Genomic DNA, 57,671 nt, shown 5'->3' with positions numbered 1-57,671 from the left:
ATGCGATCAACTTTTTCTTATGCCTTGGCAGGGTTTTTATTAGTTGGACGAGCAGGGCGCCGTCGTCGAAAAATGCGCCGAACCCACGATAGGCGTCGTCGGTGTTCAGAACAATACCAATAAAATTCAGCTGGAGATTTGCCATGAGTGCGCCCGACACGCTCGATGTCGCCAAACCCAAGATCGAGAGCCGCCCCGGCCCGTTCGACTGGTACCGCAACATCAATCAGCAGGAACGCCGAACCTTCTGGAGCTGCAAGGTCGGCTATGGCCTGGACGGCATGGACACCCAAATGCTGAGCTTTGTGGTGCCGACACTGATCGCCATGTGGGGCATCACCACCGGCCAGGCCGGGCTGATCCACACCAGCACGCTGATCGCTTCGGCGATTGGCGGTTGGGTCGCCGGGATTCTCTCTGACCGCATCGGTCGCGTGCGCACCTTGCAACTGACGGTGCTGTGGTTCGCCTTCTTCACCTTCCTCTGCGGGTTCGCGCAAAACTACGAACAACTGTTGATTGCCCGAACCTTGATGGGCTTCGGTTTCGGTGGCGAATGGACCGCCGGCGCGGTACTGATGGGCGAGGTGATCCGCGCCAAGGACCGCGGCAAGGCGGTGGGCATGGTTCAATCCGGCTGGGCCCTGGGTTGGGGCCTGACGGCGATTCTCTATGCGCTGCTGTTCTCGGTCCTGCCGCCGGAGGATGCCTGGCGTGCGCTGTTCATCCTCGGCATCGTGCCGGCAATTTTCGTGATCTTCGTCCGCCGGTTGGTCAAGGACCCGGAAATCTACCGCCAGACCAAGGCCCGGCAGGAACCGAGCAACCCGTCGAAGTTCTACGAGATTTTCGCCCCCGGAATGCTCAGCACCACGTTTCGCGCATCCTTGCTGACCACCGGTGCTCTGGGCGGTTACTACGCGATCACTTCCTGGCTGCCGACCTTCCTGAAAAACGAGCGCGGACTGAGCGTACTCGGCACCGGCGGTTATCTGGCGATGGTGATTCTCGGGTCTTACGCCGGCTATGTGATCAGCGCCTACCTGACCGACATTCTGGGGCGCAAGAAGAACTTCATTCTGTTCGCCGTGGGCTCGTTCAGCATTGTGCTGCTCTACACCCAACTGCCGGTCAGCAATGGCGTGATGTTCTGGCTGGGTTTTCCGCTGGGGTTCTTCGCCTCGGGGATTTTCAGTGGCATGGGCGCGTTTCTCACCGAGCTGTTTCCAACGCGGATTCGCGGTTCGGGCCAGGGCTTTTGCTACAACGTTGGTCGCGCGCTGGCGGCGCTGTTTCCGCTGCTGATCGGTTTGCTCAGCCAGAAAGTACCGCTGAGTGTCGGGATCGGCGCGTTTGCGGCGGTGTCTTATGGAGTAGTGATCCTGGCGGCGTTGAGCCTGCCGGAAACCCGTGGCAAGCAACTCGAAGCGCAGTAACTGATAATCTGAGGGACAGCTCGAACGTCCCCGGTTAAAACGATAAAACCTCAGGAGTACTCACCGTGAGCCGCCTGCTATTGAACTGCGATATCGGCGAAAGCTTTGGTCACTGGACCATGGGGCTGGATGCCGAAGTGATGCCGTACATCGATTGCGCCAACATTGCCTGCGGTTTCCATGCCGGTGACCCGAGCATCATGCGCAAGACCGTCAGCCTGGCGCTGAGCCATGGCGTGCAGATCGGTGCGCATCCGGCCTATCAGGATCTGCTGGGGTTTGGCCGCCGTTCCATGGCCTACACTGCGCAGGAACTTCAGGATCTGCTGCACTACCAGATCGGTGCGCTGGACGGCATTTGCCGGGCGCAGGGAACTCGCGTCAGTTATGTCAAACCCCACGGTGCGATGTACAACGACATGATGGCCAACCCGGCGCAACTGCGGGCGGTGATTCAGGCTGTCGCGGCGTATGACCCTCAACTGCCGTTGATGTTGATGGCCACCCGTGACAACCACGCGGCTCAACTGATGGGCGACGAGTACGGGGTGACGCTGTGGTTCGAAGCGTTCGCCGACCGTGCATATGACAGCGCCGGGCATCTGGTTTCGCGGCAGTTGCCGGGTGCAGTGCATCACGATCCCGAGACAATCATTCAACAGGCACTGACCATCGCTCGCGGTGACAACCTTGTCGCCAGCGACGGCAGCGCCTTGCATTTGCAGGCCAACACCCTCTGCGTACACGGCGACAACGCCAGTTCGGTGGCAGCTGTGCAGCGGATCCGTGAAGCGTTGAATCAGCAGAGCGCGCCATGAAGCCACGGGTTGAAGTGGTGGCCATCGATTGCCTGATGGTGCGGCTGTTCGATGAAATCGCCGAAGCCAACATGCCGTGGATGCTCGCCGCCAGCGAGCGACTGCGTGCAGGATTCGCCGGGCATTTGATCGATCTGGTACCGTCTTATACAACCCTGATGGTGCATTACGACCTGCTCGCCTTGAGTCCGGCTCAGGCGCGGGAGCTGATCGCCGAAGCCTTGACCGATCTGAGCCCCAACGCACGGGCCAGTGGTCAATGCCATGTGTTGCCGGTCTGGTATGACCTCAGTGTCGGGCCTGAGCTGAGCCTGCTTTCGCAGCGCAGCGGGCTGGCCATGGAGGAGGTGATTCGTCGCCACAGCGAGCGTGAGTATCAAGTGTTCGCGCTGGGGTTTGCGCCGGGGTTTGCCTTTATGGGACTGGTTGAAGAAGTGCTGGCCGCGCCCCGATTGAATACCCCGCGCAAGCGCGTGGCGGCCGGCAGCGTGGGGATTGCCGAGCGGCAGACTGCGGCGTATCCGGTGGTGTCGCCGGGTGGCTGGAACCTGATCGGTCGCACCCCGGCCAAATTGTTTGACCGCGAACGTGAGGGCTACAGCCTGATGCAACCGGGCGATACGGTGCGTTTTGCCGCGGTCAGTCATGCCGAGTTCGTCAATCTGGGCGGCGACGATACGCCGCTGGAGGTGCTGGCATGAGCCGTTTGACGATCGAAGCCAGCACGCCGTTGTGCTTGCTGCAGGATGCCGGCCGGTTTGGTGTGCGGCATCTGGGCGTGACCCAGGGTGGTGCGGCGGATTGGCTGTCGATGTCCTGGGCCAACTGGCTGCTGGGTAACTCGCTGGAGGCCGCGGTGATTGAAGTTACCCTCGGCGGTTTTACCCTGGAGGCGCAAGACGATTGTTGTCTGGCGCTGGCGGGGGCGGACCTCGGTGCGCTACTCGACGGCCAGCCGCTGGCGCCGTGGCGCAGTTTTCAGCTGAAGAAAGGCCAGCGTTTGCAATTTACCCAACCGGTGCTCGGTGCCCGCGCCTATCTGGCAGCGCCTGGCGGTTTCAACGCGCCCAAGGTGTTGGGCAGTTGTGCGACGGTGGTGCGTGAGGAACTCGGTGGTCTCGACGGTTTTGGCCGCCCCCTGGCACGCGCTGCCGAATTGGGTTATTCGGGGCCGGCGCAGGCTCTGCGGGAGGTACCGCGCGCGCAGCGACCGGACTTCACGCTGAATCAGCCGCTGGATCTGGTGCTCGGTGCGCAACATGGCGAGTTCAGCGGGCAAAGCCTGTTTGACGCCTTCAACCGTGTCTGGACCCTCGACAGTCGTGCCGACCGCATGGGCATCCGTTTGCTGGGGACGGCGTTGCAGTATCAAGGCAAGCCGATGATCTCCGAAGGCATCCCGCTGGGCGCGGTTCAAGTGCCACCGGACGGGCAGCCGATCGTGCTGCTCAATGATCGGCAGACCATTGGCGGTTATCCACGGTTAGGCGCGTTGACGCCATTGGCGTTGGCCCGCCTGGCGCAATGTTTGCCAGGGCAGCAGATCCGGTTGGCGCCGGTGGTGCAGGAAACGGCGCATCGGCAGCAGGTCGAGTATTTGCGCAGGTTCTTTTAAGCACAGCCGAGCATTGTGGTGAGGGGGCTTGCCCCCGTTGGGTCGCAAAGCGACCCTAAAACCTGTGGCGTGGTTCTATCGGGTAAACGCATGCAGCCGATTTGCGACTGCTGCGCAGCCGAACGGGGCGCTGCGGCGTTCCGACAAGCCCCCTCGCCACAGAGAACGCAGTTATTTGGAGAGAAACCGCATCCCTTCTTCCAGCCCGCGCAAGGTCAGCGGGAACATCTGGTCTTCGATCAGATCGCGCACGATCTTGGTCGAGGAGGTGTAGCCCCAGGTGTCTTTCGGGTACGGATTGATCCAGATGAGTTTCTTGTACTTCTCCATGAAGCGCTGCATCCACACGTAACCGGCTTCTTCGTTCCAGTGCTCGACGCTGCCGCCGGCCTGGGTGATTTCGTAAGGCGCCATGGCGGCATCGCCGACGAAGATCACTTTGTAGTCGGCGCCGTACTTATGCAGCAGGTCCATGGTGGCCGTGCGTTCCGAGCCACGGCGCATGTTGTTCTTCCACACCGATTCATAAATGAAGTTGTGGAAGTAGAAGTACTCCAGGTGCTTGAACTCGGTCTTGCAGGCCGAGAACAGCTCCTCGCAGATCTTCACATGGGCGTCCATCGAGCCGCCGATGTCGAACAGTAGCAACAACTTGATGTTGTTACGGCGTTCCGGGCGCATCTGAATATTCAGCAGCCCTGCGTCGCGAGCGGTGTGATCGATGGTGCCGTCGATGTCCAGCTCATCCGCCGCACCCTGGCGGGCGAATTTGCGTAGCCTGCGCAGCGCCACCTTGATGTTGCGCGTGCCCAACTCGACCTGATCGTCGAGGTTCTTGTACTCGCGCTGGTCCCAGACCTTGACCGCTTTGCCTTGGCGTTTTCCGGCATCGCCGACCCGGATGCCTTCCGGGTTGAAACCGCCGGAGCCGAACGGGCTGGTGCCACCGGTGCCAATCCACTTGTTGCCGCCGGCATGGCGTTCTTTCTGTTCTTCGAGACGCTTCTTGAACTCTTCGATCAGCTTGTCGAGGCCACCGAGGGACTGGATCTGCGCGCGTTCTTCATCGGTCAGCGAACGTTCGAATTCCTTGCGCAACCAGTCTTCGGGAATTAGCGCCTGAAGGTGATCGTCGAGTTTTTCCAGGCCATTGAAGTAGGCACTGAACGCCCGGTCGAACTTGTCGAAATGCCGTTCGTCCTTCACCAGAATCGCCCGCGACAAGTAATAAAACTCGTCCATGTCGGCGAAGGTCACGCGCTGTTTCAGCGCGTTGATCAGGTCCAGCAGCTCACGCACCGAGACCGGCACCTTGGCTGCACGCATTTCATTGAACAGGTTGAGCAGCATGGCTTTCGCCCTTGATCTTGTAAGAAGAGTATCAGCGGGTGCCGCGACGGCTCATGAACGCCAGACGCTCAAGCAACTGCACGTCCTGTTCGTTTTTCACCAGAGCGCCGGCCAGTGGCGGAATGGCCTTGGTCGGATCGCGTTCACGCAGTACCGCTTCGCCGATGTTGTCGGCCATCAGCAATTTCAGCCAGTCGACCAGTTCGGACGTCGATGGCTTCTTCTTCAAACCCGGGACCTTGCGCACATCGAAGAACACGTCCAGCGCTTCGCTGACCAGGTCTTTCTTGATGTCCGGGTAATGCACGTCGACGATTTTTTGCAGGGTGACGCGGTCCGGGAAGGCGATGTAGTGGAAGAAGCAACGGCGCAGGAAGGCGTCCGGCAGCTCTTTCTCGTTGTTGGAGGTAATGATGATGATCGGACGCTGCTTGGCCTTGATGGTCTCGTCGATCTCGTAAACGTAGAACTCCATCTTGTCGAGTTCTTGCAGCAGGTCGTTCGGGAACTCGATGTCGGCCTTGTCGATTTCGTCGATCAGCAGAATCACCCGCTCTTCGGACTCGAAGGCCTCCCACAGCTTGCCCTTTTTCAGGTAGTTGCGGATGTCATGGACCTTGTCCACACCCAACTGCGAGTCACGCAGGCGGCTGACCGCGTCGTACTCGTACAGGCCCTGGTGAGCCTTGGTGGTGGACTTGATATGCCAGGTGATCAGGCGTGCACCGAAGGATTCGGCCAGTTGCTCGGCGAGCATGGTCTTGCCGGTGCCGGGTTCGCCCTTGACCAGCAAGGGCCGCTCCAGGGTGATGGCGGCGTTGACCGCCAGCTTCAGGTCATCGGTGGCGACGTATGCGCGGGTGCCTTCGAACTTCATCGGTAATTCCTCGAACGGTAACGCCGATCTGCGCCGGGCAGGGCGGGCGAAATAAAAGTATGCCCGACTATAACGCGGCGCCCGGTCGACTGTGAACGCAGACGGCTTATTCAGTCTCTGAATGGGGCGTCACATGGTGACCCGGTCAGCTTGACGATTGACTGAACATGCATATCATCCAGCGTCGCGACTGGACGCACGAGGGGTGCGAGGCATACCCTTGAAGGCTTCTCCAACGCTGCATAAGGACCCAGCCATGAGCCGCATTTTTGCTGATAACGCGCATTCCATCGGCAATACGCCATTGGTTCAGATCAACCGTATTGCGCCTCGCGGCGTGACCATTCTGGCGAAGATTGAAGGGCGCAATCCGGGCTATTCAGTCAAATGCCGGATCGGCGCGAACATGATCTGGGATGCCGAAAGCAGCGGCAAACTCAAGCCAGGCATGACCATTATCGAACCGACCTCGGGCAACACCGGCATCGGCCTGGCGTTCGTCGCGGCGGCTCGCGGCTACAAGCTGGTGCTGACCATGCCGGCGTCGATGAGCATCGAACGGCGCAAGGTGCTCAAGGCCCTGGGCGCCGAACTGGTACTGACCGAGCCGGCCAAAGGTATGAACGGTGCCATTGCAAAGGCTACCGAGATTCTGGCCAGTGATCCGGCCCGCTACTACATGCCGCAGCAGTTCGAGAACCCGGCCAACCCGGCGATCCACGAAAAAACCACCGGTCCGGAAATCTGGAATGACACCGACGGAGCCATTGATGTGCTGGTTGCAGGTGTCGGCACCGGTGGGACCATCACCGGTGTTTCGCGCTATATCAAGAACACCCAGGGCAAGCCGATTCTCTCGGTGGCGGTGGAACCGCTGGTCTCGCCGGTGATTACCCAGGCCATGGCCGGTGAGGAAATCAAGCCAAGCCCGCACAAGATCCAGGGCATAGGCGCGGGTTTTGTACCGAAAAACCTCGATCTGTCGATAGTTGACCGGGTCGAGCTGGTCAGCGATGAAGAATCCAAGGCCATGGCCCTGCGCCTGATGCAGGAGGAGGGGATTCTCTCCGGGATCTCCTGCGGTGCGGCCATGGCGGTTGCCGTGCGTCTGGCCGAAACCCCGGAAATGCAGGGCAAGACCATCGTGGTGATCCTGCCGGACTCTGGTGAGCGTTATCTGTCGAGCATGTTGTTCAGCGATTTGTTTACTGAGCAAGAGTTGCAGCAGTAACGTCTGTGTTGACGTTGTGGCGAGGGAGCTTGCTCGCGCTGGAGTGCGAAGCACTCCTTAACCCTGCGGGAGTGTTTCGTCAGACTGATGTCACAAGTAAATAAACCTTGTCACGGTTGCTGCCCTACGTCGGGGTAGCAACCGCAATCATTAATCAGGTTCACAATCTTTTGTGAGGTTGTGATGCTATGCATCCTGCGCTGCGATTCGACAGCATGAGTTCCCCCTCTCTACCAGCAATGCTCTTTTTGGAGCGTTGCCACGTCATTCAGGTAGTCCGGTTAGCCAGATGAGCCAGGTTAAATTGTCACCTTGCAAACCAGTGCGCTCGAAGGTCGTTTTACACAGGGAAAGATAGATAAACGGATAACCGCCGGCGATGGCCAAGGGGGTCAGCGAAGAATACATTCCCTGGATCAAGGTGCGGGCATTTGTATCGCGTGGTACTTCCCACATCGTGCCAGGAGTGAAAGTCCATTGAGCTCACCACCTGCTTTCGAATGCTGAGTACCACTACCACGTGATGCTTGAGCATGACCGGTCAATCATTGATATTCGTGAGCAGTTCCCCTGCTGCCTGCAGCTGAAACCCATGCAATTGCTTCGAGCTTGAACGTCCGGCCAGCGGTTTACCCTGGGACTTCCGTTTCTCTAGTGCTAACGACCGATTTTCTAATCACGCAGGTGGACAGTACGGGTAAGGAACGACTGGTCGCGAGATCAATGAAGTATGCAAAAGAGATCGAAGACGCCCCGAAAGCCGAGCAGGGCAGATGGCTCAAAAAACTCGGGATTGAGCGACTTTTCTGGGCCAGAAGAGATATCGAGTGGAAGTTGGTTAACTACGAAAGACTTTCGCAAGTCAGAATTAGGAATCTGCTGATTCTTAGAAGCTACGCGCTTATCTCTCCAGCGCTTGTGAGTGAAAAAATATAAGTCGGATGTTAGAGGTTATCTCCACGGCAAGAACAGATGAGATACCGCTGAATACCCTCCTGCTCAAAATCACGAAATCTCTATACATGGAACACATGGGAGTGAAGTGCCTATTTTTCCACCTGATTTGGGTCGGAAGGCTGAGAGTGACCTGAAATCAAAGATTACCGAGCTGTCAAAGCCTTTGCATGTAGAGGTGATGAGCTTGAGTGAATTCTCAGCGGTTGAGGATTCCCGTCATGCTTAGTTTCACAATCCTAAATGTTGAACTGCCTCTTAATTTTATGATTCGCCGTGAAGATGAACTGAATGATCGAGAAAAAAGCAGTCTCGAGAAGATCTGGAGTTTGATCAAGGATATGGTCGAGGGTAAGTCACCTCTGGATTTTCTGACCGTTAATTTCTGTGCAGATGTAAAAGAACATGCCGAGGTGATGGGCGTTGATAGAAAGCAAATCTATCGGCTGTTGTTTAGGTATTGGAGTATGGGACAGATTAAAAATGCTTTTCTGTGGAATACATCCAGATGCGGTGGAAGGGGTAAACCTAAAAGTAGAGAGTCCGGCATCAACCCTGGGCGCCGACCAACGTATCACAGCGTCAGTCAGTGAGTGAGTGAACAGCATTGCGGCCTTGCCGCGCATTTTTATTCGTGCAGATAAGTGACGTTTAAGAATCGTCTTATGGACTGGGTGCTTGTGCCGGTAAATCATTGATTCACCTGCTGCGGCGAGCCGTGGAACAGGGAAGTTAAATGATTAAATCGCACATCGACTACAGCTAAGGGTAACTTTCATGGTTAAGAATTTCTGTAAATGCACCGCCCTGTGTGGCTCCTCATTGTTGATCCTGATGGCCGCCGCCAGCGCGCGGGCATCGGATGGTCAAGTTGAATTTACTGGTTCGATCAATGACAACGCTTGTACCATCAGCAGCGAAAATGTGAAGAAGTCGGTGGATATGGGGCAGGTCCGCTTGGCTGACTTCGCCAACACGGTCGGCGCCACCGCTGGATCCGTTCCGTTTTCCATCTCGCTGGAAAACTGCAGCAGTGCCACGTTGAAAAATGCGGCGATCACCTTCCGCGGACAGCAGTCGTCTTCAGATCCAACGATCCTGGGCATGACCGGTGCCAATCAGGTAGCGGGAGTCGGCATTCAAATCAACGATGCCCGCACCGGAACCAAGCTACCACTCAACACCGCCAGCACGGATTACGTGTTGCGCCCGCAGTCCAATACCTTCGATTTCACCGCATCCTATGTGCGCCTGGTTGCAGACACAGACGGTGCTGATGGCAAGCCTGGCGTTCGCGGTATCGGTACCGGCCAGGTGAATGCGCTGGCCAGTTTCGATGTGACCTACAAGTAATCATGATATTAACGCCAGGGGTCGAATTCACCAGCGAGTCCTGATGTTAACCGAGGAAAACTTATTATGCGCTTAAAAGTTGCGGCTTTTACGGCTTTGGCGGCGTGTCTTTGGCTTCCCCAACTTCAGGCGGGCGTCAACGTGGGCACCACACGAGTGGTTTACCAAGGTAAAGACAAAGAGGCGAATCTTTCCCTGGCCAACACCGATGATGACTCGCCTTATCTGATTCAGTCCTGGGTAAGTCCCTATGACAATCGCGACGCCAGCGCCGATGAGTTCATTATTACTCCGCCGCTGTTTAGACTCGATGCGAAAAGTCAGAACATTCTGCGGATAATCGCGACCAACGTACAGAGCTTGCCCAACGACAGGGAAAGCCTGTTCTTTGTCAACGTCAAGGCCATCCCGGCGGTGAGCGCCGAGCAGCATAGTCAGAACGTACTGCAGATTGCGTTAAAAACGACTATCAAACTTTTTTATCGTCCGGAAAACTTGAAAGGATCACTGAAGGAAGCTGTTGATCAGCTGGAGTGGAGCGTTGACGATGGCAAGCTGAGTGTTCGTAATCTCTCAGGCTTCAATGTGGTGGTTAGTGAGTTATTGGTCAATAACGCTATTAACAAGGATTTGCCTGAGGTCATTAAGCCTGTTAGTACGCTAAAATCCGTACAAGCACTTAAAGCTGGCGACAAGATTGTACTAAGTTACATAAATGAATACGGCAGCACCGTCAAGACAGATCCCATAAAAGTTCACTAAGCATTAAGTTGTAAGTCTTAAAGAAAGGACTCTCTCATGCCCCCTTTGCGCATGTGTGTCTATGCGCGCCTATCTAAGTATTGGAGTTGTTTTGCCCTGATCACTTCAGGTTTGACAACCACTGCGGTTTACGCTGATTACAGCTTTGATGCTTCATTCCTGGAAATTGGCGGAGGTAACACTTCGGCCGAAGTGGCCGAGCAAGTCAAAACGATGAGCCAGGGGCAACTGCCGGGTATCTATCGAGTCAATGTGACGGTCGATAACCGCATGATCGAACAGCGGGACGTGCGCTTTGTGCGTGAGACGGCTCAGCAGAAACCCACCCTCACCGGGCTGTTTCCTTGTTTGAGCATTGATCAGCTCACGGCATTGGGGGTCGACCCTGCGCGGCTGGCGCATGCCGATATCAGTACCGAACAGTGTGTGTATTTCAATCGTGACCTGGCGGGTGTGACGTACACCTACGACTTCCACAAACAGCGCCTGGATTTGCAGATCCCGCAAGCCTTCGTCGGCAGTGTGCCGTTTGCCACCCGACGCAAACGCTGGAGCGATGGCGAGCAAGTTGCCTTCGCTAACTACAGTTTTTCCGGCAGTCAGTACCAGACGGACTACAACAACCGTCAATCGCAGTTCGGTAGCGTGCGCAGCGGGATTAATACAGGCGCCTGGCGCTTGCGCAATTTCTCGAACTGGCAAAAAAGCACCAACGTCGAAGGCCAGTGGAAGTCGCTGGACACCTATGTCCAGCGTGACATGGGCAACATGATGGCAATCGCCACCATCGGCGAAAGCTCAACCGACAGCGACCTGTTCGACTCCATCTCCTATCGTGGTATCGGCATCGAGTCCGACTTGGACATGCTGCCCGAAGAGTCGCGTAACTTTGCCCCGGTGGTGCGCGGCGTCGCCAATGGCCGTTCGTTGGTGACCCTGCGCCAGCGCGGCTATGTGATCAGTGAACAGTGGGTGCCTTCAGGGCCGTTCGCACTCAAGGACCTGTATTCCACGCCCAGCAACGGCGACATCGAAGTCACGGTTCAGGGCCCCAACGGCGAGCGTCAGGTGTACACGCAATCGTTCTCGTCGGTGCCGTATATGATGCGCGAAGGTCAACAGAGCTATTCGCTGACAGCGGGGCAGTATCGTCCGGCGGACGGCGCCCGTGATCAGGCTAAGCCGGCGTTCGTCCTGGGCACCCTGCGCCGTGGTTTGAGCGACGGCACTACGCTGTTTGGCGGGGCGCTCGTCAGCGATCAATACAAATCCTCACTGTTGGGTTTCGCTCACGATTATGCCGGTTTCGGCGCCATCTCCCTTGATGTGACGCATGCGGTCAGCGACGACCTGGGCCCGGAACGCAAAACCCTGGCCGGGCAGTCATACCGTTTCCGGTATTCCAAGACATTGAGCCTGACCGACACCAACTTCAGCCTGATCGGCTACCGCTACTCCACCAGTGGTTATTACAGTTTCAGTGAGGCGAACAACGCGCGTGCCAACCGGTCCCTGGCCCCCTATGTCGATGAATCGCTATCGAATGGCGAACACTTTTCGCCTTACTTGCAAGGTCATATGAAGAGCAGTTTTACCGCCAATGTGTCGCAGCAATTCGGCAACTACGGCGGCCTGTACGCCAACCTGACCAAGACGGCTTATTGGAACATGGCCAAGAGCAATACGTCGATTCAACTGGGCTACAGCTTCAGTGTGGGGCGCGCTTCTTACAACCTGGGCCTGGCGCAGAATGGCGGCAGTGATGATGACATTCGCAGCCTGTCGTTGAGCGTGAGCCTTCCGCTTGGCGATCCGGGCAGCAGCAGTCGCATCGGCTTGAGCAACAACCAGGACTCCAATGGCAATGCAACGCGCGCAGCCACATTCAGCGGCTCAAGCTTCAAGGATGACGCGCTGTCCTACAGCCTCGGCGTCAACCAGCAGCTGAGTGATGAGGATCGCATATTGGGCGGCTCGGTTGCCGCACGCTACAACGCCGCCAATGCGATCTGGCATGGCTCGTACAACCAAGATCGAAATACTCGGCAAATGGATTACGGCGTCGAGGGCGGCGTGGTCGCCATGCGCGACACCCTGATGTTTACCCAGCCGCTGGGGGAAACCAACATCATCGTTGCCACCCCAGGCGCTGCCGATGTGGGGGTATTGACCCGCAGCGGGGTCAGGACCAACAACAGTGGCTATACGATCATCTCGTCGGCGCAGCCTTACCGGGATAACCGCGTATCGCTCGACACGGATTCATTGTCCGACAACGTCGATATCGCCGGGCTGGTACAGGAAGTCACGCCCAAGCGTGGGGCCTTTGTGATGGCCCGCTTCAAGACCCAAAACGGTCGCCGCCTGTTGGTGACCGTTGAAACGGCGCAGGGGATGGCCGCGCCATTCGCGGCAAACGTCCAGCTCTTCGATTCGACCGGTGCCGTGCTCAGCGAGGCCATGGTTGCCGATAAAGGACGGGTATTTATCACCGGTGTACCGGAGCAGTCTCGATTGGCTATCAAGGTCAACGGTAAGACTTGGTGCCGTCAGGACCTGGACTTGAGTCATTACACCTTGCCTCAAGCCGGCATTGGACAATTCAAGTTGACCTGTAACCCCACTACTGGCGCTAGTGATAATTAAGGAAGCGTACTGATGTACTGTTTTGCGAACCTAAAATATTTAATCAGAAGACGAGTAAGCTGTTTAGTGGTTGCACTATTGTGCGGTGTCGTTGGGCCGTCGGCGAGTGCTTATGTTGATCCCTCCGTAACGTGTTCAGGTAGCCCGGTCTCATCAAGCGTTTTACTCGGGGCGGTACGTCCGGGCACTAGGTTTCAATTACCCTTTGCTTCAGGCACCTGTAGAACGGATGGCTGGTACCCGTTGGGCGGCTATTACACCCAGACCCAAAGTCCGGTAAGCCCTAGCGGGAATCTGACATTTATAGTTGTAGCGAAGGATACGAGAGTCGTGGTTCCATCAGACGCCAGTGGGTCACAAACGGCATGCTTCGTGCCGAGCAATTGCCGTGGCGAACTTCTTGAAGGCAGTGTGTTTCCCTATGATTTTTTTGTGGTGTTCAATGCTGAGCGTGCGACAGGTATCTACAGCACTGTCGTTACCGTTTACGGTTATTCGCCCATAGATAATGTTAAGCGTAAGGCCAAGATCGCGGAGGTCACCTATACCTACATCGTCGTAGAACCGGCCTGCTCTATTGGTTCAGCAACCAGTCTGGCGCTTCAGTTCGGTACGCTGTCCCCCAATGATGTTGGCGCCCAACGCACCGCCGATATCACCGTCAACTGCCTGTCTGGCGTCACCGCCAGGGCCAGGCTCGTGCCTACACAAAGCGCGGTCGGTACCGGATTATCTGCAACCAGCCTTGAGGGTTTGTCCATGGCGGCGACCTGGGCCGATAACGGTCAGGCGGTTGACTTCAATGTGACGCGAAGTTTCAGCCTGAGTACCGGTAGTAACCTGATAAGCCTCAACTTTCGCCCCGTGGTTAACGCCGGTGCTTTACCGACCGGAGCGTTCTCCAGCCAATACACACTCAACCTCACTTATCCATGATTCCCGCAGGAGCACACTCATGAAATTACTGGGATCCGCTACCGTCTTACTCGTCGCCGGCATAACCTGCCAGTCCGCCTTTGCAATCACCGATACGGTCACGATCAACGTGAGCGGCACCTTGACACGCCCACCGTGCAACGTGACAAGCAGCAAGACACTGAGCGTCGACTTCGGCAGCTTGCGCTACGACCAAGTAGAGTCCGCCCCAGTCGTTCCAGTGCCCATCACCCTGATATGCCCTGCCAATTCATCCCTGAGTGTTAGTATCAAGGCGTCCGGTGCCGTTTCAGGTTCGACAACCCAGGCCACTACGGACAAAGCCAACCTGGCCTATACACTGACGCTCAGCAGCGACAACTCGGCCGTGGATATCACGGGCGCGAAGCGCACCCTCACCAAGCAAAACGGTAACGTCGACCTGAGCATGAAGGCAAAACTGCTAAAGAACGGCGAGTTGACCGAGGGCAAGTTCAGTGCCTCGACAGTGATCAATATCGAGTACCTGTGAGGTGCCTATGGCGATCAGGCTGACGCTGTGGGGAGCGCTTTTGACCGTTGCGGTGTTGTGTTCGGCTCAAGTGTGCCAGGCGGCGCCAACGGCCCGGCTGGATATCCGCGGAACCTTGATACAGCCGCCTTGCTCAGCCAATTTTCCGTCCACGCAAAACGTTGAAATTCCCAAGGTCAATCTGAACGCTTTGGGTTCTGGAATGACCGACTGGACTGACGTAGCGTTTGATTTTCAATGCACGAAAGGCAGTAAATTGCAATTGCGCTTCACTGCCGGCAACGGCGCCTACGACACCGCTACGTTGCGTACCACGTTGGACAAACTGGGATTGAAAACCCGTCTGAGCGACGTGACAGGCACTGTCCGCGATGTACATTTCAACCTTGGCGAGCAATTTACGTTCTTCGTGGAGGCGACAGCGCTGAATCTCAAACTCTCGGTCAGACCGGTACTCGGCGCACAAGAGTTACCTGCCATTGGTAGCTATAACGCAACCCTGATGATGGAGATCGTCTATCTGTAGCGATGGACGCTCGATTTGAACCTGATTGTCTGGTCGTTTTGTCCAACAAACTGCCACCTCTTCCCTCCATTAAAGATCGCTACGCCATTGTCGACGTAGATCTTAACTACTTCAGTTAGGGTTATTCACATGGACAGTAAGTACTTGGCGGCGGGAGTGACGCTATTAGTTACCTGAACGAGCCCCGTCAGCGATTCAGCCTCGATTTCTATACGCGCCAGGTTCGCCATACTGCTCAGTTGCCCACGATCAACGTTGGTCACCTCATGGGTAATGATCAGATGGTGTTTGTCGTCGACAGCTGTTTGTACGTTGTAGCTGGCCGTTATGGTGCCTCGGCCGCTCGTGGCCATTGAACGTGCATCTTGGGCTGTGAGGGAGATCTGCTGTTCTGGACTTTCGTGGAGCTGCGTTGCGCCTCGATTTCCTTAATTTTCTGCATCTGCTTTTTCAGTTTTCTATCTTTTCTTTCAGCCGCTCGCCTTGGCCTCGGCCACTTCGGGCGTTGTCCTATCCGCCGAATCCATTGCCGTCAGATATCGATCAATACTCTGCTCGATCTGCTGCATGCGTGCCTTCAGCTTGCCCTGAATAAAATTGCGGTCGCGGTTATTGACGGCTTTGAATTTGCGGCCGTCGATGGCGATGATCAGCTGAGAAAAGAGATTGAGGTTGCGGCAAAGAACTGCAAGCTGGCGGCATACGCTGCGAACGGCTTTGCCGTTGTCTTTGCGAAAGTCGGCAATGGTTTTGAAGTCTGGAGCCAAACGCTTCGCCAGCTTGCCTGCAACAAGACAGAAATGACCCTTGCCAAAAGCCTTATCGGTAAAATCGATAAGACTTGTCGATAATACGGTAAAAAACCGATAAGAAAATGACTTAGACTGCGTACATGGTCACTCACACATATTAGGAAGATTGCCATAACGCATAGGTATCTTGCTGGTTAAACATTTGACCATATGAGCGGACCATTGGGTGGTACGCCAATTCATTCTGGCGACCAGGGGCTAGCAGCTTTTCATTGATCTTGACTGATTTTCATGGATCTCCAAGTTCGCGCTCCATTTCTGAAGGGTATTGAACATCGTTCTGTTTTTCATACTGTAGTGTTTGTACACGGTTCGGTGGGACTTGTTTTTGATGGGATAAGCAGATTTCAGGATGCGCTTTAGCGCGGCTGACTAATTTAGGGTTTTGGCTGATTCTAAATAAAAAGCGCTGGATCACTTCTTGTAAAGGAGTGGCGGCAATGTATATGTTCTTGCCGTTCTTAATCGCTCTGCTGAGCTCCGTTTCTATATTTTTCTGGAAAAAGCGAACTGGCTTCGGAATGTGGGGTGTTATTAATTATCAGTCTCGTGTGGTTTAACTCTCACTCAACTGATCTTCTTGACTTGCACTTTTGAACGGTGTTAGAGAATGAGTAATTGCAGTTCGCGGCCTTGATGGGGGAGAGTGCTTCTCAGCTCTCCAAGCTCAGTAGTGGTGATGCGTTAAATATTCTTGGTCTTCTGGGCGTCAGTTTGTCGCTGGTAATTGCATTTTATTACCAGTTGTTTTGGCATGAGCTGCCATGCCCGGTATGCGTGCTACAACGATTGAGTATGATTACCATAGGTTCTGGATTTTTAATGAATGTGCGTTTCGGTGTGCGCTACTAGGGAGTTTGCTAGCCGGAGCTATCGCCTCACGCCAGATGTTTCTGCATGTTCTTCCAGAGGATCCGGGCTATGGGGTGACGCTTTTGGACGCACATTTCTATACGGGGGCGTAGTGTCTACCCTTGCACCCATGGGGTTTATCTCGGGGCTTCTACTGCTTAAGAACTGGGAGCAACCATCACCTATCAGGCAACAGGCGCATGTTCTTGGGAAGTTGGCCATGGTCGTATTTATTTTCCTGATAGCTGCAAACCTGGTACCTACAGTCCTGGAGTGTGGCATTGGAGAGTGTGAGACTAATTCCGTGGTTTATCAGCTACTGACAAACTAGTACTGCTCAGGTATGACTTTTCTTCGAGGTGTTAGGTAATGAGCTCAACGCTCGCCGTACTCCAATGACTCGCTTCTTGTATTTCAATCCTGGTGGTTAAAGTTCGGTCTTTTACTGATTGAAAAAAATTTGAGCCGGCTTGCCGTCTGTGATCCTGCATGCCATCCCGGCAGAGAAAGTATGTCGGTCATGTAGAACTCGGTAGCTAACTTGAAAGCACTGTTGCAGTCACGCTTTATCCGTATATAAGAGGGCAGTTATGTTTAATCTACAGGCATTAGACTTGGCGCGAATGCAGTTCGCATTTACGGTCTCGTTCCATATTCTGTTCCCGGCTATCACAGTCGGTTTGGCCGGTTACCTGGCAGTTCTTGAGGGTTTGTGGCTGAAGACCCGTAACGACATCTATCGTGATCTGTACCACTTCTGGTCGAAGATCTTTGCTGTCAACTTCGGCATGGGCGTGGTGTCCGGTGTTGTTATGGCCTATCAGTTCGGTACCAACTGGAGCCGTTTTTCGGACTTCGCCGGCCCCATCACCGGTACTCTGCTTACCTATGAGGTACTCACCGCCTTCTTTCTTGAGGCGGGTTTTCTGGGAGTGATGTTGTTCGGCTGGAACCGGGTCGGGCGAGGACTGCATTTTTTTTCTACCGTTATGGTGTCTCTTGGAACGCTGATATCGTCCTTTTGGATCTTGGCGTCCAATAGCTGGATGCAGACCCCTCAGGGCTTCGAAATCGTTAACGGCCAGGTGATTCCGACGGACTGGCTGGCGGTAATTTTCAGCCCTTCGTTTCCCTACCGCCTCGCACACATGTCAATTGCTGCGTTCGTTGCCACCGCCTTCTTCGTCGGCTCATCGGCTGCCTGGCATCTGTTGCGCGGCCGTGACAACCCTGCGATCCGCACCATGCTGTCGATGGCCATGTGGATAGCCCTGATCGTCATGCCCATTCAGATCATGGTCGGTGATATGCACGGCCTGAATACCCTGAAACATCAACCGGCGAAAATCGCTGCGATTGAAGGTCATTGGCAAGACCATGGTAATGAAGCGACTCCGCTGATTCTGTTCGGCTGGCCGGACATGAAAGCCGAGAAGACTAAATTCACCGTCGAAATTCCGTACCTGGGCAGCCTGATCCTGACCCATAGCCTGGACAAACAGGTGCCCGCACTGAAATCGTTTCCCCCTGAAGACCGCCCCAACTCGACCATCGTGTTCTGGTCGTTCCGGGTTATGGCCGGCCTCGGTATGTTGATGGTCTTCACCGGATTGTGGAGCTTGTGGTTGCGCAAGCGCGGAACGCTTTACCAGTGCCGCCCGTTTCTGTACTTGGCGATGTTCATGGGGCCGTCCGGTCTGATCGCGATTCTCGCCGGTTGGTTCACCACTGAAATCGGTCGTCAACCGTGGGTGGTGTATGGCCTGCTGCGTACTACCGATGCCTCGTCGAACCATAGCGTGGCACAGATGAGCCTTACCCTGGGTCTGTTTGTCGTGGTGTATTTCGCGCTGTTCGGGACCGGTTTCGGCTACATGATGCGCCTGGTGCGCAAAGGTCCAAAGACCAACGAAGGCGCAGAAATCAGCCACGGAGGTCCTGGTCAGCAACGTACGCCGGCTCGTCCACTTTCTGCTGCCGACGACAACGGTGAAGGTGATCACAGCCTTAGCCTGAACAAGGGGAATTGAGTCATGGGTATTGATCTTCCATTGATTTGGGCCGTGATCATCATCTTCGGGATCATGATGTACGTGGTCATGGATGGTTTTGACCTGGGAATCGGCATTCTCTTTCCCTTCATCAAGGGTCACCGTGACCGCGATGTGATGATGAACACTGTCGCGCCCGTCTGGGACGGTAACGAAACCTGGCTGGTATTGGGCGGTGCGGCGTTATTTGGCGCCTTCCCGCTGGCGTATTCGGTGGTGCTGTCGGCGCTGTATCTGCCACTGATTCTGATGCTGTTCGGGCTGATCTTCCGGGGCGTGGCCTTCGAGTTCCGCTTCAAGGCCAAAGAAGACAAGCGCCATATATGGGACAAAGCCTTCATCGGTGGTTCGCTGGTCGCCACATTCTTCCAGGGCGTGGCGCTGGGGGCGTTTATCGACGGCATACCGGTGGTCAATCGGCAGTTCGCTGGCGGTGGGCTGGACTGGTTGACACCCTTCAGCCTGTTCTGTGGCGTGGCGCTGATCGTCGCGTATGCCTTGCTGGGTTGTACCTGGCTGATCATGAAAACCGAAGGCAAGTTGCAGGAGTTGATGCATGACCTGGCGCGGCCGCTGGTCCTCGTGCTACTGGTGGTAATCGCTATCGTCAGTATCTGGACCCCAATAACTCATCCCGAGATTGCCTCACGTTGGTTCACCTTGTCGAACCTGTTCTGGTTTCTGCCGGTGCCGATCCTGGTGCTGGTAACAACCTGGGGTCTGTTCAAGGCGGTGGCGCGTAACGCGCACTACACGCCGTTCCTGCTGACCCTGCTGCTGGTCTTCCTCGGCTACAGCGGTTTGGGCATCAGTCTGTGGCCGAACATCGTGCCGCCGTCGATCTCGATCTGGGACGCCGCCGCACCACCGCAAAGCCAGGGCTTTCTCCTGGTTGGCACCTTGTTCATTATCCCGTTCATCCTGGGTTACACCTTCTGGAGCTACTACGTGTTCCGCGGCAAGGTCACCCACGAGGACGGTTACCACTAGCAGAGGAGCGCTCCAATGGACAGTAAGACAATTGTTGAACCGGCCGGACATAAGCCACTACTGCGGCAGCGGCTGGGCTGGATGCTGGTGATTTATGCGGGCAGCGTGGCGGCACTGGGTGTGTTTGCCATGCTGATCCGACTGTTCATGCAGGCGGCGGGGATGAAGTCGCACTGACCAACTTTCCGATGCTGGATACAGCCTCTTCAGGAAATGGACCCTGGGTCGAGGAGGCTGTTCTTTGCTATCAGCTCATACTCATTCATGGGGGTATCTATCGATATCACCATTGCCAAGTACTTTGTCTGTACCAGCATTAACCAATCGAAGTTAAGGGGGGGATGTTGTCATCCAGTACAGCACTGGCGAGCAACCTTTGTCTTTAGGCGATAAGGTTACTTCTTCTGCTCAAGTAACGCTCGGTGATACCCCTGTTATTTAGGCAAATGATGCACAAATCAGCACTCACTATTGCCCAATCTGTCTATTCGTTGCTCACAGTCTGCTCTGGCACAATTGCCGGTTTGGCTCGCACATATCACGTAGCACGTCATCGTAGAAAATTCCTTATCGGTAAAATCGATAAGCTATGACGATAATACGGCGAAAAGCCGATAAGAAAATCACCTAGAATGAGCACACGATCATTACACACTCATCAGGAAGATTGTCATGTCGCTTAGAGATCTCGCAACTATCAATGCGGGAGCCAAACCCCTTAGCCATTTGAGCCGACCACGGGAGGCGATACGCCAATTCACGCCGAACTGGTTCGCCGCGACCATGGGCACCGGCATCCTTGCCTTGGCCCTGGCTCAGTTTCCTCTAGCCATCCCTGGCTTGAGATCCATTGCTGAAGGGCTCTGGATGTTGAACATCGTTCTGTTCTGCACCTTCAGTGTCCTGTACATGGCTCGGTGGATCATGTTTTTTGATGAGGCCAAGCAGATCTTCGGGCACTCCACGGTCTCGATGTTCTTCGGCACTATTCCGATGGGGCTTGCGACCATTATCAATGGTCTTCTGGTGTTCGGCGTTCCTCGTTGGGGCACAGGTGTCATACCGCTGGCTGAAGCCCTGTGGTGGATCGATGTCGTCATGGCGCTCGCCTGCGGTGTGCTGATTCCTTACATGATGTTCACCCGTCAACAACACAGTATCGATCAAATGACGGCCGTCTGGTTGCTGCCAGTAGTCGCCGCGGAAGTAGCGGCTGCAAGTGGTGGGTCGCTGGCTCCGCACCTGCTCGATACCGGCGCGCAATTCGTTATGTTGATTACCAGCTATGTACTGTGGGCCTATTCGGTTCCTGTCGCGCTGAGCATTCTGGTCATCCTGCTGTTGCGCATGGCGTTGCACAAACTTCCCCACGAAAGCATGGCCGCATCCAGCTGGTTATCGCTGGGTCCTATTGGTACAGGCGCACTGGGCATGCTGGTCATAGGCGGCGAGGCCCCCGCAATCTTTTCGGCGCAGGGACTGCAAGGGATTGGCGAGGTTGCTCAAGGCATTGGACTGATTTCCGGCATTCTTTTCTGGGGCCTGGGGTTGTGGTGGATGGCAATGGCCGCCCTAATCACGATCCGCTACTTTAAGGCGGGTGTTCCTTTTAACCTGGGGTGGTGGGGGTTTACTTTTCCTATCGGCGTCTATGCCGTCACGACTCTCAAGTTGGGCTCTGTTCTGCATTCCAGCTTCTTCAGTATTTTTGGTGGATGCCTGGTGTTGGTGTTGGCGGTCCTGTGGTTGATCGTGGCTTTCAGGACGATTGCTGGTGCGTATCGAGGAAATCTTTTCGTCTCGCCATGCATCGCTTCTTTGGCTAAATAGTCAACTCATCAATAGCTGCCTCAGGCTTGCAAGTCTGAGGTCAGCGACCAACTTGGCCTACTGTATTACTTATCTGACGAACAACAGGCGCGTAGAGCAGGCCACTGGTAGCGCTTGGGAAAAATAAAGTAAAGAGTCTGATCTTCGATCCTTATTCGTGTTGAGAGTGTAGAACTTATGTCTATTGATAACAGAAACACTATTAAGCGCCGTGTCTTTCTCCAGGGGGCAAGTCTGGTAGCTGCGGGGCTTGCATTTAAACCGTTGCATAGTCGAGCGGCAGAAACTGAGGCTCAGGACTTTGCCAATGGAACCCGGGAGTTGGTGGCTTATCCGCAGAAAAGACCGCTGATGCGTGTCACGGCTCGTCCACCGCATCTGGAAACACCGTTTTCGGTGTTCAACGAGTCGATACTGACGCCCAATGATGCTTTTTTTGTTCGCTACCACCTCGCTAATCTTCCTACCTCGATTGATGCGGACAACTATCAGCTACAGATCAAAGGCCTGGTGGACAAACCGCTCAGCTTGAGCCTCGCGGAACTCAAGGCGTTGGGAAAGACCGTCGAGGTAGTGGCTGTCAACCAGTGTTCCGGTAACAGCCGAGGTTATGGATCGCCACGGGTATTTGGTGCGCAGCTGGGTAACGGCTCGGTAGGTAACGCGCGGTGGACGGGCATCCCGTTAAAAGCAGTGCTTGAACAGGCTGGGGTGCAGGCGGGGGCTAAACAAGTGACCTTTCGCGGCCTGGACCACCCGGTATTGCCGACAACACCAGAGTTCATCAAGGCACTGGGTATCGATCTGGCGCTTAGCGATGAGCCGATGATTGCCTGGGCCATGAACGGCACCGATATCCCTTTCCTTAATGGTTACCCCATCAAACTGATCGTTCCTGGCTACTTCGGTACCTATTGGGTCAAGCATTTAAGTGAAATTGAGGTCATCGACCATACCTTCGAAGGCTACTTTATGGAAAAGGCCTACCGCGTTCCTGACAATGATTGCCAATGCGTACCGCCAGGAACGGTACCAGACAAAACCCGTCCGATCGGTAGGCTGAAAGTACGATCCTTTATTACCAGTTTGCAGCCTGGTGCCAAGGTGAAGCTTAACGAGCCCATTACCTTGAAAGGCTTTGCATTTGATGGTGGGCACGGCATCCAGTCAGTTGAATTGTCTGAAGATGGCGGCAGAAATTGGCAGTTGGCTGTATTGGGCGAGAACCTGGGCAATTACTCATTTCGCGAATGGACACTGCAGTGGGTACCTCGAGAAAAGGGCAAAGTAGGTTTGCAAGTTCGTGCCACGAACGGGCAGGGCGAACAACAACCGGTGAGAGCCTTGTGGAACCCCGCTATCTATGTAAAGAACAATATTGAAACCACCCCGATCACGGTTGTATAGGACTCCAGGATGAAAAGTGTATTTGAGCACTACAAAGCGTTGCTGTTTGCATTTTGTACCTTTCCGATTTGCGCAGTAGCTTCTCCATTAACAATTAATCTGCCTGCCGAGACTATCAGCCTGCGCCCCTCGGACTTGCCGGGTTACTCCGTTGCTCAGCAGAAGTGCGGAATATGTCATTCGGCCGATTATATTGAGTATCAACCACCCGGCTTCAGCCAGAAACAGTGGACAGGGCTGGCCAGAAAAATGAAAGAGTCTTATGGCGCCCCACTTTCAGAGAGTGAAGTAGGGCTGGTGGGTGAATACCTGGCCGCTACTTATTCAGGTCAACCTGCTCTCGAGAGTAAATCTGCGATCAAGACCATCGAACGTGTGGCTCATACAGTGGATAACCCTAAAGTTGCCGATGCGAAGGTGCTTCTGGAGCAGAATGGCTGTCTCGGCTGCCATGCGATTGATCGAAAGATTGTTGGCCCCGCGTACCACGATGTTGCTGTGCACTACAAAGGTGATGCCCAGGCCATTTCGCAAGTTATCGATCACATCAGTCACGGTGGCGCTGGACGTTGGGGGGCGATACCTATGCCACCATTCCCAGGTTTACAGCCGGCCGAGCTGAAACAGTTGGCGGACTTTGTTCTGGCGCAGTGATCGTCACAAATACACTTCGATTCATAAAATGAGTGAGGTACTTTGATGCGTAAGTTCTGCTTGGCTTTGATTATGCCTGCGATATTTTATATTCCAATAGGGATGGCGGCCTCGGTTATTTCATTACAGGCTGGAAAGAATTATACAGTGACGGATGAGCCAGTAAGCCAAACGCCAAAAGTGCTCGAGTTTTTTTCGTATGTCTGCTCTCACTGTCGGCAACTCGATCCGAGCATGACCCAATGGGCTGCCAAGGCTGGAAATGACGTGGTCCTGACTCGGGTCCCTGTCACTTTTGGCAGCAAACAATGGGAAGGCTACGCTAAAGCCTTTTATGTTGGTGAAGTCCTTGATATTCAAGTCGTCACGAATCACGCGCTATTTGAACTAGCGCATCACGGCGGGAAGCTGGAGACTGCTGAGGAGATTGCTGACTTTTTCGTTGGGCTCGGCGTAGAAAGAAAAGTTGCCGAGCAACAAATCAACTCATTCGCAGTTAAAAGTCGGATGGCTCAAGGCGATAAACTTGCCCAACGCTATAAAATCCAGGCGGTGCCCAGTTTTGTGGTGAATGACAAATACTTCACCGACGCCAGCATGGTGGGTTCCCCCGAGGCAGTGCCTGCCGCTCTCACGCAGTTGGTAAAGTTGCACGATTAGAGTGTACAGCCTCCAGCATCGTTTGTTCTTTGTTGGGGGCTATCGATTGACGTGGCCGACATAAAACGATTATTCATGACTACCGGTGAGGCCGTTAGTCTGCTTCCGGCTGGAGCTCTTTCAGCAAGAGGTTCGATTGCAGTCTACACGGAACAGTTTGCGTAGTTCCGTCAGAGCCATGGACAGGTTCTGGAGACGCTACGGCAGCAGCATCCCGATCTGGAATCGCTCACGCCTGATGTCGAGTTGCACGCATCCGCGCAGCAGATAGTGGATTGGTGTGGCTGATCCTTTAACTCTACAGCTATCGGCGCTGGTACAGCTTAGTCATGGTTTGTGAACCAAACTTGGGCCCGGTCTATCCACCAAATCCGGGACAGACAAGGCGGGCTTACGTTACGTCCTCGAGAAGTAATGTCGTAAACAGCGTATGGTGCTAGCCACTGAGACCATTGCGCCAAAGCTTTTCACCAGTTTGTCGTGGCGTGCACCGATCTGATGTCCAGGGAGTAGCGGATAGGATAATATCATGCAGTTGTTTGACTTGCTTAGCCATGGTGCCAAGTCAGCGCTGTTCACTTAGCGCTGACTGCATCGTCCAGATCCTGGATAGACTGAGTACCCGCTAGCATTCGCTCATGGCCATTCTTTCTTCCCTTATATGAACCTTCATCATCTCTTAGTCTTTCATACGATTACCAAAACAGGCAGTGTTACTGCCTGCGCAAAGGCGTTGCACATCTCGCAACCGGCTTTGTCTCGCGAATTGCGCAAACTGGAGGAGCGCTTCGGTCTAACACTTTTTGAACGACAACCGCGTGGTATGCGTTTGACGCACGCCGGCGAAGTTCTTGCCGAATATGCCGATCGACTCTTTGATATTGCCAGAACGGCTGACCTGGCGATGAAGGAACTCGCAAGTGCCAAGATTGGGCACTTATCCATAGCGGCGAGCAGCACCATCGGTACATATGTATTGCCGCGCGTTCTTGCACGTTTTCGCAATAACAATCCAGGTGTAAAGGTAAGTCTTTTCGTGAATAACACTGAACAAGTTTCTCAGGCCGTTGCAGATATGCGCTACTCGCTGGGGTTCATTGAAGGTCCTTTGCATATAAATGGTTTGACCGCGACCAGTTTTCGCGAGGACGATTTGTTGCCGGTAGTAGCCGCGTGGCACCGGTTGGCCGATGCTACCGCCATTAAACCCCAGGATATCAATGACGAGCCATTACTGATGCGCGAGGTGGGATCGGGCACGCGCGAATTGGTTGCGGCAGTACTCGAAGATCTTGGTGTGCAGCAAGGATCAATCATGGAGTTTGGCAACACTGAGGCCATCAAGCAGGCTACCATTCATGGCGGCGGCATTGCCTGGCTGCCCTCCATCAGTATCACCGATGAATTGGCCAATGACGTACTCATCCCTCTACCTTGCGCGCAGCTCACGCTTCGCCGAACGTTGAGTATTGTGCGTCGCGCTGCCGTACCTGATGGGCCGGCCGAGCGCGAATTACTTTCCTTGCTCGAGCAGTAACTGCAAACGACGGGCAAATAGAGGTTCTACATGAAAAAGACTCGCTATCCCGCTAACCATAAGCCATCCGCTTGATCACTTGATTCGATTGTTTATCCCTTCCAACTGCCTTGTGTGCATCGTCAGCGACTCCGACTTAGGTTGTCTTGCCAGTAAGTCTTTAGCCGTTTGGCGAACTGGATGAGAACGCCTTTTTTCAGATGTGTTTGCTCGCACGAACACCATCAATCAAATCGGCGTTCTCGTTTCTGTGTCTTCTGGAACTTTGTGAAGATACAAAAAAGGGCTGAGTAACGAACTCAGCCCAAAGCTATTCAAACGGAACTCTCAGAACCCGGCTTGGGTTTAGCTGTTACCCGTCGTCGGTCGTTGATGGACATACCTGGCGACATTGACCACGCGGCTACGTAGCGCGTCCTAAATTGAATCGAACCGCTACGCTGGCCGTATGGTCACTTCGGCCAACGCGGGAAGACCTTGGCCAGCCAATGGTCTGCGCTGACATAGCGACCTGCGCCATAGAAGAACAGCACCATAATCATGACGGCATAGGTCACCGTGAATTCGATGCCGTTGTTGAGGATTATTGGGTCACCCAATTCCGTAACATAGTTGAAGCGGCCCGGAAAGGAATGCTGCAGCCAAGTCATGAGACCACTGAGGCGCATACTGGCTTCGGTGGTTTTGTCGGCAATCGCGGCCCAGCCGTGCGACCAGTGCACGGACAAACCGGCGACGGTCATCAATATCGCCAGCGGAATGGTGACAATGCGGGTGAACAGACCCAGGGCGATGCAGATGAGCCCTGCTACTTCGGTTCCCGTAGCAAGCGTGGCCATCAGAGTGGGCAAAGGCATGCCGAGACCGCCTTGGGCCACCGGAGTGGCGAACCACTCGACCAGGCCACTGAAGCCGGTGACTTTGGCGTGGGCGCCCTCGTAGAGGGTGGGTAGCAGATACAGACGGATGGAAAGTAGCGCTACGAAATCCAGCTTTTTGGACTTTTCGAGGCCGCGATTGAGAAGTGCGATCAGTTTATCCATGGCGATGCCTTACTATTCGTGGTGTAAAGTAATGAGTTCGTGCCGAAGCGCGTGCGTGAACCAGTGTGCTGACTCTGTTGGAGATACGAGCCGCTCGCCGCCCGTGAAGGTGGACAGTTCTGCAATGTCGTGGTTTGAAAGCCGTTGCGTCACGACCCTATGGTCGAATGTGCGAAAGACGGCATAGACATAAGGCGCGTCGTGGTTTAGCGGCGCTTGCGCCGCATGTTGGTCGTCCTCGTGCAGATCAAACGGAGTGGCCAGCCATCGCACGGTGGGGTTGAGGTAAATGCGGGTAGGGCGACGAGCGTCCTCCCCATGGGGGCGGGGAACTGGGGTCTTATCGACCTCAACGTCAAACAACATCCATTCGTACTCGATAAGGGGGCGCCCGATACCCGGTGGCAGGCGCGGCTGTATGAAGCGGACAAACTCGGTCGCGAGGTGAATGAATTCGGCCCGCGTTGCGCCAAAGCATTTGTAGAATGCGTCGATATCCTGGCGCAGGCGCTCGGCACCGCGATGTTGGGTAAACCGTGGGAACATCGTGGTGACTAGCTCTTGCGCGTTCGCCCGGACCAATTCTCCATACGGGCCGAGATCACCGCTGCGTACGGCCTGACACCGACGCTCTGCTTCGCTGGCGACATCTGGTGCGATGCGAAGGTTCATTGCAGCTTCCCTGTCGAGCCGGTCATGGCCTGGTGGATGCCGCGCAGTTCCTCACATAGCTCGTCGAGGCTGGGTATATTGTTGTCGCGCTCTAGCACAATGGGCTGCTCGCCGAACCGATGAACCGCATAAGCACCCAGGTTCAGCACGGCGGCCGAAACATCGGTTCCATGCGTATCCAAGACCCGCTCTTGAGGTCCATTATCTAGATGACCGGCCACGTGAAAGTAGGTCACCGCGTCCGTCGGCAATGCATCTATGAATGCGCGCGGATCGAATCCGTGGTTGCGCGCGTTCACATACGCATTATTGACATCCAATAGCAGCCCGCAGCCCGAGGTGTCGACCAGCCGAGCGATGAATTCGGTTTCGGCCATCTGTCCCTCCTCATCGTAGTAGTAGGAGATGTTCTCCAACGCGATACGCCGGGACAGGTAATCCTGCACTGCCTTGATCTTATCGACCATAAGCTGCAGGCTTGCCTGCGTGCGACGCACAGGAATCAGCTCGTAAAGGTAGCCGCAGCTATCGCGTGACATGCTGACGTGATCGCTATAGATCGCAATGTCGTAGTTGTCTAAGAAGGTCTTCACTGCGCTCAAGTAATCCATATCCAGCGATTGTGCGTCGCCGATGGACAGGCTCAAGCTGTGTGCCACCATTGGATATTTATCCGCGATGGCGTCGAGTTGTTCCATGCTCTCTCCACCCAACCCCATCCAGTTGTCCGGTACGACTTCTAGAAAGTCGAAGTCATTCCGAATAGGGCCGTTGGCGAGAGACAAGGCAAACTCACGTCGGAGCCCAAGCCCTCGTCCTTGGATGATCATTGGCCACAAACCCCTTCTGCGAGCTTCTTCAGGGGCGTTTCGGCGACGTCGTAACCTTGAGCAGTCAGACCACATTTACCGTCACGTGTGCGGACCAATCGATCCTGTGGGTCCTGATTGATCTTGGCCTTGCCGTAGATCTTCTCGGTGCCGCACTTACCGCTGGCACACTTGCCGCCACCCTTGGTGGTCTTGGCAATGGCCGGTGGTGGGGTTTCACTGGCGTGAGCTGGCTGGCTGATGACGGCGAGCGAGGCGAGCGAGGCGAGCGAGGCAACGGCGATGGATAGCGCGAATGTGTGTTTCATTGGGTGCTCCTGGGTAATGGCATTTCGAAGCGCGAGAGATCACGACCTGCGTAGACCGGGCCGTGGTAGTAGCGTTTGATGATTGCGACGTTGCTATCCTTGTTCTTCAGGGATCTGCCCATGAAGTGATTGAGGACAAGCATTTTGGGATTGACGGCTGCGGCAATCTTGCCAACGACCGTGGGCGTTGCATGGAGGAATTTAGAGGTGGCGTCGGCATCGTCATCGATGGCAGCCGGCATGACCAAAATGTCTGCGCCCTTGGCAAAGTCGACGAATCCAGCGCGGCTGCCGTTCTGATCCGCTGAGATCACGATCGTGCCGCACTTGCCTTCGATGCGAAACGCCAGGGTCGGCACATCACCGTGCGGAATGCCGTAGGCATATACCTTAACCTCGGCGTCTTGATATACGAGGGACGCTTTCTCGGCGTGACGATCCACGTTGATAATCGGGCTGACCTTTAGATTCAACCCATCACTGCCATCATGCAGACCCTCGAGGTAGGCAAACGAGCCAGTCTTGGCGCCGAACGTGTCATGGAAGAATTCCGTCATGCTCGGGAATGAGTCAGATCCGTCCGGACCGACCAGTGCGGTCGTGTTGCCCGAGGCCATAAAGTAAGCGCCCTTCAAGATGGCGGGTAAATCGGCACTATGGTCCGTGTGGAAGTGCGAAATACCGATGAAGTGCAGGTCTTCCAACCGGGCATGCGCCTGGCCAAAGCGCAGGTATGTACCGCCGCCGGCGTCGATGAGCAGCCGCGACTTGCCATCGATCCAGACAATCTCGCCCGATGAAGCACGGGCGTCGTCAGAGATGGGGCCACCAGAGCCGAGCAGTTGGATGCCCATGGAGTGCGTTGTGTCAGCGCTGGTCGTAGCGGCGAATGTGCCGGTGGAGAGTGCCGCGAAGCCGAGAGCGGTGGCGATTCGCAAGATTTTTTTCACAGTGAGGCTCCAAGCGGACTGAAGTGGAATGTGCGAGTCACCGAGTGGTGCCAAGCAGCACCAATGAGGTGTTACACATCGTCACCTACTGCTGACGTATGCACCATTGCTTGTTTTTAATAGGTGGCATGCCTTTTTGGTATGCATTGGCGCGATGCTGCCGTGTGGGTGGATTTGACCCTCTCGTTGGGCTGGGGAACGTAAGCCATGCCGTTAGGGCATGGCGTACATGCGAAAAATGTCATCGTGCATATCGGGTGAGAGTGGAAGGATGAAATCGAATCATTCACCGGCTCATCTCGCATTACCTGCTAATGGACACCACCATGGTTATTTCTCATCCCTTTTTCCGCGCTGAACTCGTCCCGCGAGGTCGTTCACCCGTTCACCCCGAACTGATGAGCCACCACTATAGGAACAGCTGTCCTAGCGCTGTGCTCACCAATGCCCTCTGGGGCACCACTGTCCTTTTTCACAGAGGCAATATTCTGTTTTGCCAGATGGGGAATCAGGCTTTTCTAGGCGGTATCCCAATTGTGAGTGTCCGGCTCATTAGTCCTATACACATCTCATGCAGTTACGCCTCATGAGTCTTAAGGGTGGGCGAGTTTGCACTACAACTTTGCCATTGTTCTGTTTGTAGAATGTTTGAGTCGGATTAGTTGCTGTAGGCTAATTATCAGCTAGCAAGAAACTTACCAGTAGAGAGATAGTTTAATGAAATTGTTTATGCTTGGATTTGCTACCTTGCTCACCTGCGGTTCAGTTTTTGCCGATACTACCGAGAAGTCACCGGTGATTCATGACAAGACCGGCTTCTATGTTCATATGGATGTTGCAAAAATCATATCAATTACTGATATCTCGGACCAGTGCGGTGTGATTCCCGCGCGTCTCGATTACCTGGATCATCAGGGGCGGGAGCATGTTTTGGACTATCTGGTTCAAGGACGTTGCACGAACGAAAACTGATGAGCACTTAACGCTCTGTTAATAACGACACTTCCTAAAGTGCTATCCATAAATTTCATATAGCCCAAGCGGCACTCTTCTTTATCACCTCAGGAAATTTATTCTATGAAACTGTCCACCCTTGTCATTGCCGGCCTATTGTCCGTTATCTCTGTCGCCGTCTTTGCCGAAGATGGTTCTGACCGGGCCCGCGCCCGATGGGAGGCGTTTCAGGCCAGCCAGGTGGAAGCCCACGCTGAAGCCGCACAAAAGACCCTGACAGCCCAGACCAAAAACAACGGTTCTTCCGCAGCAGACACTATCGAACAGAAGCAACAACCCGATATCTGATTATTCGAAGCGTTCCCGATATTCACTTCTTTTATACTCGGCTCACTTGGAATTGGTGTTCGATTTAGCGCCCGATAATACGGGCGTTTTTTTGCTTTGTAGTATCTGGGTCTAGCCAATCGATTGCGTTGAGTTGTTGAAGGCAAAAACACTCGTAATCACTTCGGCGCCATCATCACCGCTAGGGTCATCTTGATGAACTCTTCGTTTCGGTAAAGTGCAGCCAGGCGCCGCGAACGTTGTCCGCAACTTCAGCCGATCCGCGCTTCTCTACCCCATTTGAAAGTTCCATGATGGCAGCTTACAGCGCGAGCTGGTTTTCGTTGATTTTGAACAGCAGTTGTGTACCTGTAAGCGTGAGCCATTCGGCAGTGCGGTAGCATCGACGCAGGGAGTGAAAAAAACCGTGCCAATTTCAACACCGGTAGGTGTGTCATGCCGCAGGATTAGATGGGCAGATTCAGCAAGGGAGAACATTCCATTGACTCAGGGCCATGAGATGATTCCTAAACGCCGCAAGGAGGGGCTCTTTACCGTACCCTCGGTCAGTAACTTGACCCCACTACTTGGGTTTATTGATACGTCATGGTGAACCTGATACTTGTGTTCGCCGTGCCTGCTTGAATATCACCCGGAACTCGGACGTAAGCGGCGTTGAAATTGGCTTCTGCGGTTTTATTGCCGGTTACATAACTCCCCAGTTTATAGGTCTTATTCATTGTGACGGCACCGCCCAGTGTGTCAGTTAGCTTTAACCCTATGCCTCTGGACGTGGATTGCTTGTCCAATGACACAATACCGCTGCTCTCTTCTTCGATTCCATTGACCGCCTCGAATGACAGCTGGATTTTGTTGATACCTTCATCGCAGTCATTCAAACGGATCTTGAAAGGTATCGGTGGCGTACTATCGCCAGGATGTTCAAGTTCATACAATTGGTAGCTGTCACCCATCTGCACATTGACGTCGCTGACCGAACATGACGCAGCTACCACTTGGATGGGGTTCAGCAAATTGAAGCGTGCGACCTCGAAACCGCCGGTTGTAACCCATGTTCCGAGTAGGCCCGCCGGAATAGTCACGCCTGGTTTGATTGGGCCGTTTTTGATCAAGAACAGCCTGTAGGGCCCGTCTTTGAAAGTTTCATTTGTGCCCACCGTGAAAGTACTGTTTTTTTCAGTTAGAGAATGGAACGGGCTGAGCCCCTCGATCCTGAGCCTCATATCAAGTCCGCTTTCCCTTAAAGGGAATACAGTGCCAGTGGCGGGCTGCGCACCGAGAGAGGGGTTCAGTAAAAAGCCGGAATCCTCCCTTGGAGAGCAAGTCAATACAATGTATGAAGCCGGACCTGCGGTTTGTACGTCCACCACCGTCAATGCGGTACCGTCCACCGGGACGTTGATTGTACTGGGCGCGGTAAAATTTATGACGCGGGGCTTGTCATTGTTTTTGAAAGAACAACTGGCCATTGCGTCATTCATGCAGCCGACCAGTGCTATTGAGGTGAGGCATAACAGTTTTTTCATCGCTGGATTTCGGTCAATGTGATCTTTTATAGAATGCATGGAGACACCGATAGCCTTGGGTGATTGAAGAAGGTTTCTGAACAGACTTCAGGGCGAGCAAACCAACGGTACGCGCTCATAGTTCAGTGCCTTATCGCGCTCTGGCAGTGAATAGGTCGCCTGGCATTGCCGGTCCGCCCATTTGATAGTGAGCAGGGCGCGCGGGTCTTGAACCAGTGCCAGGGCCTTGCCATTGGGGTCGGCAATGGCGATCTGTTTACCGCTTGCATCTTCCAGGGCTGCACCAAACGGCAAGCGTCGGTGTGCGCTGTCGAATAACTCGAATTGCACGCGACGCCCGGTCTCGGAGAGATAGCGCACCAGCACCGCGGCGCCACGGCGAGGCACGACTTGCTGGGTGGCGTTTTCGATTTCGACGTCGGCGCCAAGGTCGCGCGTGTCCAGGCTGATCCAATTGACCCGGTAGGGCTGGGTGTTGGGGATCACGGCATAGCCATTCGAGCCGGTTTTCGTGCCGCTGAAGCTATTGATCTTGACCCCGCCTGGTACACCAGGCACTTCGGCCAGGGCGAAGGTCTCGCCGAGGGTCTGCCCCAGATTGATGCCTCCTGCATGTGCGACGATCGAGCCTGCCAGGTTGAGGTTTTGTGAGTTGTAGCCGCGCCCTTGGCTGTAACCAACGTTGGCATCTACAAACGCGCTGCGTGTGCTGATGCTTGCCGAACCCGTATTGCCGCCATTGCTGCTATTGCCTGCTTGCAGGGAATAGTAGGTGTCGCTGTCTTCGGACACATAGCCGTTTACGCCCAACTGGGTACTGTTACCGGATTTTTGCGTACTGCTCGAGATGAACGCTCTCGGTGCCCGAGGCGTGGAGCCCAGTGGGAAAGACAGCGACAGATTGACCTGAGTGTCGTTATTCGCGGAGCCGCGATTGCCCACATCCTTGGTATGGGTCACACCCAGGTTATAAGTCAGGTCGCGCCAGCTATTGCTGTAGCCAGCGGACAGGCTTTGTGAGCCGCCACTGCCCCAATAACGCTGGTCAGTGGCATTGAGGTAGACACTGCCCAACTGTTGATTGCGACCCAGGCTTTGATTGATGGTCAAATCTGTCCGAGTCTTGGAGTTACCGCGCCGTTGATCGGTATAGCTCTGATCTTCGATATGCTCGGACAGCGTGCGGTAGCCTTCGGTGGAGTAACGATAGGCGGCCAGCGTGAAGTTGGTATCGGTACCGGTGAAGGTTTTTGCATACAGCATGCGCAGGCTGTTGCCCTTGCTCGAGCTATCTCGTACCTGACTGGAGGAGTGGGTCAGGTCGAATGAAAAAGCGCCGAAGGTTGTATTGCGGCCCATACCCAGCGACATCGCACTGAAGTTGTCCGAAGACTGCATGCCGACAATGCCGGTGAGATTACTGCTGATGCCGTAGGCCAGCGTACCGCTGAAGAGCTTCGGCGAGGCCAGCCCTTCGGAGTTGCTGTTGTATTTGCCTGCCGATGCGCTGTATTTGATCTGGCCCTTGCGCACCATGATCGGCAAGCTTGAGAAGGCCTGGCGGGTTTCGCGGCGACGACCGTCGGCCTCGATGACTGTGACCTGCAAGTCGCCGTTGGAGCCGCTGGGGTAAATATCGTTGATCTCGAACGGGCCCGGCGGCACGCTGGTGGTGTAGATAATGTAGTTGTCCTGACGAATCTCGACGGTGGCATTGGTTTGCGCCACGCCTCGGACAACCGGGGCATAGCCGCGTTCGCTGTCGGCGCGCATCCCCTCATCCGAACTCAGTTTTACGCCGCGATAACGCACGCTGTCGTAAAGCTGCGAGTCGGAAAAAATATCACCTGCGCTGAACTGCCCCTTCAAGGCAGTCACGTCATGCTCCACGTAGCTGCGATTGCTGGTGAACGAATTCGATTCGCCGGTACGGCTGCTGAAGTTCGATTCATTGCGCAAACGCCACGCGCCAAGGTTGATGCCGTTACGCAACCCGAGACTATTGGAGATCGACGTGGAATAGTCCGTGTCGTTGCGATTGCCGCTCAACTGGTAATTGATGAAGGCCGCCGATATGCCGGCGTCCCATAGGGCCGGGTCGACGTAGCCGCGCATTCCGCGTTGCAGGGCAACCTGCGGTATCGTGATGGAGAGCCGCAGGCGGCCGGGGTCGTAGTTCACGGTAGCTTTGTCGATCAGGCTCGGCAGATCGTAACAGGTGCCCGGCGCGTCGGGATTGAGCTGACCGCCGGTTTCGAGCTTGCTCATGTCGATGCCCAGTTGACGAATGATATCCAGGGTTAGGCACGCTTGGACTTTATTGGACGTCGACATCAGTCGAAAGTCGATATCGCGGCGCCCTACCATTACCTCGTTGCTGTACACGTCGACCCGGTAAGTGCCAGGTATCACGCTGTTTGGCACGAGCAACAGGTCAAGGTCCACGTCGGACCCGGCACCTTGCAAAAACGAAGTGTTGAACCGTGAAACTTGAGCAGGCTCGGCGAGAGAGGGGGCGTCGGCTTTGGCCATTAGAGGCACGCCGAGGGCAATGGCTAGCGACAGCGCATTTAGCCCTGCATTAGCCAAACTATCCTGTTTTTTTACGTCGTTGGAATTGCCGCGTGGGTATAAATACATGCCCAGCCCTATAAAGCGATAAAAGACAGAATACATTCATGTTTGAATTACAAAACGTTCGAGATGTACGGTAAGTGAATACCGTAAGCTAGTGCTTGGCGGTGGCGCTGACAGCAGTCCCGCGTGACAAATCGGCAACGTAACGATCTTGCGCACCGTAATCATTGATACTGAGAAAGTCCAACTTGATGGGGTGTGAACTGTTCAACTTTTCAAGTGGAAAATTTTTGTGTTGACCGGGTGCAATCATGGTCGAGTCGAAGGGCTGCTCGGTTATAACGCCTGATTTAAGCGTCAGCTCCGCCAGTGAAACATGATAAAGTCCTGGATTGGTGACCTGTAATATTGCATGTCCATTTTGCTCGGCTACTTGCCACATTAACTGTGTCGGCGCCAAGTAAGCTTTGGCCGTCAGTCCGGCGGGGCGGAAAAAAACTTTAATGCGCTGACGGACCGCCAATTGTAAGGTGTTCTTTGTCGTTGAGGTTTGAGGGATCTCCTGCACGTTGAGCCATACGACAGATTCTTTATCGGCCGGCATACCGGTGCCCTCATAGATCACTCGAAGTAACTGTTGTTGCTTGCCAAGGATTTTTGCCAGCGGTGGCGTGACGGCAAACGGCGCCGAACCGACGTTAGAATCGCTGTCGATCCATGACTGAATTAACAAATCATCGCCGTTGTTGCGCACTTTGATACTGACTTCTTTGTGTTCGCCGTCAAACACCAGGCGAGTGGCGCTCAGCGAAATACCCGCGCTGGCGTGCGTGGCCAGGAATGCACAGTGCAAGCCCATGCAGAGGGAGATGAAACGACGGTTGAACATGTGCAAGGCCCTTTAGGTGAATAAAGGCGGGACATGCAGCCCCGCGCAATGTAGCCCTGGTGGTTATTACTCGTATTGCAAGGTGAACGGCAGGGTGGCATCGCCACGGCCGGCCACAGCGGTTTTGACATCACCGGTGGTGACGTAGGCAGCGGAGAACTTCAGAGTTGCGTTACCGTCTTGCAGGGTGTTTTCAATCTTTGCGGCAGTCGGCGAACTCAGGTCGATCTGATCGCCATTGGCGTCGAGCAGAGCGATACCGATACCTCTCGCCGCACCGACACCATCAATCAACTTCAACACCTTGGTACCAGTCACCAAGCCTGTACCCGCACCCGTAGTGGGCTGGAAGATCATGGCCACCTTAGTACCGGCATTGCAGTTGATTTTCATATCAAAGTTTTCAGCGCTCAATTTGCCGCTGCCTTTCGGCGCGGAAGCGGTGCCCATATCTTTAATGGAAACGTCGCCCATGGGCACGGAGATGGTTTTACCGATTCCGGCATCTTCGATCGAGCAGGCGTCATTGTTGATAACACCACTGAAATTGATGGTGCCGCTACCTGCCTTGGTCGGTACTACAGGGTCGGCTGCAAAAGACTGGCCTGCGGCAGCAAGCATTGAAAGTGTCAACAAGGTCAGCGAAAGCTTTTTCATCGGGTTGTCCACAAAAGTAAGGCGAAAGTAGTGTGTCCTTCGGGCACAGGCCAAATGTTAAGTGCGGATGTGAGTGGCGGCTATGGGACGATTCTGATAGTGCAAAGTTGATAGTCTAGGGGGGGTATTTTATTTAACCGTGTGCACGTCGCGAGGGTGGATTGAATTAATGGGTTTTTAAGAATCGTCTAATGGGGCGCGTTACAGTGGACCGGGGTGCTGCTCAAGGATGTATTGGCGCGTGCCGGGGTCAAGGCCGGTGCGGTGGAAATGTAGTGGTCAACTAATCCCGGACACGACGTTAAGTTTTTTCTCGGCCTGAGCTGGCGCCAGCCCACCGTTGAATTGATGGGGCCGAATCCAGTTGTACCGATGCTTCAGGTAATGGCTGATGTCTCGGTGTGCTTCTTGAGCCGTCGTGTAGCCCACGGTCGGTATCCATTCAGTTTTCAAGCTGCGAAACCCGCGCTCCATCGGGGCATTGTCCCAGCAGTTTCCACGACGGCTCATGCTCTGGCGCATGCGGGGTAACGCCAGAGTCGTTGGCGAAACTGACGGCTGCCATATTGCGAGCCCTGATCCGAGTGAAACAGCAGCCCTTGAGGCCTCCCACGCTGCTCATAAGGCATATCCAGCGCCTTGATCACCAGATTCGTATCCGGTTTGTAGGCATGCGATCCAGGTTGTTTGCTGATTAACGCCAGTTCCCGCATCAGACCACGCACCTTGAACCGCCCGATTTGCTCGCCGCCGTCCTGCATCATCGACACGATGCTGCGGCAACCGGCAGCGCTTCGGGTTTGCGTAAACAGTTCGTTGACCCGACTGCGCAACCGAAGCCGCTCAACGTCCGGAGTTCGTCGCCTGATGCGGTGGGCGTAGTAACACGAGCGCGTGACATCAAAGACTGCGCAAAGCCAATCGACCGGCTCTCGGGCACTCAACTGATCGATCAGCCTGTGCGCTCGTGCTCTTCCGACATCAAGAGCGCGGTAGCCTTGTTAAAATGGATTTCTCCCGCTCAAGACGAGCGATTCAAGCTTCCAGTTCCTGGATTTTCTGTTGTTCGGGCGTCAGCGCTTTGCTCTGCGGAGTGACGCCATTGCGTTCTTGCTGGAGCTGATTGACCCAGCGACGCAACGCGGACTCGACCACCCCCGAGCGAGCGACAGGCTTCGATATGGCTATAACCCTGATCGAGCACGAGGCCTGCGGCCTCGCGTTTGAATTCAGCGGAAAAGGAACGACGTTGCTTGGTCATCAGGCACCTCTATCTGGCGAGCATTCTTGCCTAAATGGGCGACCATAGATTTCATTAGACCACTACAGTAGTCTCTTGAGACCGCTGTATCCGTGGGGTGCTGTGACTATCTTTATTCTTCGTCACAACTGATCGCGTCAGCTGACGGGAGCAAGCGCCCTCGCCACAGGGGACTTGTGTTGACTCAAATCAGTCAAGGTTCAGGTGCCTTATGTTAATAAGTGCTTTATTGCGCAACCTTTAACACTGATTGTTCAGTTATGTGGGTTTTTCCCAAGGCCGGTAGTGTTTATCATGGCCGGCTGCCATGTCGGGTAAATGACGATGCGCAGAGAGACCTTTTTCCAAGGAGTTGCCCCATGACCTTTTCCTTTGCCGCAAAGGCGTCGCTGTTGCTGCTGTTCATCGGCAGCACGCTCTACGTGCATTTGCGCGGCAAGGCGCGTTTGCCGGTCTTGCGTCAGTTCGTCAACCACTCGGCGCTGTTCGCTCCTTATAACGCCTTGATGTATCTGTTCTCGGGAGTGCCGTCCAAACCGTACCTGGACCGCAGCAAGTTCCCGGAACTGGATGTGCTCAAGGAAAACTGGGAAGTCATTCGTGACGAGGCCATGCACCTGTTCGACGAGGGCTACATTCGCGCCGCCGAGAAGAATAACGACGCCGGTTTCGGTTCGTTCTTCAAGAAGGGCTGGAAGCGTTTCTACCTCAAGTGGTATGACAAACCGCTGCCATCGGCCGAATTGCTCTGCCCGAAAACCGTCGAGCTGGTCAGCCGCATCCCCAACGTGAAAGGCGCGATGTTTGCCCTGTTGCCGGGCGGTAGCCACCTCAACCCGCACCGCGACCCGTTCGCCGGTTCCCTGCGTTATCACTTGGGCTTGTCGACACCGAACTCCGACGACTGCCGCATTTTTGTCGACGGTCAGGTCTACGCCTGGCGTGATGGCGAAGACGTGATGTTCGATGAAACCTACGTGCACTGGGTCAAGAACGAAACCGAAACGACCCGGGTGATTCTGTTCTGTGACATCGAACGACCGCTGAGCAACCGCTTGATGACGCGTATCAACCGTTGCGTCAGTGGCCTGCTGGGCCGTGCCACGGCGCCGCAAAACCTCGATGACGAGCGCGTCGGCGGGATCAACAAGGTCTACGCCTGGAGCAAGACCTCCAGCGACAAATTCAGCGGCGTGGTCAAAAAGTGGAAGCGCCGTAATCCGAAGCTATACCGCATCCTGCGGCCAGTATTGGCGGTTGTGGTGCTGACGGCGCTGGGCTACTGGTTGTTTGGCTGATACCAATCGCCAAAAAAGATAAACCGCTCATCGATGAGCGGTTTTTTTTGGCTAGAGAAAATCAAGGACGGCCTGCGAGGAGGCTTGGCTCTTCATTTTCGGTTCCGATCAGGGCCGCTTTGAACAATCGAAGTTGATTGGCGGATAGCCCCGTATTCATCTGCTTTTTATGCATCCTCCATAATTTGTCCTTCGCGCAAGGCTTCTTAACTCGTGCTCGCATATGGCCTCTTGTATTTTTAGTGGTGCCGCTGCTATGGGGAGTGGTGCGTTCTGAAGGCTATTCGCAGGCACATCAGCTGTCTTTACTGGCGCTTTGACCAAGTCATTGCAATCTGTGTCGAGCGCTGGTTATAGTCAGCGCTCGCTGCGTTTCCAACCCGGCGATTTCTCCCTCAAAAAAGATCAGCTCATGCCTGCATCCCTCATCAACGCGGTAGTCGATTCAGCGGTCAACGCTGGCGTCGTGCCGTGCGGGAATGTGCAGCCTGCGCAGATCAGCCACTATCCCCCTCCTGTCAGTCGCACGCCGGTGTGCGCGGTGGTTTCACCGCCAGGTGTTGGCTTCTCGGGCTGATCAGCGGCTTCTGCTGTTGCCTGTGCCCGCCTGAACACAACGACTGAATTTCAGCTTCGGCTGAGTTGGCTTCTTGCCTGATGACAGGTGGTTTTCATGTTGCTCATTTCAAAAAAGACCGCGCTCGCGGCGGCGTCCACGAGCCTGTTCGTTCTGCTCTGGAGTAGCGGGGCGATTTTCTCCAAATGGGGGCTGGTTCACGCCTCACCCTTTGCCTTTCTGTTGATCCGCTTTGCGATTGCCCTCTGTGGGCTGGTGCTGTTGATCCCGTTGCTCAAGCTCAAACTGCCCCGGCGCGGCAAGCCGATGCTGTATGCCGCGGCCACCGGCCTGGTATTGCTGGGCGCCTATCAGATTTTCTATCTGCTGGCGCTGGACCTGAAGGTTACGCCCGGGGTCATGGCCACGATCATGGGGGTTCAACCGATCCTCACCGTGGTGCTGATTGAGCGCCAACGCTCCAGGAGCCGGATGTTCGGCCTGATGCTCGGGCTGGCGGGGTTGATCATGGTGGTCTATCAGGGCATCGGCCTGGCCGGCATGTCGCTGGCCGGAATGCTCTTTGGTTTGCTGGCGCTGGTCAGCATGACCGCAGGCTCGATCATGCAGAAGCGCATCACCGAAAATCCCCTCGGCACACTGCCGGTGCAATACCTGGCCGGGCTGTTGCTGTGCGGGTTTTTCGTACCGTTCCAGCCATTCCACTTCGAGCACAGCACGGGGTTCATCGTGCCCGTGTTGTGGATGGGCCTGGTGGTATCGCTGCTGGCGACCTTGCTGCTGTATCGCCTGATCGCCCGAGGCAATCTGGTGAATGTCACCAGTTTGTTCTACCTGGTGCCGGCGGTGACGGCAGTGATGGACTACCTGATTTTCGGCAACAGACTGGCGATGTTGAGCATGCTCGGCATGCTGTTGATCATCGTCGGTTTGGTGTTTGTGTTCCGTAAAAGCCGCTGATGCTGACGCGGCCTTCGTGATTGGCGAAGGCCGCGTTTTTCATGGCTGGCATTGCAGACGCACGCGCTCATAGTTCAGGGCTTTGTTGCGCTCGGGCAATGCGTAGGGCGCCAGGCAGTGTTTGTCAGCCCATTTGATGGTGAGGGTGGCCGAGTCCTCTTCCACCAGCGCCAGGGCTTTACCGCTCGGGTCGGAAATGGCCAGTTGTTTGCCGGCGGCGTCTTCCAGCGCGGCGCCAAATGGAATGGCCTTGTTCTGCGCATCAAACAGCTCGAACTGCACCCGCCGGCCGGTCTTGCCGATATATCGAGCCAACACCACGGCGCCGCGCCTTGGTACGACTTGCTGGGTGGCATTATCGATCTCGATGTCCGCACCCAGATCCCGGGTATCCAGGCTGATCCAGTTCACCCGATAAGGCTGAGTGTTGGGGACCACGGCAAAGCCGTTGGCGCCGGTTTCAGCGCCGCTGTAGCTGCCGATTTTGGCCCCGGAGACACCCGGCACTTCGGCTAGGGCAAAGGTTTCGCCCACGGTCTGTCCCAGATTGATTCCTCCCGCGTGGGCGACCACGGAACCGGCCAGGTTAAGGTTTTGCGAGGCGTAGCCGCGTCCCTGACTGTAGCCGGCGCTGACATCCGCCATCGAGGTGCGGGTGCTGATGTTGGCCGAGGCCGAGCTGCCACCGGTGCTGCTGTTACCGCCTTGCAGTGAGTAATAGGTGTCGCTGGTTTCCGACAGGTAGCCGTTGATACCGACTTGAGTACTGTCGCTGTTCTTCTGCGTGTTGGCCGAAACAAAGGCCCGTGGCGCTCGGGGTTTGGAACCCAGGGGGAACGACAGGGACAGGTTGATCAACGTGTCATTGTTGGACGATCCGAAATCCCCGACATCCTTGGTATAGGTCGCGCCGAGGTTGTAGCTGACCTCGCCCCAGTAGTTGCTGTAGCCGGTAGACAGACTCTGGGAACCGCCGCGTCCCCAATAGCGCTGGTCGCTGGCGTTCAGGTAAACGCTGCCATATTGCTGGTTGCGGCCCAGGCTCTGGTTGATGGTCAGGTCGGTACGGGTTTTCGAGTTGCCGGTGGGTTTACGGCCGTCGGCGTTGAGTTCCTCGACGTGGTTGGTCAGGGTCCGGTAGCCCTCGGTCGAATAGCGATAGGCCGCCAGGGTGAAGTTGGTATCGGTGCCGGTGAACGTCTTGGCATACAGCGCCCGCAGGCTATTACCCTGGACGGTCTGGCCCGAAGTAGCGCTGGAGGAATGAGTCAGGTCAACAGATACGGCGCCGATCGGGGTGTTGCGCCCCGCACCGACTGATAGCGCCTTGAAGTTCTCCGAGGCCTGGACACCGACGATCCCGGTGAGGTTGCTGTTGATGCCGTAGGCCAGGGTGCTGCTGACAAACTGCGGCGACGCCAGGCCATCGCTGTTGCTGTTGTACTTGCCCGCCGAGACGCTGTACTTCACTTGGCCTTCGCGGACCATGATCGGCAGGCTCGAAAATGCCTGCATCGATACCCGTCGACGGCCATCGGCTTCGATGATGGTCACTTGCAGGTCGCCGTTCGAGCCGCTGGGATAGATATCGCTGATCTCAAACGGGCCCGGTGGCACGTTGGCGGTGTAGAGGATGTAATTGTTCTGACGGATCTCCACCGTGGCGCTGGTTTCCGCCACGCCGCGAATGATCGGCGCATAGCCGCGCTCGCTGTCGGCGCGCATGCCTTCGTCGGAGGCCAGTTTCAGGCCGCGATAACGCACGCTGTCGAACAGGTCGGTGTCGGAGAATATATCGCCGGCACTGAACTGGCCCTTCAACGCGGTCACGTCATGTTGCAAGTAGCTGCGGTTGCTCTTGAACGTGTTGGGCTGACCGGTGCTGCTACTGAAGTTCGACTCATTACGCAGGCGCCAGGCGCCCAGATTGAGGCCGTTACGCAGACCCAGGTTGTTGGAGAACGTGGTGGCGTAGTCCGTGCTGTTACGGTTGCTGCTCAACTGGTAGTTGATAAAGGCCGCCGAGACGCCGCTATCCCATAAGGCCGGGTCGACATAACCACGCATGCCCCGCTGCATGGCGATTTGCGGCACGCTGGCCAACAGCCGCAGACGGCTGACGTCATAGCGCAAAGTGGCCTTGTCGATCAGCGACGGCAAGTCATAGCAGGCGTGCGGCTCATGTGGGTTGAGTGTGCCGGCCGCTTCCAGCTTGTTCATGTCTCAGCCACTATAGCGAGGCGGCCCCTCTGGGTAGTGGCGTCGAAAAGATGCCATCCAATTTAGCCACGGATAGACGGTGCAGCGTGTCGCTCGGGGGAGAACTCATCGACTACGGTACTCAAACTCGGTGGCAATTACAGAATGCACCTGCCGTAAGTAATAGCTCCACCTTTGGCAAACGTACAGTAATGCTCAGCGTGATTTGCCCCTATACACAGGCCATGCGTCTAACCCTGCGTGGTCAGACAAACGCCAGCGGCAATGTGGTTTACGGGGAGCGCGGCAGCTTGGTTATCCGCTTATCCAATGCGCAAGTGGATGGCAAAAGCGTACAGATAGCCGGCAGTACTGCTGACGGAATTATCAATGATGCCGCTTCGGACTCGCGATTGCTTCAACCCGGCCGGACCTTTGCTCCGGTCGTTAGCGGCGAGCTTACGAGAGGAAAAACTCTTACCGCCCAACTGGAAATCGAACCCGTGATACCGACAGCAGATGCGCGGGTATCCAGGCGCCAGATCAGTGAAGCCAGATTGACGATGGAACTGATGCCTGGCGGTCCAGCGAGACACTAAGGAATTAGTCAGAGGAGGCTAAATACCAGATGCTCGAGCGCGAGCAAACCTACGAACGGGCGCAACGGCGTGACGTCGTCTTGCTCGGTGGCGAGAGCGCTACGAAGAACGCGACTGTTTGAGGGGGGGGGGGATTACGAGCTGAGAGTTCGATGCTGGCGTTCACGCTGATCCAGGTGAGCGCCTTTTTTACTGATTGAATTCGGCTGAAGGATCAGCCTCAGTTGAAAACGTTATTTTCTAGGCAATACGTCAGCAAATCCTGGTCGCTGGAAACATCCAGCTTGCGCATGGCCGCATTCTTTTGCGTACTGACGGTTTTTAAGCTGCGGGAAAGGTTGCGGGCAATCGTGGTTACGCTCTGTCCGGCGACGAACATTCGCAAGATTTCGAACTCCTTGGGTGAAAGCCGGGACAGCCTCTCATCCAGCGCGACGTTCGGCTCCCTCACGCACGTCGGTGCCGGCTTGGCGCTGTTAAACGGGCGACCTTGCGCCACAGCCATCAGCGCCAATTGGATCTCGCCATGTAGCTGGCTTTTCTGGATGACCCCGACGACGCCCAATTCATGCAGGCGGGTGAGGATCAGCGAACTGGAAATCATGGTCAATACCAGAACTTTCACATCGGCAAAGTGCCGGCGCAGGTATTCCACCAGTTTCAGGCCATCGCCGTAAGGCGAATCGGCGGGCATCTTGAAGTCGGTGATCACCAGATCGACCGATTGATGTTTGAGCAGCTCGATCAGCTCGTTCGAGCCCGCCGCTTCACCCACGACGCGAAAGCGCTCATCGCGCTCTATCAGCTCACGTACACCCAGTAATACGATGGGGTGATCATCGGCGATCACGACGTTGAGTTTTGCCATGTTCGGCGCTCCTTGATTTGTTGTTGAATGCATACGGATTACGCCAGCGCGTCGAGCATTGCTGCCAGTCGTTCCAGCAAAGCGCTGACCTCGGTAGCCAAGGCCGGAGTGAGAGGGTGACCCTCCAGGCGGCTCTCAAGGCTGATGCATGCGTCTGCCAGACTGCCGGCCTGCACGGCGCCCAAAGCTCCGGCCATGCTGTGCAGATGACGGCCAAGCGCAGCCGCATCGCTGTCCCGAAGTGAGGCCGTGACCTTGTCGATGTCCTGCTGCATGGTGCTGAAAAACAAGGTCCGCATTTTTGGCGACAACTGCGGCTGATCGGGGATTTGCGCGATATGCGCGGGCTGGTCCGGCTCAACCAGGGGCAACGGGTTGGCTGCTTTGCAGTGCTTGAGCAATTGCGTACGCAGCGTGTGCAGGTTCAATGGCTTGACCAGCCAGGCGTTCATGCCGACCGCCGCACAGCGTTCGCCTTCATCGCGCAGAGCATTGGCGGTGACGCCGATGATCGGCAGATCCGCATCGTTTCTGCGCAGTGCTTTGGTCAGTTCATAGCCATTCATCACGGGCATGTTGACGTCGGTCAACACCATGTCGAACAAGCCAGGCAGCCATTGGTGCAGGGCTTGTTCGCCATCGGCGGTGGCGACCACCGTGCAACCGAGCGCCTCAAGCTGCTCTTTGATGATCGCCCGATTGATCGGGTTGTCTTCGGCAATCAGAATGTTCAGATCCAGCCGTCGGGCCTGCTCGGTAAGCGCAGTGTGGTTACGCTGTCCCACGCCTTGTTGCGCGAAGCTGACCGCCCAGGCCATCGCCCGGATGTCATGCGCATCCACCGACCAGCCTTCGGCGGTGTATTCCGCCGGGTTGGCCCCAGCGGTCGTGGCGATGACACGCGGGCCGCCCCAAGCGGTTTGCGAGGACGGCAGCACATCCAGCAGCAGCGCTGAAGAGCCAGGCAGGTTTTTCGCGTCCGGGCCGAGGATGCGGGTTTCCTGACCCAGTCGGTTGAACCAGTTGCACACATGCTGCGCCAGTTCCGGTGCCGGTGCCTGTACGTAAATCGGCGGCGCGTCAGGCGCGAATTCGGGGCAATCGCTCAACTGACCGACTGCGCAAGCGAGGTGCAATTGCAGTGAGAAGCTGCTGCCCAGTCCGGGTTCACTGACCACTTTCAACTGCCCGGCCATCAGCTCGCACAACCACCAGCAAATCGCCAGACCGAGGCCCGCCCCGGCTTCGCTGGAGGCATCGCGCACCTGATAGAACGGGTCGAACAATTGGCTTTGCTGGGCCTGGGAAATACCGATTCCGGAGTCGCTGACCTGCCATTGCAGATTGGCACCGCCGGCGTTGAGATCCAGCAGCCGCAGTCGCAATACCACGCGGCCATTGTCGGTGAACTTGATCGCGTTGCTCAGCAGATTATTGAGAATCTGCCGGATGCGCAGCGGATCGCCTTGCACCCGGTCAGGGATCGCCGAATCAATGCAGGCATAAAGCTGCAAACCTTTGGCCTCGGCGAACGCACTGTAGGCGCACAAAGTGTCTTCGGTCAGTTCCAGCGGGCAGAAGTCCTGAGCTTCAATGGTCATCTGCCCGGATTCGATTTTCGACACGTCGAGCACGTCGCTGATCAGCTGAAACAGGGTCGCCGAAGAGCGCTGAATGGTGCGCAAGTATTCCTGTTGACGCGGCCCGAGATCGGTCAGCCCCAACAGTTCGAGCGTGCCCAAAACGCCGTACAACGGCGTTCGGATTTCATGACTCATGGTCGCCAGAAAGCGCGTTTTCGCCTCGTTGGCCGAATCGGCCGCACGCAATGCCTGCTCCAATGCCGCGGCATCATCGATATGCCGGGTCACGTCGTGGAATGCGCAGATCCACACATCCTCGCCATGATAACGGGCGCCAACCACCCCTACGTGCAGATGATGACCCTCGATTTCGAGGTCGGTCTGGCCGGGGCTGGTCAGTGGGTATTTCTGGTCGAGGGCGGCGATCAACCGGTCGCTTTGCTGCCACTCCTGAATACGCTGGTTTTCCAGTAATACCTGATGGTCACTGCGCCGTACCACACACAGCCCGGTGGGCGCAGCATCGATGACCGCGCGGCTGAATGCCTCGCTTTCGGAGATGCTCTGATGCGCTTGATGGGCGGGCAGTACCACGCGGGTTTTGTACCAGCGGCTGAAGGCCCAGCCGCCACCGATGCTGGCAATTATTAATGTCAAGACGCCGAGCAACGGCCACCACGCGTAATCGATAAAGCTCTTGAAACCGACCACGTAAACCGCCGTCCACGGGTGCGGCCCCTCGCTGGAAATCTTGAACACCAGACCGTCGAGGCGCACGTTCAGCCCTTCGCTCAGCGCCGGGTCGGGCGGCTCGGTCCCGACCAACAGGCTGCCGTTGGGCGCGGTGAGACCGAAGCGGTCGTAGATCGACCATTCCATGATGCGCTCGATATCGTTGATCTGGCTCAGATTCAACAGCGATGCCACGACCACCCACGGGCTGGCGCCTTCAATATCCAATTGGCTCGCCGGCAGGTCGACGTTGATGTAGGCCAGCACTGTTGGAGCAACGCCTTTATCCGCTTGCGCACCATAACGAACCCAGTGAACCTGACTGTCCAACGGCTGTGGATTTTTCTTCTGCAGGCACTGCAACACCTGGGTTAGTACCTGCTGAAAGGTACCCCCCTGAATCTGCCCGGCGCCGCGCAGTTCCCCGGCGGCGGGCACCGCGATGTCAAAGTTGTCCGGGACGTTGAATAGAAATACCTGGGGCGACTGGTAGTGCGAGGCCGACCAGAATGCGCTGTAGTAACTGGCCAGATGCGCGCCCAGCGCGAATACCTTGGGGCGCTCACTCGGTTCAATCGATGTCGGGTTGATCTTGACGCTAAAGGGCAGGGAAAAAGACAGTTCTTTAGCCCGGTAAATCCCGCTGTCTTGCTCCGGCATCGGCTCCTGCACAGACATGTGCATCCGCTGGGTATTCAGCGTGAGTCCCTTGGCGCTTTGTTGGGCGATAGCGCTGAGGAAAAGATCTTGTTCGCCCATGTTCTCCATCAGCCGGGCGAAGTGATAACGCACCGCATCGCGTTGTTCGGCGACCATGCGATTCAGGCCCCAGACGCTGAGACCGACCAACATCGATGCCAGACCGCAGAGCACCACGACACCTTTATTCATGCGCAGTGAGCTACTGGTCAGTTTGTGCAGACGCGCATTGGGATGAGTCATTGGGCCAGCCTGTTGGAGATGCTTGGATAAGCCTTGGACACCGCTACCTCGGATGCAAACAGAGTCTGTGCGTCAGGGATCAATCCACGACAGCCGGGCCGTCCTGGGTTAGCAGTTGTTGAAATTCGGATGACGACACCGCATGTGAAATGAGAAACCCCTGAACCTGAGTGCAGTTGATTCTACGCAGTAGAGCCAATTCCTGTGCTGTTTCCACGCCTTCGGCCACCACCGTGAGGCCCAATTGGCGGCCAAGCGCGACGATGCTGGTCAGGGCCTGGGCCAACTCTTCGTTTTCACTGCAACCGTGCACCAGCGCCCGGTCAATCTTCAACTCGGTGAACGGCGTCGACACCAGATTCATGTACGAACTGTAACCCTGACCGAAGTCATCCTGCGACAGCCCGAACCCCTTCATGCGCAACCGGCACGCACCGGCGTAGAAGTTGCTGATGTCCTCGGGCATCGAACACTCCATCAACTCAAAACAGATCATCGCCGGGGCGCCATGGTGCTTAAGGACAAACTGCAGAATCCGGTCGGCCAGATCGGGACTGTTAAGCAAGTGGGTGGGCAGGTTGATCGACACCGGGATGGCGTAGTCTTGAGCGCCCCACAATTTCTGCGCCTTCATCGCTTGTTCGAGAATATGCCACAGCAGGCTTTCCTCCAGGGCAAACGCCTTGAACGCCGGCAGAAACATACCCGGCAACAGCACGCCATGCTCGGGATGAATCCAGCGCACCAGCGCCTCTGCGGCGACGATACGGCCGTTGGCCAGCGATTTTTTCGGCTGGAACCAGGCTTGCAGTTCACCGTTGTCCAGCGCTGCGAGTATCGCCAAGTGATCAATCTGCGGGCCGGGCAGGGGCAGGATGGCTTGACGCCGACTGCCCAACTGATCAGTCAGATTGCGCAAAGCGCTGCTCTTGACCGGTTTGGAAATCAGACCGATGACGCTGACGCCGAGATTGCGCGCGGCGAGGCTGGCGCTGGTCAGCATGCGTCGGGAGGCGACGCTCATGATCGCCAGCGCGGGTCGCGAACCGGACGCCGCCAGCCCCTGAATGAACTGGACGCCGTCCATTCCCGGCATCAGCAAATCAGTCAGCACCAGATCGAAGTCGCGCCTTTTCAGGTAGTCCAGCGCTGCGCTGCCTTCTTGAGCGAACTCCAGCTCAAAGTCTCCGAGCTCGCTGAACAGATTCTGCAGATACAGTTGCTGGAACGGATGGTCTTCAACGATCAGGATACTAAGTGGTTTCATGAGGTGTTCTTTCGTAAGGCGCCAGTTGGTTGTGCAAGGCCTGCAGCGTGAAAGGTTTGACCAGGCAATGGTTCATGCCAGCAGCCAGGCACAGGGCTTCTTCGCTGCGCATGGCGTTGGCGGTTGCGCCGATGATTGGCACCTTGCACCCCAGACGGCGCAGCTCTCGCGCCAGTTCATAGCCATTTTTGCGCGGCATGTTGACGTCGCTCAGAATCACGTCGAAACGGCCTCTGCGCCACATCGCCAGTGCCTCCTCGCCATTGCTCGCCAGTTCGGCCGTACACCCCAGTTCCTGCAATTGGTCATGCAGGATCAACTGGTTGATGACGTTGTCTTCAGCCACGAGGATGTGTAGATGCAACTTTTTCAGTTGCCGTTGCGGGTTGTCATTTTCCGGTTTGATCACGGAAAGCCCTTGGGCCCGGCTGACGGCCTGATGAATGGCCTCCAGGTAGTTGATGTTGACCACCCAGCCTCCGGAACCTGCCTGGGGTTCGTTGTAGCCGTCGCCGGTGGCCATCACCAACGGCCCGGTCCATTGCGGATCGAGGCGTTCTTCGAAGCAACCGGGATGCAACTCAAGCAGCACGCTGTCTGGCGTGGCGGCACAGCGTGAAGCGCGATCAAGCTGCGGGCGGGCGCCCCACCGGCGCAACCAGCCGCTCATGGCTTCCGTCAGTTCGCGAATCGGTGAAACCACAAACACCACTTTTGGTAGCAACGGCGTGAAACTGCTGGGTAGTGCGGGGGTTGAAGGCTGTTCCAGAGACAGATTCAGCGAGAAACTGCTGCCCAGGCCGGGTTCGCTGACCACGCGAATACTGCCGTTCATCAAGTGTGTCAGGCGTTGGCAGATGGGCAGGCCGAGGCCGGTGCCGGCGATCACATTAGTGTGGCCGCGAGTCTGGTAGAAGGGTTCGAAAATACGCGCCTGGTCTTCCTGAGTGATGCCCTTACCGGTGTCCGAGACTTGCCAGAACAGGTTGGCGCGCTCGCCGTCGCGGCCAATCAGACTCACGCGCAGGACGATGCGCCCGGCGTCGGTGAATTTGACGGCGTTGCTCAGCAGGTTGTAGAGAATCTGGCGGATACGCGACACGTCGCCGATGACCCGCTCCGGCAACTTCGGATCGATCACTGCGTACAGGTCGAGGCCCTTGCCATGAGCGGCGGCGGCGTAGCCCTGAAGCACCTCGTGAACCAGCTCAAACACACTGAACTCCGTAAGCTCGAGCGCCAGTTGCCCGGCCTCGATCTTCGACACATCGAGCACATCACAGATCAATTGCAATAACGTCGCGGACGACCCTTCGATGGTGCGCAAGTAGTCGGTTTGTTGCGCGTCCAGTTCGGTCCGCGCCAGCAACTCCAGAGTGCCCAGCACGCCATACAAAGGTGTGCGGATTTCATGGCTCATGGTCGCCAGAAACAGGGTTTTCGCGTCGTTCGCGGCATCGGCCAGTTGCCGCGCCTGATCCAGCGCATCCTCAATCTGGGTGCGCGTGCTGATGTCGCTGAAGGCGCACAGCAAGACGTCTTCGCCCTTGTAACGGGTGGGCGCGCAACTCAGGTACAGGTGACGGCCGTCGGCAGCTTCGAAATAGTCGGTGACTTGCGGGTTCATCTCGTCGAACGCCTGGTAGATCCAACGCGGACTGAGGCGCTCACGCTCACCGCTCTGGCCCAGCCATTGCTGCGCCAAGGTGTTTTCCAACACCACCTGGCCGTTGGCGCGACGCAGAACACACAGCGCAACCGGTGCGGTCTGGATCACATCGCTGCTGAACAGCTCGCTTTCGACCAGCGCCTGGATACGACTGATGGTCGGCGTGATAAAGCGGTATTCGAGGCGGCGAATCACAATCCATACCAGACTGATACTGAACAGGCAGAACAGCAGGGCGCCGCCAAGTCGTGGCCAGAGTGTGATGAGCACCTTGCGCAGATCGATGGAGTAGACCAACTGCCAGTCGGATGACTTCAGTTGTTTGCGCATCACCAGATTATCGGGCAGCCAGTTTTTGCCGACAAAACCAAAAAAATTCTGCATCTGCATTTGCATCAGATTTTTGCAGATCTGGGCAGGTTGGCTGTTGCTGAACACCAGCATGCCGTCGGGATTGAACATCGTGAATTGCCCGGCGCTTTGATCATCCAGCGCGTTGGACACCTCGCGACCGTCCATCTCAAGCCCCAGCCAGCCGGAATCGAGATCCCGCGCATCCAGCCGAATGAAAATGTAGAGCTGCGAATGGCCGGACGATTGATTGGTCAGCCACAACTGGTCCATCGCGTTGGTATTGTCACTTTTCAACGCCTGCAAGCGATTGAGCATCGCCTGGGGGAAATCTCCAACCACCGGTGTGGCGGTATAAAGCCTTTTCACTTGAAGGTCGTTTCCACTGCTGACGTACAGCAAGTTGACCTGCTTGCTGGTCAGGTACTGCCGGATCCGCTCGGTCAGCCAGATGCTCCATTGCTTGCCGCGTGTGGTACCCAGCAGCAAATGGATTTCTTCTGGCGAGACTTGCGGTTTTACCCCGTCGGGCTTGCGAATCGCCGACAGGCTTAGACTTTCGAGCAGCGCTTCGCGGGTGGTGAAAAACGTGTGGGCTTCAGCAATCGCACTGCTCATGTGGCTGCGTCTGCGCGACACTTCGGCGTTGAACGTCAGCAGCAGGAAACTGTAGACGCCACTGAGTATGCCAACGAGCAAAACTACGCCAAAAATACGCAACAGACGTCGTGCGGCGTTCGGTGTGGAGAGGAGGGGATTGATCTGGTGAAGGTAGTTCTTCAGTTTCATCTGGCTACCCTAGCGAGGGTGGGCCTGCGTGCGAATCAGACGATTCTTAAAGTGGCGATCGAGTGTTATACATGCCTCAATAGCTAAGTTGATACTGGGATTGGCTGTTCCAAATTCGATCTCAAGTTCTTTTCAATAGAGCCGAGAATCTGCTTTTTACCGAGGAGACCTGTCTGTGATTCGAGAAGCTACTCGTATTACATCAAGCGCCGACTTTAAGCTGTTGCCGCAATACTCAGTTTGGTTCCTGAGATGTTCTGGCACATTTCGGCCAAGCAACAGATGGCCGCGCTGATGCGTCTACCCGATCGTTGCCTTGCTTTCGTCCACATCCCTAAAAGCTCTGTGTTTGCCAGATTTAATCGCCTTAATCATCTCAACGAGACCTGCGCCTGTTGGAAGGTGGTGCTTAGCTGGATAATTGACCGTTACAGGTGAAGGGGGGGGGCGTCTTTTCCGGGACATTCGGATTAGGTGCTTTTATACGGAATGACCGCCCGGTTTTGCCCAGGGGGTCAGTATTGCCGGAAGGTACGCCGAGCGCAGGCGTCATGACCATTCCGTAGTGAAACGACGCTGTGCAGGTAAAGAAAAGTTCTTCATGTTGAAGGCTCTCCTCGTAAATGACTGTGTTTATGGGGCATCTTGGGGGGATTGCCAAGCTGTCAGCGGTCAAACTGGTCCCGCAATTCAGGGGAGTAGAAGTATTATTAGAACCGTTGGTATTGAGGAACTTGCAATTGGCAGCCATTGCACCGGGGCCGTAGGCAAACGCCATTACGCAAGCGATGTTCAGAACAGTGCGCAATCGATTCTGTTTGTTTGAAATATCCATGTTGCTAGCAATGCGTAGTGATAAAGAAACTAACACCTTAGCGTCCGTGAAAGTCTGTGAACATCAGGCGTTTCTTAGTTTGTCAGCGGCAGCCTGCTGGCGGATGCGCCGGTCAGTACCGCATGCATTGGCAATCGATGCGCCCTGAGACGCCGTTGGCAGCTTCAAGAAATAAACATCAGACATTTCCTAAAATCCTCAAGATCCCAGCCAGACTTGTCGATGCAGTCCTTACAACCCTAAGGAGCATCAACATGAACGGTAAGCGTTTGTCGGTCGGTATCAGCCTGTTCTTCGCGCTGAGCGGTGCATGCCTGGCGGCCACCCCGGTGGCTCAGGGTGTCATCCAGTTCCACGGCAGTATTGTCGAGTCAGGTTGTAGCTCCCGCGTGGGGGCGAGTTCGACGTTTGAGTTCAACGGTTGTCCGACCAGGGTGGATGGCAGCTCGGTCAGTGTGCGCAGCGTCGAGCCGGTTCGCTCGGTCAGTGCGCTCGATCATTCCCGCGTGGGCGTGAAGCTGGTCACAGAGGGGAGCAAGGATGGCCGTTACTACGATCAGCTATACGCCTTGGTCGACGCGGCCGGTAAACCGGTGAACTCGGGCGCTTACCTGATTACGCTGACGTCGCCTTGAGGTGAGGTGCACGTCGGTCCAGGCGGCGCATTGTGTGTCGATGCGCCGCTGCCTACTGATTACTGCTCCGCCAGTGCAGGCACCTTCACCGCCGCAGGTTTCAACACCAGCCACAACGCCCCTGCAATCAACAGCCCGCCATACAGATGCGCCATCGACAGCGGTTCATCGAGAAACAATGCGCCCCACAACACGCCGAACGGCGGGATCATGAAGGTCACGGTCATTGATTTGACCGGGCCGATGGAACTGAGCAGGCGGAAATACAGGATGTAGGCAAATGCCGTGCAGCCCAGGCCCAAGCCCAGCAGCGACAACCAGACGTTCCAGCCACCCCAGCTAACGGGCGGCTGAGTGATGACGCTGTAGCCGAACAACGGCAGCACGAACAGCGTTGCCCCGAGCATGCTGCCCAATGCCGCGAGACGGCTGTCGAGGCCGCCTTGATGATCGAGCCAGCGTCGTGCCAGGAACCCGGCGAAGCCGTAGCAGGTGGTTGCCAGCAGGCAGGCGAGGGCGCCCATCAGCAATTGCATGTCGAAGGCCACGGGACCTGCGCGGGTCAGGATGGCGACGCCAAACAAGCCGAGGGCAACGCCGGCAATTTTTGACAGGGTGAGTCTTTCGCTGAAGAACAGGCCGCCGATCAGCACGCCCATCAGCGGCGTGGTCGCGTTGAAAATCGCCGAGTAGCCGGCCGGCAGCACTTGAGCGGCCACCGAGTACAGGGTCGCTGGAAGACCGGAGTTGATCATCCCCAGCAGCAGCACGGTTTTGAACTTGCCACGGAAATCCCAACTGATCCGCATCATCGCCAGAATCACCAGCAACCCGGTGGCGGCGATCGAAACGCGGAAAAAAGCAGTGGGGATTGTGCCAATCACTGGGGCGATGATGCGCATGAACAGAAAGCTCGCCCCCCAAATGGCAGCAAGTGACAACATACGCAGAATATCGACGGGGTTCACAGCTCGTTCCTTCCTTTATCGGGGCGCAAGTGTCGCTGCCGCAGGGTGCCAAGGCAATGGTTGCGTTGCGTAACAATTGACCTCTAAGCTCAGCCCCAACGACAAGAACCATCCCGCAGAGGTCCTCACATGCCGCAGCCATGGCCCGCCGCCGATATCGCCCAGATGATCCTCGACGGCTTCGACGATTACCGCGAGCATTTCCGCCAGATCACTGACGGTGCCCGGGCGCGCTTCGAACAGGCGCAGTGGCAGGAAACGCAGATCGCGTCAGCGGCGCGGATCAACCTCTACGAAGCCAAGGTCAGCGAAGTGGTGGGGCGCCTGCATGCCGCCTTCGAGGCGGAGGTGCTAATGGATGTCGGCTGCTGGCCGCTGGTTAAAAGCGCCTACATCAACCTGATCGACCTGCGTTTCGACGATGAATTGTCCGAGACCTGGTACAACTCGATTTTCTGCGGGCTGTTCAGTCATGACCTGATCAGCGATGGCTGCATGTTCATCCACACCACCCGGCCCAGCTTGCACCGGGCCCGGGCCGCGCAGACCCGGATCTATAAGCCGCATGGTCAACTGTCCGGCATGCTCGCGAGCATTTTTGCCGATTACCGCTTCAGCGAAGACTACGCTGACCTCGACCGCGACCTGCGCCGACTCGAAGCGCAACTGCGCGAGAATCTGCCGGATTGGGTCTGCAAGGACCCGGATCTGAGCGTCGAGTTGTTTTCCTCGGTGCTCTACCGCAACAAGGGCGCCTACCTGGTAGGGCGCATCTATACCGCGGACGAGCAATGGCCACTGGTGATTCCGTTTCTGCACCGCGAAGGCCGGGGGATTCAGATCGACGCGTTGATCACCGATGAAGCCGAAGTGTCGATCATCTTTTCGTTCACCCGCTCGTACTTCATGGTCGATGTGCCGGTGCCGGCGGAGTTCATCGGTTTTCTCAAACGCATCCTGCCGGGCAAGCACATCGCCGAGCTGTACACCTCGATCGGTTTCTACAAACACGGCAAGTCGGAGTTCTACCGGGCATTGATCAATCACCTGGCCAACACCGACGACCAGTTCATCATGGCCCCAGGCGTGCGCGGCATGGTCATGAGCGTGTTTACCCTGCCGGGGTTCAACACCGTGTTCAAAATCATCAAGGACCGTTTCTCACCGTCGAAAAACGTCGACCGCGCGACGGTGATCGAGAAATACCGTTTGGTGAAAAGCGTCGACCGGGTCGGGCGCATGGCCGATACCCAGGAGTTTGCCGACTTCCGTTTTCCGCTGAGCAAGTTTGATCCGGCGTGCCTGGCCGAACTGCTGGAAGTCGCCGCGTCGACAGTCCAGGTGGAAGGCGACACCGTGTTGATCCGCCATTGCTGGACCGAGCGGCGCATGACTCCGTTGAACCTCTACCTGGAAAACGCCAACGACGCGCAGGTGCGCGAAGCGCTGGAAGACTACGGCCTGGCGATCAAGCAACTGGCGGCGGCGAACATTTTTCCCGGCGACATGCTGCTGAAAAACTTTGGCGTCACCCGACACGGGCGCGTGGTGTTTTATGACTACGACGAGATCTGTTTTCTCACCGAAGCCAACTTCCGCCACATCCCGCAACCGCGCACACCGGAAGATGAAATGGCCTCCGAGCCGTGGTATTCGATCGGGCCGCTGGACGTGTTCCCCGAAGAATTCCCACCGTTCCTGTTCGCCGACTCCGCGCAGCGCCGGTTGTTCGATCAACTGCATGGCGAGTTGTACAACGCCGATTACTGGAAAGGCCTGCAAGCAGCGATTCGCGCTGGCAAGGTGATCGATGTGTTCCCGTATCGGCGCAAAGGCCTCGATAACGAGTAGCCCTCCTGAGTGAACACCTTGTGGCGAGGGAGCTTGCTCCCGCTGGACTGCGCAGCAGTCCCTTTTGGGGCCGCTTCGCAACCCAGCGGGAGCAAGCTCCCTCGCCACAAAAGCAGGTTGGATTCGTCGCTATGGACTCAAATCTGCGACAATCGCCCCCCTGCGCCACTAGACGACTTTTGCGTACCTGATGACTGACGAATCGCCTTCAATCGACAAACTGCTGAAAAACCTCGACCACGCCATGCTTGCCGACCGCCACCGGCTGCGGCGGCAGTTGCTCGAGCTGCGCAAGAAACCCGACGAGGCCAAGCTGGCCCTGTGGGTGACGCGCATGCAAGCGTCCTGCGACCAGGTGCTGGCGCGACGTGCCAGCCTGCCGCTGATTCGTTACGACGACAGCCTGCCGATCGCCGCCAAGCGCGACGAAATCAAGGAAGCGCTGCTCAAGCATCAGGTGCTGATCATCGCCGGCGAAACCGGCTCGGGTAAAACCACCCAGTTGCCGAAGATCTGCCTGGAAATCGGTCGCGGCCAGCACGGTCTGATCGGCCACACCCAGCCGCGTCGAATTGCTGCGCGCAGCGTCGCGAGCCGGGTGGCCGAAGAGCTGGCAACACCGCTCGGTGCCTTGGTCGGCTATCAGGTGCGGTTCGAGGATCAGAGCGATGCCAACACCCTGATCAAACTGATGACCGACGGCATCCTGCTGGCGGAAACCCAGAACGACCGCTACCTCGAACGCTACGACACGATCATCGTCGACGAAGCCCACGAACGCAGCCTGAACATCGACTTCCTGCTCGGTTACCTGAAAACCCTGCTGCCGCGCCGCCCGGACCTGAAAGTCATCATCACCTCGGCGACCATCGATCTCGAGCGCTTCTCCAAGCACTTCGACGATGCGCCGATTGTCGAAGTCTCGGGCCGCACCTTCCCGGTGGACACCTGGTATCGGCCGTTGACGCTGGAGCAGGACGAAGAGGGCAACCGGGTCGAAGACGACCTGACCGTGGATCAGGCGATCCTCGCCACCCTCGACGAAATTGCCGCATACGAACGCAGCGAACGCCGCAGTCCCGGCGACGTGCTGGTGTTCCTGCCCGGCGAGCGCGAGATTCGTGACGCCGCGGACATGCTGCGCAAGGCCCAGCTCAAGCACACCGAAATTCTGCCGCTGTACGCTCGGCTGTCGCCGGCCGAGCAGCAGCGGATTTTCCAGTCCCATCCGGGCCGTCGCGTGGTGCTGGCGACCAACGTCGCGGAAACCTCGCTGACCGTGCCGGGTATTCGTTACGTGATCGACAGCGGTACCGCGCGCATCAGCCGCTACAGCTACCGGGCCAAGGTCCAGCGCTTGCCGATCGAGGCGATTTCCCAGGCCAGCGCCAACCAGCGTAAAGGCCGTTGCGGACGGGTCGAGCCGGGCATTTGCATCCGTCTGTACAGCGAAGAAGATTTCATCGGGCGGCCGGAATTTACCGATCCGGAAATTCTCCGTACCAACCTTGCGGCGGTGATTTTGCAGATGCTCCATCTGCGCCTCGGCGAAATCACCGATTTCCCGTTTATCGAGCCGCCGGATGGCAAGGCCATCAGCGACGGTTTCAACCTGCTGCAAGAACTCTCGGCAGTCGACCGCAACAGCCAACTGACGCCGCTCGGCCGGCAACTGGCGCGGTTGCCGGTGGACCCGCGCATGGGCCGGATGTTGCTTGAAGCGGC

51 protein-coding genes and 3 pseudogenes (3 of these 54 only partly in view) are annotated in these 57,671 nt (G+C 56.1%); 31 read left to right on the top strand and 23 right to left on the bottom strand.

Features of this window, described 5'->3' with window-relative positions:
* On the bottom strand, positions 1–2 hold a 2-nt sliver of the coding sequence (locus AC1RJ3_RS03505) for a LysR family transcriptional regulator (protein ID WP_493077495.1). 916 nt of this gene lie to the left of the window's left edge; a 2-nt sliver of its 918-nt coding sequence is all that appears in the window; only part of the start codon is in view: it crosses the left edge, with 2 bases visible at positions 1–2; its stop codon lies beyond the left edge, outside the window.
* On the bottom strand, positions 1–145 hold the 5' portion of the coding sequence (locus tag AC1RJ3_RS03500) for a hypothetical protein (protein WP_158246521.1). It extends 2 nt beyond the left edge of the window; only the first 145 of its 147 coding nucleotides appear in the window; its start codon is at positions 143–145; the stop codon is cut by the window's left edge — 1 of its three bases falls inside, at position 1. The genes AC1RJ3_RS03505 and AC1RJ3_RS03500 overlap by 4 nt, the downstream gene beginning before the upstream one ends.
* Between AC1RJ3_RS03500 and AC1RJ3_RS03495 the strand changes: the two genes are divergently transcribed.
* The 4 genes from AC1RJ3_RS03495 to AC1RJ3_RS03480 all read left to right on the top strand — a co-directional run bounded on the left by AC1RJ3_RS03495 (position 144) and on the right by AC1RJ3_RS03480 (position 3,869).
* On the top strand, positions 144–1,436 hold the full coding sequence (locus tag AC1RJ3_RS03495) for an MFS transporter (protein WP_493077493.1): 1,293 nt from the start codon (positions 144–146) through the stop codon (positions 1,434–1,436). The genes AC1RJ3_RS03500 and AC1RJ3_RS03495 overlap by 2 nt on opposite strands.
* Positions 1,437–1,501: 65 nt before the next feature.
* The gene (locus AC1RJ3_RS03490; RefSeq protein ID WP_493077491.1) at positions 1,502–2,254 is read left to right on the top strand and encodes a 5-oxoprolinase subunit PxpA; all 753 of its coding nucleotides are present in this window, start codon (positions 1,502–1,504) and stop codon (positions 2,252–2,254) included.
* Positions 2,251–2,955, top strand: coding sequence for a 5-oxoprolinase subunit PxpB (pxpB, locus tag AC1RJ3_RS03485; RefSeq protein ID WP_285380027.1), 705 nt, complete (start codon positions 2,251–2,253; stop codon positions 2,953–2,955). Before AC1RJ3_RS03490 ends, pxpB begins: the two co-directional genes overlap by 4 nt.
* Positions 2,952–3,869 (top strand): 5-oxoprolinase subunit C family protein, encoded by a 918-nt coding sequence (locus tag AC1RJ3_RS03480; RefSeq protein ID WP_347929260.1) that lies wholly within the window; start codon positions 2,952–2,954, stop codon positions 3,867–3,869. The genes pxpB and AC1RJ3_RS03480 overlap by 4 nt, the downstream gene beginning before the upstream one ends.
* A 171-nt stretch (positions 3,870–4,040) precedes the next feature.
* Here the strand turns inward: AC1RJ3_RS03480 and AC1RJ3_RS03475 are convergent, their stop codons facing one another.
* Both AC1RJ3_RS03475 and AC1RJ3_RS03470 read right to left on the bottom strand, forming a co-directional pair.
* The gene (locus AC1RJ3_RS03475) at positions 4,041–5,219 is read right to left on the bottom strand and encodes a vWA domain-containing protein (protein WP_054596171.1); all 1,179 of its coding nucleotides are present in this window, start codon (positions 5,217–5,219) and stop codon (positions 4,041–4,043) included.
* A 31-nt stretch (positions 5,220–5,250) separates the two neighbouring features.
* The gene (locus AC1RJ3_RS03470) at positions 5,251–6,096 is read right to left on the bottom strand and encodes an AAA family ATPase (RefSeq protein ID WP_103316235.1); all 846 of its coding nucleotides are present in this window, start codon (positions 6,094–6,096) and stop codon (positions 5,251–5,253) included.
* Positions 6,097–6,352: 256 nt separating this feature from the next.
* On the opposite strand from AC1RJ3_RS03470, the gene cysK reads away from it, so the two are divergent.
* The 9 genes from cysK to AC1RJ3_RS03425 all read left to right on the top strand — a co-directional run bounded on the left by cysK (position 6,353) and on the right by AC1RJ3_RS03425 (position 15,015).
* Positions 6,353–7,327, top strand: a complete 975-nt coding sequence (gene cysK / locus AC1RJ3_RS03465; RefSeq protein ID WP_145014962.1) for a cysteine synthase A — start codon at positions 6,353–6,355, stop codon at positions 7,325–7,327.
* Positions 7,328–7,981: 654 nt separating this feature from the next.
* The gene (locus AC1RJ3_RS03460; protein ID WP_306460894.1) at positions 7,982–8,263 is read left to right on the top strand and encodes a TnsA endonuclease N-terminal domain-containing protein; all 282 of its coding nucleotides are present in this window, start codon (positions 7,982–7,984) and stop codon (positions 8,261–8,263) included.
* A 239-nt stretch (positions 8,264–8,502) separates the two neighbouring features.
* Positions 8,503–8,874, top strand: coding sequence for a hypothetical protein (locus AC1RJ3_RS03455; RefSeq protein WP_054596173.1), 372 nt, complete (start codon positions 8,503–8,505; stop codon positions 8,872–8,874).
* 184 nt (positions 8,875–9,058) lie between these two features.
* On the top strand, positions 9,059–9,634 hold the full coding sequence (locus AC1RJ3_RS03450) for a fimbrial protein (RefSeq protein WP_054596174.1): 576 nt from the start codon (positions 9,059–9,061) through the stop codon (positions 9,632–9,634).
* Between the two features lie 66 nt (positions 9,635–9,700).
* Entirely contained in the window at positions 9,701–10,396 is a 696-nt protein-coding gene (locus AC1RJ3_RS03445) for a fimbrial biogenesis chaperone (protein ID WP_054596175.1), read from the top strand.
* Positions 10,397–10,432: 36 nt separating this feature from the next.
* The gene (locus AC1RJ3_RS03440; protein WP_103316238.1) at positions 10,433–13,042 is read left to right on the top strand and encodes a fimbria/pilus outer membrane usher protein; all 2,610 of its coding nucleotides are present in this window, start codon (positions 10,433–10,435) and stop codon (positions 13,040–13,042) included.
* 330 nt (positions 13,043–13,372) lie between these two features.
* Complete coding sequence (locus AC1RJ3_RS03435) at positions 13,373–13,978, top strand: fimbrial protein (protein WP_146039810.1); 606 nt, start codon at positions 13,373–13,375, stop codon at positions 13,976–13,978.
* 19 nt (positions 13,979–13,997) lie between these two features.
* Positions 13,998–14,489 carry a fimbrial protein gene (locus AC1RJ3_RS03430; RefSeq protein ID WP_054596178.1) on the top strand — a complete coding sequence of 164 codons (492 nt, stop codon included), beginning with the start codon at positions 13,998–14,000 and terminating at the stop codon, positions 14,487–14,489.
* A gap of 7 nt (positions 14,490–14,496) precedes the next feature.
* Positions 14,497–15,015, top strand: a complete 519-nt coding sequence (locus AC1RJ3_RS03425) for a fimbrial protein (protein ID WP_054596179.1) — start codon at positions 14,497–14,499, stop codon at positions 15,013–15,015.
* A 185-nt stretch (positions 15,016–15,200) separates the two neighbouring features.
* Here AC1RJ3_RS03425 and AC1RJ3_RS03420 read toward each other — a convergent pair.
* Positions 15,201–15,794, bottom strand: a pseudogene (locus AC1RJ3_RS03420) (transposase); the annotation flags it as partial.
* A 669-nt stretch (positions 15,795–16,463) separates the two neighbouring features.
* Here AC1RJ3_RS03420 and AC1RJ3_RS03415 point away from each other — a divergent pair.
* The 9 genes from AC1RJ3_RS03415 to AC1RJ3_RS03375 all read left to right on the top strand — a co-directional run bounded on the left by AC1RJ3_RS03415 (position 16,464) and on the right by AC1RJ3_RS03375 (position 25,808).
* On the top strand, positions 16,464–16,679 hold the full coding sequence (locus AC1RJ3_RS03415; protein ID WP_493077846.1) for a disulfide bond formation protein B: 216 nt from the start codon (positions 16,464–16,466) through the stop codon (positions 16,677–16,679).
* Positions 16,680–17,269: 590 nt separating this feature from the next.
* Positions 17,270–18,709, top strand: a complete 1,440-nt coding sequence (locus AC1RJ3_RS03410; protein ID WP_493077484.1) for a cytochrome ubiquinol oxidase subunit I — start codon at positions 17,270–17,272, stop codon at positions 18,707–18,709.
* Between the two features lie 3 nt (positions 18,710–18,712).
* Complete coding sequence (gene cydB, locus AC1RJ3_RS03405; protein ID WP_103316239.1) at positions 18,713–19,720, top strand: cytochrome d ubiquinol oxidase subunit II; 1,008 nt, start codon at positions 18,713–18,715, stop codon at positions 19,718–19,720.
* 15 nt (positions 19,721–19,735) lie between these two features.
* Positions 19,736–19,897, top strand: a complete 162-nt coding sequence (locus AC1RJ3_RS03400) for a DUF2474 domain-containing protein (RefSeq protein WP_081013757.1) — start codon at positions 19,736–19,738, stop codon at positions 19,895–19,897.
* A 495-nt stretch (positions 19,898–20,392) separates the two neighbouring features.
* Positions 20,393–21,550, top strand: a complete 1,158-nt coding sequence (locus AC1RJ3_RS03395; protein WP_054596182.1) for a TDT family transporter — start codon at positions 20,393–20,395, stop codon at positions 21,548–21,550.
* Between the two features lie 177 nt (positions 21,551–21,727).
* On the top strand, positions 21,728–22,957 hold the full coding sequence (gene sorA, locus AC1RJ3_RS03390; protein WP_103316240.1) for a SorA family sulfite dehydrogenase catalytic subunit: 1,230 nt from the start codon (positions 21,728–21,730) through the stop codon (positions 22,955–22,957).
* A gap of 9 nt (positions 22,958–22,966) precedes the next feature.
* Complete coding sequence (locus AC1RJ3_RS03385; protein WP_109790524.1) at positions 22,967–23,611, top strand: c-type cytochrome; 645 nt, start codon at positions 22,967–22,969, stop codon at positions 23,609–23,611.
* Positions 23,612–23,656: 45 nt separating this feature from the next.
* Positions 23,657–24,271 (top strand): thiol:disulfide interchange protein DsbA/DsbL, encoded by a 615-nt coding sequence (locus AC1RJ3_RS03380; protein WP_054596184.1) that lies wholly within the window; start codon positions 23,657–23,659, stop codon positions 24,269–24,271.
* Between the two features lie 661 nt (positions 24,272–24,932).
* Positions 24,933–25,808: a LysR substrate-binding domain-containing protein gene (locus tag AC1RJ3_RS03375; protein WP_081013758.1), complete on the top strand. Its 876-nt coding sequence runs from the start codon at positions 24,933–24,935 to the stop codon at positions 25,806–25,808.
* Positions 25,809–26,260: 452 nt separating this feature from the next.
* Here AC1RJ3_RS03375 and AC1RJ3_RS03370 read toward each other — a convergent pair whose 3' ends face one another.
* The 5 genes from AC1RJ3_RS03370 to AC1RJ3_RS03350 are packed head-to-tail and all read right to left on the bottom strand — an operon-like array spanning position 26,261 to position 29,611.
* Entirely contained in the window at positions 26,261–26,851 is a 591-nt protein-coding gene (locus AC1RJ3_RS03370; RefSeq protein ID WP_054596185.1) for an HvfX family Cu-binding RiPP maturation protein, read from the bottom strand.
* A 12-nt stretch (positions 26,852–26,863) separates the two neighbouring features.
* The gene (locus AC1RJ3_RS03365; RefSeq protein ID WP_054596186.1) at positions 26,864–27,523 is read right to left on the bottom strand and encodes a putative DNA-binding domain-containing protein; all 660 of its coding nucleotides are present in this window, start codon (positions 27,521–27,523) and stop codon (positions 26,864–26,866) included.
* Positions 27,520–28,353 carry an MbnB/TglH/ChrH family RiPP precursor modification enzyme gene (locus AC1RJ3_RS03360; protein ID WP_493077479.1) on the bottom strand — a complete coding sequence of 278 codons (834 nt, stop codon included), beginning with the start codon at positions 28,351–28,353 and terminating at the stop codon, positions 27,520–27,522. The genes AC1RJ3_RS03365 and AC1RJ3_RS03360 overlap by 4 nt, the downstream gene beginning before the upstream one ends.
* Positions 28,350–28,661: a hypothetical protein gene (locus AC1RJ3_RS03355; protein WP_493077477.1), complete on the bottom strand. Its 312-nt coding sequence runs from the start codon at positions 28,659–28,661 to the stop codon at positions 28,350–28,352. Before AC1RJ3_RS03355 ends, AC1RJ3_RS03360 begins: the two co-directional genes overlap by 4 nt.
* Entirely contained in the window at positions 28,658–29,611 is a 954-nt protein-coding gene (locus AC1RJ3_RS03350; RefSeq protein ID WP_054596189.1) for an MBL fold metallo-hydrolase, read from the bottom strand. Before AC1RJ3_RS03350 ends, AC1RJ3_RS03355 begins: the two co-directional genes overlap by 4 nt.
* 717 nt (positions 29,612–30,328) lie before the next feature.
* Here AC1RJ3_RS03350 and AC1RJ3_RS03345 point away from each other — a divergent pair.
* Positions 30,329–30,583, top strand: a complete 255-nt coding sequence (locus tag AC1RJ3_RS03345) for a DUF2790 domain-containing protein (RefSeq protein WP_054596190.1) — start codon at positions 30,329–30,331, stop codon at positions 30,581–30,583.
* A 105-nt stretch (positions 30,584–30,688) separates the two neighbouring features.
* A complete protein-coding gene (locus tag AC1RJ3_RS03340) occupies positions 30,689–30,913 on the top strand; it encodes a hypothetical protein (RefSeq protein WP_103316245.1) in 225 nt (74 codons plus the stop codon).
* Positions 30,914–31,071: 158 nt separating this feature from the next.
* On the opposite strand, the pseudogene AC1RJ3_RS03335 reads toward AC1RJ3_RS03340, so the two are convergent.
* The 6 genes and pseudogenes from AC1RJ3_RS03335 to AC1RJ3_RS03310 all read right to left on the bottom strand — a co-directional run bounded on the left by AC1RJ3_RS03335 (position 31,072) and on the right by AC1RJ3_RS03310 (position 37,823).
* A pseudogene (locus AC1RJ3_RS03335) lies at positions 31,072–31,253 on the bottom strand (hypothetical protein).
* A gap of 232 nt (positions 31,254–31,485) precedes the next feature.
* Entirely contained in the window at positions 31,486–32,439 is a 954-nt protein-coding gene (locus AC1RJ3_RS03330; RefSeq protein WP_158246520.1) for a fimbrial protein, read from the bottom strand.
* 87 nt (positions 32,440–32,526) lie between these two features.
* Positions 32,527–34,971, bottom strand: a complete 2,445-nt coding sequence (locus AC1RJ3_RS03325; protein ID WP_054596193.1) for a fimbria/pilus outer membrane usher protein — start codon at positions 34,969–34,971, stop codon at positions 32,527–32,529.
* Positions 34,972–35,167: 196 nt separating this feature from the next.
* Complete coding sequence (locus AC1RJ3_RS03320; protein WP_054596194.1) at positions 35,168–35,905, bottom strand: fimbrial biogenesis chaperone; 738 nt, start codon at positions 35,903–35,905, stop codon at positions 35,168–35,170.
* 66 nt (positions 35,906–35,971) lie between these two features.
* Positions 35,972–36,562 carry a fimbrial protein gene (locus tag AC1RJ3_RS03315; protein ID WP_054596195.1) on the bottom strand — a complete coding sequence of 197 codons (591 nt, stop codon included), beginning with the start codon at positions 36,560–36,562 and terminating at the stop codon, positions 35,972–35,974.
* 279 nt (positions 36,563–36,841) lie between these two features.
* Positions 36,842–37,823 (bottom strand): annotated as a pseudogene (locus AC1RJ3_RS03310) (transposase).
* Between the two features lie 359 nt (positions 37,824–38,182).
* Between AC1RJ3_RS03310 and AC1RJ3_RS03305 the strand changes: the two are divergent.
* From AC1RJ3_RS03305 to AC1RJ3_RS03295, 3 genes are all read left to right on the top strand, one after another.
* On the top strand, positions 38,183–39,121 hold the full coding sequence (locus AC1RJ3_RS03305; RefSeq protein WP_054596196.1) for an aspartyl/asparaginyl beta-hydroxylase domain-containing protein: 939 nt from the start codon (positions 38,183–38,185) through the stop codon (positions 39,119–39,121).
* A 412-nt stretch (positions 39,122–39,533) separates the two neighbouring features.
* Positions 39,534–39,698: a hypothetical protein gene (locus tag AC1RJ3_RS03300; protein WP_167360482.1), complete on the top strand. Its 165-nt coding sequence runs from the start codon at positions 39,534–39,536 to the stop codon at positions 39,696–39,698.
* 96 nt (positions 39,699–39,794) lie between these two features.
* Positions 39,795–40,658, top strand: coding sequence for a DMT family transporter (locus AC1RJ3_RS03295; RefSeq protein WP_493077472.1), 864 nt, complete (start codon positions 39,795–39,797; stop codon positions 40,656–40,658).
* Positions 40,659–40,697: 39 nt separating this feature from the next.
* Here AC1RJ3_RS03295 and AC1RJ3_RS03290 read toward each other — a convergent pair whose 3' ends face one another.
* Entirely contained in the window at positions 40,698–42,878 is a 2,181-nt protein-coding gene (locus tag AC1RJ3_RS03290) for a fimbria/pilus outer membrane usher protein (RefSeq protein WP_493077470.1), read from the bottom strand.
* Positions 42,879–43,069: 191 nt separating this feature from the next.
* On the opposite strand from AC1RJ3_RS03290, the gene AC1RJ3_RS03285 reads away from it, so the two are divergent.
* A complete protein-coding gene (locus AC1RJ3_RS03285) occupies positions 43,070–43,456 on the top strand; it encodes a DUF1120 domain-containing protein (RefSeq protein WP_054596198.1) in 387 nt (128 codons plus the stop codon).
* A gap of 220 nt (positions 43,457–43,676) precedes the next feature.
* Here AC1RJ3_RS03285 and AC1RJ3_RS03280 read toward each other — a convergent pair whose 3' ends face one another.
* From AC1RJ3_RS03280 to AC1RJ3_RS03260, 5 genes are all read right to left on the bottom strand, one after another.
* Entirely contained in the window at positions 43,677–44,324 is a 648-nt protein-coding gene (locus AC1RJ3_RS03280; RefSeq protein WP_054596199.1) for a response regulator, read from the bottom strand.
* Between the two features lie 38 nt (positions 44,325–44,362).
* The gene (locus tag AC1RJ3_RS03275; protein ID WP_427531335.1) at positions 44,363–47,581 is read right to left on the bottom strand and encodes a hybrid sensor histidine kinase/response regulator; all 3,219 of its coding nucleotides are present in this window, start codon (positions 47,579–47,581) and stop codon (positions 44,363–44,365) included.
* A gap of 79 nt (positions 47,582–47,660) precedes the next feature.
* Entirely contained in the window at positions 47,661–48,848 is a 1,188-nt protein-coding gene (gene pvrR / locus AC1RJ3_RS03270) for a response regulator cyclic di-GMP phosphodiesterase PvrR (protein WP_054596201.1), read from the bottom strand.
* Positions 48,835–51,657, bottom strand: a complete 2,823-nt coding sequence (locus AC1RJ3_RS03265) for an ATP-binding protein (protein ID WP_347929263.1) — start codon at positions 51,655–51,657, stop codon at positions 48,835–48,837. Before AC1RJ3_RS03265 ends, pvrR begins: the two co-directional genes overlap by 14 nt.
* A gap of 898 nt (positions 51,658–52,555) precedes the next feature.
* Entirely contained in the window at positions 52,556–52,678 is a 123-nt protein-coding gene (locus AC1RJ3_RS03260) for a hypothetical protein (protein WP_256585175.1), read from the bottom strand.
* Positions 52,679–52,746: 68 nt separating this feature from the next.
* Here AC1RJ3_RS03260 and AC1RJ3_RS03255 point away from each other — a divergent pair, with 68 nt between their 5' ends.
* Positions 52,747–53,127 (top strand): type 1 fimbrial protein, encoded by a 381-nt coding sequence (locus AC1RJ3_RS03255; RefSeq protein ID WP_493077466.1) that lies wholly within the window; start codon positions 52,747–52,749, stop codon positions 53,125–53,127.
* Positions 53,128–53,186: 59 nt separating this feature from the next.
* Here AC1RJ3_RS03255 and AC1RJ3_RS03250 read toward each other — a convergent pair whose 3' ends face one another.
* A complete protein-coding gene (locus AC1RJ3_RS03250) occupies positions 53,187–54,095 on the bottom strand; it encodes a DMT family transporter (RefSeq protein WP_493077464.1) in 909 nt (302 codons plus the stop codon).
* Positions 54,096–54,224: 129 nt separating this feature from the next.
* Between AC1RJ3_RS03250 and aceK the strand changes: the two genes are divergently transcribed.
* Together aceK and hrpA are read left to right on the top strand one after the other, a co-directional pair.
* Positions 54,225–55,946, top strand: a complete 1,722-nt coding sequence (gene aceK, locus AC1RJ3_RS03245) for a bifunctional isocitrate dehydrogenase kinase/phosphatase (RefSeq protein WP_347929266.1) — start codon at positions 54,225–54,227, stop codon at positions 55,944–55,946.
* 190 nt (positions 55,947–56,136) lie between these two features.
* Positions 56,137–57,671, top strand: partial view of an ATP-dependent RNA helicase HrpA gene (gene hrpA / locus AC1RJ3_RS03240; protein ID WP_493077462.1) — the 5' end (the start) only. 2,377 nt of this gene lie beyond the right edge of the window; only the first 1,535 of its 3,912 coding nucleotides appear in the window; its start codon is at positions 56,137–56,139; its stop codon lies off the right edge, out of view.

The organism is Pseudomonas sp. GW822-FHT04C11 (genome assembly GCF_058800905.1).
Note: the sequence above shows the minus strand (reverse complement) of the source record. Positions and strands in the feature narration are given on the sequence as shown.

Bases quoted from the DNA above. Each gene is read 5' to 3' on its own strand.
- AC1RJ3_RS03495 (WP_493077493.1), top strand. From the start codon at position 144: ATGAGTGCGCCCGACACGCTCGATGTCGCCAAACCCAAGATCGAGAGC.
- pxpB (WP_285380027.1), top strand. From the start codon at position 2,251: ATGAAGCCACGGGTTGAAGTGGTGGCCATCGATTGCCTGATGGTGCGG.
- AC1RJ3_RS03480 (WP_347929260.1), top strand. From the start codon at position 2,952: ATGAGCCGTTTGACGATCGAAGCCAGCACGCCGTTGTGCTTGCTGCAG.
- AC1RJ3_RS03475 (WP_054596171.1), bottom strand. From the start codon at position 5,219: ATGCTGCTCAACCTGTTCAATGAAATGCGTGCAGCCAAGGTGCCGGTC.
- AC1RJ3_RS03470 (WP_103316235.1), bottom strand. From the start codon at position 6,096: ATGAAGTTCGAAGGCACCCGCGCATACGTCGCCACCGATGACCTGAAG.
- cysK (WP_145014962.1), top strand. From the start codon at position 6,353: ATGAGCCGCATTTTTGCTGATAACGCGCATTCCATCGGCAATACGCCA.
- AC1RJ3_RS03455 (WP_054596173.1), top strand. From the start codon at position 8,503: ATGCTTAGTTTCACAATCCTAAATGTTGAACTGCCTCTTAATTTTATG.
- AC1RJ3_RS03450 (WP_054596174.1), top strand. From the start codon at position 9,059: ATGGTTAAGAATTTCTGTAAATGCACCGCCCTGTGTGGCTCCTCATTG.
- AC1RJ3_RS03445 (WP_054596175.1), top strand. From the start codon at position 9,701: ATGCGCTTAAAAGTTGCGGCTTTTACGGCTTTGGCGGCGTGTCTTTGG.
- AC1RJ3_RS03440 (WP_103316238.1), top strand. From the start codon at position 10,433: ATGCCCCCTTTGCGCATGTGTGTCTATGCGCGCCTATCTAAGTATTGG.
- AC1RJ3_RS03430 (WP_054596178.1), top strand. From the start codon at position 13,998: ATGAAATTACTGGGATCCGCTACCGTCTTACTCGTCGCCGGCATAACC.
- AC1RJ3_RS03425 (WP_054596179.1), top strand. From the start codon at position 14,497: ATGGCGATCAGGCTGACGCTGTGGGGAGCGCTTTTGACCGTTGCGGTG.
- AC1RJ3_RS03415 (WP_493077846.1), top strand. From the start codon at position 16,464: ATGGGGGAGAGTGCTTCTCAGCTCTCCAAGCTCAGTAGTGGTGATGCG.
- AC1RJ3_RS03410 (WP_493077484.1), top strand. From the start codon at position 17,270: ATGTTTAATCTACAGGCATTAGACTTGGCGCGAATGCAGTTCGCATTT.
- cydB (WP_103316239.1), top strand. From the start codon at position 18,713: ATGGGTATTGATCTTCCATTGATTTGGGCCGTGATCATCATCTTCGGG.
- AC1RJ3_RS03400 (WP_081013757.1), top strand. From the start codon at position 19,736: ATGGACAGTAAGACAATTGTTGAACCGGCCGGACATAAGCCACTACTG.
- AC1RJ3_RS03395 (WP_054596182.1), top strand. From the start codon at position 20,393: ATGTCGCTTAGAGATCTCGCAACTATCAATGCGGGAGCCAAACCCCTT.
- sorA (WP_103316240.1), top strand. From the start codon at position 21,728: ATGTCTATTGATAACAGAAACACTATTAAGCGCCGTGTCTTTCTCCAG.
- AC1RJ3_RS03385 (WP_109790524.1), top strand. From the start codon at position 22,967: ATGAAAAGTGTATTTGAGCACTACAAAGCGTTGCTGTTTGCATTTTGT.
- AC1RJ3_RS03380 (WP_054596184.1), top strand. From the start codon at position 23,657: ATGCGTAAGTTCTGCTTGGCTTTGATTATGCCTGCGATATTTTATATT.
- AC1RJ3_RS03375 (WP_081013758.1), top strand. From the start codon at position 24,933: ATGAACCTTCATCATCTCTTAGTCTTTCATACGATTACCAAAACAGGC.
- AC1RJ3_RS03370 (WP_054596185.1), bottom strand. From the start codon at position 26,851: ATGGATAAACTGATCGCACTTCTCAATCGCGGCCTCGAAAAGTCCAAA.
- AC1RJ3_RS03365 (WP_054596186.1), bottom strand. From the start codon at position 27,523: ATGAACCTTCGCATCGCACCAGATGTCGCCAGCGAAGCAGAGCGTCGG.
- AC1RJ3_RS03360 (WP_493077479.1), bottom strand. From the start codon at position 28,353: ATGATCATCCAAGGACGAGGGCTTGGGCTCCGACGTGAGTTTGCCTTG.
- AC1RJ3_RS03355 (WP_493077477.1), bottom strand. From the start codon at position 28,661: ATGAAACACACATTCGCGCTATCCATCGCCGTTGCCTCGCTCGCCTCG.
- AC1RJ3_RS03345 (WP_054596190.1), top strand. From the start codon at position 30,329: ATGAAATTGTTTATGCTTGGATTTGCTACCTTGCTCACCTGCGGTTCA.
- AC1RJ3_RS03340 (WP_103316245.1), top strand. From the start codon at position 30,689: ATGAAACTGTCCACCCTTGTCATTGCCGGCCTATTGTCCGTTATCTCT.
- AC1RJ3_RS03330 (WP_158246520.1), bottom strand. From the start codon at position 32,439: ATGAAAAAACTGTTATGCCTCACCTCAATAGCACTGGTCGGCTGCATG.
- AC1RJ3_RS03325 (WP_054596193.1), bottom strand. From the start codon at position 34,971: ATGGCCAAAGCCGACGCCCCCTCTCTCGCCGAGCCTGCTCAAGTTTCA.
- AC1RJ3_RS03320 (WP_054596194.1), bottom strand. From the start codon at position 35,905: ATGTTCAACCGTCGTTTCATCTCCCTCTGCATGGGCTTGCACTGTGCA.
- AC1RJ3_RS03315 (WP_054596195.1), bottom strand. From the start codon at position 36,562: ATGAAAAAGCTTTCGCTGACCTTGTTGACACTTTCAATGCTTGCTGCC.
- AC1RJ3_RS03305 (WP_054596196.1), top strand. From the start codon at position 38,183: ATGACCTTTTCCTTTGCCGCAAAGGCGTCGCTGTTGCTGCTGTTCATC.
- AC1RJ3_RS03300 (WP_167360482.1), top strand. From the start codon at position 39,534: ATGCCTGCATCCCTCATCAACGCGGTAGTCGATTCAGCGGTCAACGCT.
- AC1RJ3_RS03295 (WP_493077472.1), top strand. From the start codon at position 39,795: ATGTTGCTCATTTCAAAAAAGACCGCGCTCGCGGCGGCGTCCACGAGC.
- AC1RJ3_RS03290 (WP_493077470.1), bottom strand. From the start codon at position 42,878: ATGAACAAGCTGGAAGCGGCCGGCACACTCAACCCACATGAGCCGCAC.
- AC1RJ3_RS03285 (WP_054596198.1), top strand. From the start codon at position 43,070: ATGCTCAGCGTGATTTGCCCCTATACACAGGCCATGCGTCTAACCCTG.
- AC1RJ3_RS03280 (WP_054596199.1), bottom strand. From the start codon at position 44,324: ATGGCAAAACTCAACGTCGTGATCGCCGATGATCACCCCATCGTATTA.
- AC1RJ3_RS03275 (WP_427531335.1), bottom strand. From the start codon at position 47,581: ATGACTCATCCCAATGCGCGTCTGCACAAACTGACCAGTAGCTCACTG.
- pvrR (WP_054596201.1), bottom strand. From the start codon at position 48,848: ATGAAACCACTTAGTATCCTGATCGTTGAAGACCATCCGTTCCAGCAA.
- AC1RJ3_RS03265 (WP_347929263.1), bottom strand. From the start codon at position 51,657: ATGAAACTGAAGAACTACCTTCACCAGATCAATCCCCTCCTCTCCACA.
- AC1RJ3_RS03260 (WP_256585175.1), bottom strand. From the start codon at position 52,678: ATGTCTGATGTTTATTTCTTGAAGCTGCCAACGGCGTCTCAGGGCGCA.
- AC1RJ3_RS03255 (WP_493077466.1), top strand. From the start codon at position 52,747: ATGAACGGTAAGCGTTTGTCGGTCGGTATCAGCCTGTTCTTCGCGCTG.
- aceK (WP_347929266.1), top strand. From the start codon at position 54,225: ATGCCGCAGCCATGGCCCGCCGCCGATATCGCCCAGATGATCCTCGAC.